General features: G+C 64.5%; 53 protein-coding genes and 1 pseudogene (2 of these 54 running past the window's edge). 27 read left to right on the top strand and 27 right to left on the bottom strand.

The window, feature by feature from the left end; all coding sequences use genetic code 11:
- The 5 genes and pseudogenes from JQ621_RS07315 to JQ621_RS07300 all read right to left on the bottom strand — a co-directional run.
- Positions 1 to 1,745, bottom strand: the 5' end (the start) of a protein-coding gene (locus JQ621_RS07315; protein WP_212233695.1) for a GAF domain-containing protein. The gene continues 3,385 nt to the left of window position 1, outside the view; the window shows 1,745 of its 5,130 coding nt (coding positions 1-1,745); the start codon lies at positions 1,743 to 1,745; the stop codon falls past the left edge of the window.
- A 61-nt stretch (positions 1,746 to 1,806) separates the two neighbouring features.
- Entirely contained in the window at positions 1,807 to 2,319 is a 513-nt protein-coding gene (locus JQ621_RS35345) for a c-type cytochrome (RefSeq protein WP_249124929.1), read from the bottom strand.
- Between the two features lie 15 nt (positions 2,320 to 2,334).
- Positions 2,335 to 2,535, bottom strand: a pseudogene (locus JQ621_RS35340) (c-type cytochrome); the annotation flags it as partial.
- A gap of 367 nt (positions 2,536 to 2,902) precedes the next feature.
- Positions 2,903 to 3,292, bottom strand: coding sequence for a response regulator (locus JQ621_RS07305; RefSeq protein ID WP_212233832.1), 390 nt, complete (start codon positions 3,290 to 3,292; stop codon positions 2,903 to 2,905).
- Between the two features lie 442 nt (positions 3,293 to 3,734).
- A complete protein-coding gene (locus JQ621_RS07300) occupies positions 3,735 to 4,595 on the bottom strand; it encodes a MarR family transcriptional regulator (RefSeq protein WP_249124708.1) in 861 nt (286 codons plus the stop codon).
- 328 nt (positions 4,596 to 4,923) lie between these two features.
- Between JQ621_RS07300 and JQ621_RS07295 the strand changes: the two genes are divergently transcribed.
- From JQ621_RS07295 to JQ621_RS07285, 3 genes are all read left to right on the top strand, one after another.
- Complete coding sequence (locus JQ621_RS07295; RefSeq protein ID WP_212233693.1) at positions 4,924 to 5,349, top strand: hypothetical protein; 426 nt, start codon at positions 4,924 to 4,926, stop codon at positions 5,347 to 5,349.
- A 189-nt stretch (positions 5,350 to 5,538) separates the two neighbouring features.
- Complete coding sequence (locus JQ621_RS07290) at positions 5,539 to 6,471, top strand: hypothetical protein (protein ID WP_212233692.1); 933 nt, start codon at positions 5,539 to 5,541, stop codon at positions 6,469 to 6,471.
- Between the two features lie 53 nt (positions 6,472 to 6,524).
- Positions 6,525 to 7,205 (top strand): hypothetical protein, encoded by a 681-nt coding sequence (locus JQ621_RS07285; protein WP_212233691.1) that lies wholly within the window; start codon positions 6,525 to 6,527, stop codon positions 7,203 to 7,205.
- Between the two features lie 82 nt (positions 7,206 to 7,287).
- On the opposite strand, the gene JQ621_RS07280 is transcribed toward JQ621_RS07285, so the two are convergent.
- Positions 7,288 to 8,289 carry an SDR family oxidoreductase gene (locus tag JQ621_RS07280; protein ID WP_283813147.1) on the bottom strand — a complete coding sequence of 334 codons (1,002 nt, stop codon included), beginning with the start codon at positions 8,287 to 8,289 and terminating at the stop codon, positions 7,288 to 7,290.
- An 89-nt stretch (positions 8,290 to 8,378) separates the two neighbouring features.
- Positions 8,379 to 8,930: a DUF4142 domain-containing protein gene (locus tag JQ621_RS07275; protein WP_212233690.1), complete on the bottom strand. Its 552-nt coding sequence runs from the start codon at positions 8,928 to 8,930 to the stop codon at positions 8,379 to 8,381.
- A 223-nt stretch (positions 8,931 to 9,153) separates the two neighbouring features.
- Between JQ621_RS07275 and JQ621_RS07270 the strand changes: the two genes are divergently transcribed.
- From JQ621_RS07270 to JQ621_RS07255, 4 genes are read left to right on the top strand one after another with little or no spacing between them, the layout of a single operon-like run.
- The gene (locus JQ621_RS07270; protein WP_212233689.1) at positions 9,154 to 9,339 is read left to right on the top strand and encodes a hypothetical protein; all 186 of its coding nucleotides are present in this window, start codon (positions 9,154 to 9,156) and stop codon (positions 9,337 to 9,339) included.
- A 55-nt stretch (positions 9,340 to 9,394) separates the two neighbouring features.
- Positions 9,395 to 9,859 carry a DUF2231 domain-containing protein gene (locus tag JQ621_RS07265; RefSeq protein WP_212233688.1) on the top strand — a complete coding sequence of 155 codons (465 nt, stop codon included), beginning with the start codon at positions 9,395 to 9,397 and terminating at the stop codon, positions 9,857 to 9,859.
- Positions 9,856 to 11,190: a PQQ-dependent sugar dehydrogenase gene (locus JQ621_RS07260; protein ID WP_212233687.1), complete on the top strand. Its 1,335-nt coding sequence runs from the start codon at positions 9,856 to 9,858 to the stop codon at positions 11,188 to 11,190. Before JQ621_RS07265 ends, JQ621_RS07260 begins: the two co-directional genes overlap by 4 nt.
- A gap of 48 nt (positions 11,191 to 11,238) precedes the next feature.
- Positions 11,239 to 11,442 (top strand): hypothetical protein, encoded by a 204-nt coding sequence (locus tag JQ621_RS07255; protein ID WP_212233830.1) that lies wholly within the window; start codon positions 11,239 to 11,241, stop codon positions 11,440 to 11,442.
- Positions 11,443 to 11,474: 32 nt separating this feature from the next.
- On the opposite strand, the gene JQ621_RS07250 is transcribed toward JQ621_RS07255, so the two are convergent.
- Entirely contained in the window at positions 11,475 to 12,368 is an 894-nt protein-coding gene (locus tag JQ621_RS07250; protein WP_212233686.1) for a transglutaminase family protein, read from the bottom strand.
- A gap of 213 nt (positions 12,369 to 12,581) precedes the next feature.
- Here JQ621_RS07250 and JQ621_RS07245 point away from each other — a divergent pair, with 213 nt between their 5' ends.
- Positions 12,582 to 13,466: a transglutaminase-like domain-containing protein gene (locus JQ621_RS07245; RefSeq protein ID WP_212233829.1), complete on the top strand. Its 885-nt coding sequence runs from the start codon at positions 12,582 to 12,584 to the stop codon at positions 13,464 to 13,466.
- A 92-nt stretch (positions 13,467 to 13,558) separates the two neighbouring features.
- Here JQ621_RS07245 and arsC read toward each other — a convergent pair whose 3' ends face one another.
- From arsC to JQ621_RS07225, 4 genes are read right to left on the bottom strand one after another with little or no spacing between them, the layout of a single operon-like run.
- Positions 13,559 to 13,960 (bottom strand): arsenate reductase (glutaredoxin), encoded by a 402-nt coding sequence (arsC, locus tag JQ621_RS07240; RefSeq protein ID WP_212233685.1) that lies wholly within the window; start codon positions 13,958 to 13,960, stop codon positions 13,559 to 13,561.
- Positions 13,957 to 14,658, bottom strand: coding sequence for an aquaporin (locus JQ621_RS07235; RefSeq protein ID WP_212233684.1), 702 nt, complete (start codon positions 14,656 to 14,658; stop codon positions 13,957 to 13,959). Before JQ621_RS07235 ends, arsC begins: the two co-directional genes overlap by 4 nt.
- Entirely contained in the window at positions 14,658 to 15,185 is a 528-nt protein-coding gene (locus tag JQ621_RS07230) for an arsenate reductase ArsC (protein ID WP_212233683.1), read from the bottom strand. Before JQ621_RS07230 ends, JQ621_RS07235 begins: the two co-directional genes overlap by 1 nt.
- Entirely contained in the window at positions 15,178 to 15,540 is a 363-nt protein-coding gene (locus JQ621_RS07225; RefSeq protein WP_212233682.1) for an ArsR/SmtB family transcription factor, read from the bottom strand. Before JQ621_RS07225 ends, JQ621_RS07230 begins: the two co-directional genes overlap by 8 nt.
- A gap of 119 nt (positions 15,541 to 15,659) precedes the next feature.
- Between JQ621_RS07225 and JQ621_RS07220 the strand changes: the two genes are divergently transcribed.
- Genes JQ621_RS07220 through JQ621_RS07205 form a run of 4 tightly spaced genes read left to right on the top strand, consistent with a single transcriptional unit; the run spans position 15,660 to position 19,842 of the window.
- The gene (locus tag JQ621_RS07220) at positions 15,660 to 15,977 is read left to right on the top strand and encodes an ArsR/SmtB family transcription factor (RefSeq protein WP_212233681.1); all 318 of its coding nucleotides are present in this window, start codon (positions 15,660 to 15,662) and stop codon (positions 15,975 to 15,977) included.
- Positions 15,978 to 16,026: 49 nt separating this feature from the next.
- The gene (locus JQ621_RS07215) at positions 16,027 to 17,397 is read left to right on the top strand and encodes an NAD(P)-binding domain-containing protein (protein WP_212233680.1); all 1,371 of its coding nucleotides are present in this window, start codon (positions 16,027 to 16,029) and stop codon (positions 17,395 to 17,397) included.
- Positions 17,394 to 18,614: an MFS transporter gene (locus tag JQ621_RS07210; protein ID WP_212233679.1), complete on the top strand. Its 1,221-nt coding sequence runs from the start codon at positions 17,394 to 17,396 to the stop codon at positions 18,612 to 18,614. Before JQ621_RS07215 ends, JQ621_RS07210 begins: the two co-directional genes overlap by 4 nt.
- A gap of 28 nt (positions 18,615 to 18,642) precedes the next feature.
- Positions 18,643 to 19,842, top strand: a complete 1,200-nt coding sequence (locus JQ621_RS07205; protein WP_212233828.1) for an MFS transporter — start codon at positions 18,643 to 18,645, stop codon at positions 19,840 to 19,842.
- Between the two features lie 275 nt (positions 19,843 to 20,117).
- Here the strand turns inward: JQ621_RS07205 and JQ621_RS07200 are convergent, their stop codons facing one another.
- From JQ621_RS07200 to JQ621_RS07190, 3 genes are read right to left on the bottom strand one after another with little or no spacing between them, the layout of a single operon-like run.
- On the bottom strand, positions 20,118 to 20,702 hold the full coding sequence (locus JQ621_RS07200; RefSeq protein WP_212233678.1) for a DUF1254 domain-containing protein: 585 nt from the start codon (positions 20,700 to 20,702) through the stop codon (positions 20,118 to 20,120).
- A complete protein-coding gene (locus JQ621_RS07195) occupies positions 20,699 to 21,277 on the bottom strand; it encodes a DUF1214 domain-containing protein (protein WP_212233677.1) in 579 nt (192 codons plus the stop codon). The genes JQ621_RS07200 and JQ621_RS07195 overlap by 4 nt, the downstream gene beginning before the upstream one ends.
- 9 nt (positions 21,278 to 21,286) lie before the next feature.
- Positions 21,287 to 23,578 carry a transglycosylase domain-containing protein gene (locus JQ621_RS07190; RefSeq protein WP_212233676.1) on the bottom strand — a complete coding sequence of 764 codons (2,292 nt, stop codon included), beginning with the start codon at positions 23,576 to 23,578 and terminating at the stop codon, positions 21,287 to 21,289.
- Positions 23,579 to 23,874: 296 nt separating this feature from the next.
- On the opposite strand from JQ621_RS07190, the gene JQ621_RS07185 reads away from it, so the two are divergent.
- Positions 23,875 to 24,390 (top strand): YcgN family cysteine cluster protein, encoded by a 516-nt coding sequence (locus tag JQ621_RS07185; RefSeq protein WP_212233675.1) that lies wholly within the window; start codon positions 23,875 to 23,877, stop codon positions 24,388 to 24,390.
- 159 nt (positions 24,391 to 24,549) lie between these two features.
- Positions 24,550 to 26,139, top strand: a complete 1,590-nt coding sequence (locus JQ621_RS07180; protein ID WP_212233674.1) for an MDR family MFS transporter — start codon at positions 24,550 to 24,552, stop codon at positions 26,137 to 26,139.
- Between the two features lie 9 nt (positions 26,140 to 26,148).
- Here the strand turns inward: JQ621_RS07180 and JQ621_RS07175 are convergent, their stop codons facing one another.
- The 8 genes from JQ621_RS07175 to ku all read right to left on the bottom strand — a co-directional run bounded on the left by JQ621_RS07175 (position 26,149) and on the right by ku (position 34,701).
- Entirely contained in the window at positions 26,149 to 27,783 is a 1,635-nt protein-coding gene (locus JQ621_RS07175) for a thiamine pyrophosphate-requiring protein (protein WP_212233673.1), read from the bottom strand.
- 675 nt (positions 27,784 to 28,458) lie between these two features.
- A complete protein-coding gene (locus tag JQ621_RS07170; protein ID WP_212233672.1) occupies positions 28,459 to 30,054 on the bottom strand; it encodes an MBL fold metallo-hydrolase in 1,596 nt (531 codons plus the stop codon).
- Positions 30,051 to 30,971, bottom strand: coding sequence for a ribose-phosphate diphosphokinase (locus JQ621_RS07165; protein ID WP_212233671.1), 921 nt, complete (start codon positions 30,969 to 30,971; stop codon positions 30,051 to 30,053). The genes JQ621_RS07170 and JQ621_RS07165 overlap by 4 nt, the downstream gene beginning before the upstream one ends.
- Positions 30,968 to 32,509: a thymidine phosphorylase family protein gene (locus JQ621_RS07160; protein WP_212233670.1), complete on the bottom strand. Its 1,542-nt coding sequence runs from the start codon at positions 32,507 to 32,509 to the stop codon at positions 30,968 to 30,970. Before JQ621_RS07160 ends, JQ621_RS07165 begins: the two co-directional genes overlap by 4 nt.
- 165 nt (positions 32,510 to 32,674) lie before the next feature.
- The gene (locus JQ621_RS07155; protein ID WP_212233669.1) at positions 32,675 to 32,839 is read right to left on the bottom strand and encodes a Flp family type IVb pilin; all 165 of its coding nucleotides are present in this window, start codon (positions 32,837 to 32,839) and stop codon (positions 32,675 to 32,677) included.
- Between the two features lie 185 nt (positions 32,840 to 33,024).
- A complete protein-coding gene (locus tag JQ621_RS07150; protein ID WP_212233668.1) occupies positions 33,025 to 33,207 on the bottom strand; it encodes a hypothetical protein in 183 nt (60 codons plus the stop codon).
- A gap of 188 nt (positions 33,208 to 33,395) precedes the next feature.
- Entirely contained in the window at positions 33,396 to 33,632 is a 237-nt protein-coding gene (locus JQ621_RS07145) for a hypothetical protein (RefSeq protein ID WP_212233667.1), read from the bottom strand.
- 58 nt (positions 33,633 to 33,690) lie between these two features.
- On the bottom strand, positions 33,691 to 34,701 hold the full coding sequence (ku, locus tag JQ621_RS07140; RefSeq protein ID WP_212233666.1) for a non-homologous end joining protein Ku: 1,011 nt from the start codon (positions 34,699 to 34,701) through the stop codon (positions 33,691 to 33,693).
- 232 nt (positions 34,702 to 34,933) lie between these two features.
- On the opposite strand from ku, the gene JQ621_RS07135 reads away from it, so the two are divergent.
- The 13 genes from JQ621_RS07135 to JQ621_RS07075 all read left to right on the top strand — a co-directional run bounded on the left by JQ621_RS07135 (position 34,934) and on the right by JQ621_RS07075 (position 50,890).
- Positions 34,934 to 35,089 carry a hypothetical protein gene (locus JQ621_RS07135; RefSeq protein ID WP_212233665.1) on the top strand — a complete coding sequence of 52 codons (156 nt, stop codon included), beginning with the start codon at positions 34,934 to 34,936 and terminating at the stop codon, positions 35,087 to 35,089.
- A 231-nt stretch (positions 35,090 to 35,320) separates the two neighbouring features.
- Positions 35,321 to 35,992, top strand: coding sequence for a response regulator transcription factor (locus tag JQ621_RS07130; protein ID WP_129269371.1), 672 nt, complete (start codon positions 35,321 to 35,323; stop codon positions 35,990 to 35,992).
- A 94-nt stretch (positions 35,993 to 36,086) separates the two neighbouring features.
- Entirely contained in the window at positions 36,087 to 37,463 is a 1,377-nt protein-coding gene (locus tag JQ621_RS07125) for a sensor histidine kinase (protein ID WP_212233664.1), read from the top strand.
- Positions 37,464 to 37,611: 148 nt separating this feature from the next.
- Positions 37,612 to 39,015 carry a hypothetical protein gene (locus tag JQ621_RS07120; RefSeq protein WP_212233663.1) on the top strand — a complete coding sequence of 468 codons (1,404 nt, stop codon included), beginning with the start codon at positions 37,612 to 37,614 and terminating at the stop codon, positions 39,013 to 39,015.
- Between the two features lie 99 nt (positions 39,016 to 39,114).
- Positions 39,115 to 39,384: a hypothetical protein gene (locus JQ621_RS07115; RefSeq protein ID WP_212233662.1), complete on the top strand. Its 270-nt coding sequence runs from the start codon at positions 39,115 to 39,117 to the stop codon at positions 39,382 to 39,384.
- 131 nt (positions 39,385 to 39,515) lie between these two features.
- Positions 39,516 to 40,628: a c-type cytochrome biogenesis protein CcmI gene (gene ccmI, locus JQ621_RS07110; protein ID WP_212233661.1), complete on the top strand. Its 1,113-nt coding sequence runs from the start codon at positions 39,516 to 39,518 to the stop codon at positions 40,626 to 40,628.
- 37 nt (positions 40,629 to 40,665) lie between these two features.
- Positions 40,666 to 41,187 carry a cytochrome c maturation protein CcmE gene (gene ccmE, locus JQ621_RS07105; RefSeq protein ID WP_212233660.1) on the top strand — a complete coding sequence of 174 codons (522 nt, stop codon included), beginning with the start codon at positions 40,666 to 40,668 and terminating at the stop codon, positions 41,185 to 41,187.
- Positions 41,184 to 43,166, top strand: a complete 1,983-nt coding sequence (locus JQ621_RS07100; protein WP_212233659.1) for a heme lyase CcmF/NrfE family subunit — start codon at positions 41,184 to 41,186, stop codon at positions 43,164 to 43,166. The genes ccmE and JQ621_RS07100 overlap by 4 nt, the downstream gene beginning before the upstream one ends.
- A gap of 3 nt (positions 43,167 to 43,169) precedes the next feature.
- The gene (locus JQ621_RS07095) at positions 43,170 to 43,652 is read left to right on the top strand and encodes a cytochrome c-type biogenesis protein (protein ID WP_212233658.1); all 483 of its coding nucleotides are present in this window, start codon (positions 43,170 to 43,172) and stop codon (positions 43,650 to 43,652) included.
- Positions 43,653 to 43,900: 248 nt separating this feature from the next.
- Positions 43,901 to 45,478: a Do family serine endopeptidase gene (locus JQ621_RS07090; RefSeq protein WP_212233657.1), complete on the top strand. Its 1,578-nt coding sequence runs from the start codon at positions 43,901 to 43,903 to the stop codon at positions 45,476 to 45,478.
- 315 nt (positions 45,479 to 45,793) lie between these two features.
- On the top strand, positions 45,794 to 46,474 hold the full coding sequence (locus JQ621_RS07085) for a response regulator transcription factor (protein WP_212233656.1): 681 nt from the start codon (positions 45,794 to 45,796) through the stop codon (positions 46,472 to 46,474).
- A complete protein-coding gene (locus JQ621_RS07080) occupies positions 46,458 to 47,918 on the top strand; it encodes a sensor histidine kinase (protein WP_212233655.1) in 1,461 nt (486 codons plus the stop codon). Before JQ621_RS07085 ends, JQ621_RS07080 begins: the two co-directional genes overlap by 17 nt.
- On the top strand, positions 47,915 to 50,890 hold the full coding sequence (locus JQ621_RS07075) for a bifunctional [glutamine synthetase] adenylyltransferase/[glutamine synthetase]-adenylyl-L-tyrosine phosphorylase (RefSeq protein ID WP_212233654.1): 2,976 nt from the start codon (positions 47,915 to 47,917) through the stop codon (positions 50,888 to 50,890). The genes JQ621_RS07080 and JQ621_RS07075 overlap by 4 nt, the downstream gene beginning before the upstream one ends.
- Positions 50,891 to 51,069: 179 nt before the next feature.
- Here the strand turns inward: JQ621_RS07075 and JQ621_RS07070 are convergent, their stop codons facing one another.
- From JQ621_RS07070 to fdhF, 4 genes are all read right to left on the bottom strand, one after another.
- Positions 51,070 to 53,673 (bottom strand): beta-glucosidase, encoded by a 2,604-nt coding sequence (locus JQ621_RS07070; RefSeq protein ID WP_212233653.1) that lies wholly within the window; start codon positions 53,671 to 53,673, stop codon positions 51,070 to 51,072.
- Between the two features lie 119 nt (positions 53,674 to 53,792).
- A complete protein-coding gene (locus tag JQ621_RS07065) occupies positions 53,793 to 54,029 on the bottom strand; it encodes a formate dehydrogenase subunit delta (RefSeq protein WP_212233652.1) in 237 nt (78 codons plus the stop codon).
- Positions 54,016 to 54,849, bottom strand: a complete 834-nt coding sequence (fdhD, locus tag JQ621_RS07060; protein ID WP_212233651.1) for a formate dehydrogenase accessory sulfurtransferase FdhD — start codon at positions 54,847 to 54,849, stop codon at positions 54,016 to 54,018. Before fdhD ends, JQ621_RS07065 begins: the two co-directional genes overlap by 14 nt.
- Positions 54,850 to 54,853: 4 nt before the next feature.
- Positions 54,854 to 56,665: the 3' portion of a formate dehydrogenase subunit alpha gene (fdhF, locus tag JQ621_RS07055; RefSeq protein WP_212233650.1), read on the bottom strand. It continues 1,062 nt past the right edge of the window; only the last 1,812 of its 2,874 coding nucleotides appear in the window; its start codon lies beyond the right edge, outside the window; it ends in the stop codon at positions 54,854 to 54,856.

The following is a 56,665-nucleotide window of genomic DNA, read 5'->3' as shown; positions in this document are numbered from 1 at the left end:
ACCGGCGCCGCGTGCGCGACCGAACGGCTGATGATCCTGAGAACGTCCGCCGTCGCGGTCTGCTGCTGCAGCGACTCCTCCAGGTCGCGCGTCTTGGCCTGCACTTCGTTGAAAAGCCGCGTGTTCTCGATCGCGATCACCGCCTGGTCGGCGAAGGTCTGCAACAATTGTACGTGGTGTTCGGCAAACAGCCCGGGGGCCTTGCGGGTGATCGTAACGAGCCCGATCGCGTTGTCTTGACTGATCAGCGGGACGGCCAGCATGCTGCGGAAGCCGCGGGCGCTGCCGATATGTCTGATTTCGGCGTCAGTCTCTTGCTCGACATCCGGAATTTGCACCGCTTTGCCGGATCGCGTCAGTTCGAACTGGGGAAAATCGTTTATCGGTCGCGGAAAGGCTTTGTTGAGAATGTCGTCGGCGGCGGGCGTGGTCGGCGTGAACGCCGCAAGATGGGCCATTTCGCCGTCCAGGAATCGATACACCGCCGTCGAGAAACCGCCGAGCAGACGGTTGGCGCTCGAAGCGATGGCCTCGAACACGGGGGCCACGTCCGAAGGCGAACTTGCGATCACCTTGAGAATATCGGCCGTCGCTGTCTGCCGCTCGAGCGCTTCTTTGGTCTCATTGAAAAGCCGGGCATTCTCGATTGCGATGGCCGCTTGCGAGGCGAAACTCCGGACGAGTTCAATCTCCCGGTCGGAGAAGGGTCTGACCTCCTGGCGGTAGATGACGATGGCGCCGACCAGTTCGTCTTCCGCGAGGATCGGCACGCCAAGGGTCGACCGCGCGCCCCCGAGTTTGGCCGCGAGGCCCGGGGCGGCTTCCGCGGCGTAGTCGGCGGAGTGCTGGACCTGCCGCGTCCTGTGAATGCGATCGATCATGCCCCCTGGCAGCCCCTGAAAGGGTCCGGGGCGCCTCATATATTCGCGCAGCGCCTCGGGGGTTCCCACGTCAGCGGCGAAGTAGAACGAGTTGCCGTCAAAGCGAAGCAGCGAACCGAATCGGGCATCGCAAATGCGGGTCGCCTTTTGCAGCACGGCTTCAAAAACCGGCTGGAGTTCGCCAGGTGAGTCCGAAATGATCTGAAGCAGCTCTGCGGTCGCGGTCTGCTGCTGAAGCGCTTCCTGCGTTTCATGGAAAAGCCGGGTGTTCTCGATCGCAATGACGGCCTGGGCCGCAAAACTCTTGAGCAGGTCGATGTGCCGCTGCTGAAACACGCCGATCTTTTGACTGAAGATGCAAATCGCGCCGGCAGGAGAGAGGTCGCGCATGATCGGAACGACGAGCATGCTGCGATAGCCGCTGACCGCTTGCAGCCCGCGGGTGTAGTTGGCGTCGGAATCGAGAATGTCGGCGACGTTCTGAACTTCGCCATCGAGGATCGCGACGGCGAGGGGATTGTCGCGTCCCACAGGTCTTGGGTAGTTTCGATTGATGGCGGCCAGTGCATCGTCTTTCCAGCCGCAATTGGCGGCGATCTTGACGAGGCCGTCTTCCAGGCGGGCGACCGAGCAGTAGGTGGCTCCGGTGAGTTCGCGTGCACTCTGCGCGATGGCGTCGAACACCGGCTGCAGATCCGACGGCGATTTGGCAATGAGCTCGAGCACGCGGGATGCCGCGGTCATCTGGGCGCGCAGCTCCGCAACCGATTCGGATTTGCGCCGCGGCTTTCTTGCCGCAGTGCTTGCAACCTTGCGACCGCGCTGCTTGCGCGCACCGCTGACCGTCGCCGAACGACGCGCCATTTCGATCCCCCGACCCGAGATGGGCCATATTATCGCCAAATCACCTTCCGGGAAGGCGGTTTTAGGGATCGAGCGAGCTGACGTAAGCGGCGAGGGCGATCATGTCGTCCTGCGACAGCTTTTCGACCGTCTGTTTCATCGGGGCGCTTGCGGTGCCCGATCGTCCGCCGTGCTGGAATTCGTAGAGCTGGCGCATGATATAGGTCGGCGATCTGCCCGCGATCGCCGGGACGGCGTCGACGCCCTTCAAGTCCGGTCCGTGACAGAGGCTGCAAGGCGTCGTCACTCCCGATCCGCCGGTCTTCGCCAGCGCCTCTCCCTTCGCCAGGCTCCCGACCGGGACATAAGCCGTGAATGTCGCGCGTGGGTCGCGAAGCTCGAACTGATTGACATCGTCGGGCATCTCGGCAATGCGCTGGCCGAGCGGTTCAACGCCTCCATCCGAACTCCTGACGTAAAACAGACGCGAGGGTCCTGTCTTCGGAATTGTCTCGGTTTCGACGACCTTGATGATCGGCCTGCGCTTCAGCGCCGCGAAATACTCCGCGGCGGAGCGAATGTCGGCGTCCGTCATGCTTTTGACCGAGGCCGACATGAATTGCGTGGACGGCCTCTGCGGGCCGGACATCGTTCTCGCTCCGCTTTTGAAGTCGGCGATCTGCTGGACAAGATATGCAACAGGAAGGCCGGCGAGGCTCGCATTTTCGGGGCCACCGGTGCCCTCGACGCGATGGCACGATCCGCATGCGCGAATGTCGGGTTTGCGTCCGGCCGCGACGATGTCCGGCATCGCGGGATGGGTATCCGGATGCCAGTCGAGCGCAACGAACAGGTCCCGCGCCTGTTTCCAGCTGAACGCGGCGTTGCTGCCTGGAAGCGTATTGGGCGTGTCGGTGGGCGCGGGCACCTGGACGGTCGGATCCCACAAGAAAGCCCACGCTGGAAGCCCGTCAGACGCCATGGCGGCGGAAGAGGCCGTGCCGCCTTGTGCGAAACCGTCGCCACTGACGGAAAGCGCGATTGCGAAAGGGATCAATGAGCACAACGAAATTCGTTTCAAAAAAAGCAAGACGATCTCCTGAAAAGACTGAAGCGCCCGACCTGAACGGGCGTGAACATCTGAAAAGACAGTAGGCAACCTGTCGGCGCTGCCGTCCCTATGATGCGCGCTCCAGCCGCACATCGATCTCCTGACGAAGCAGGCTGAAATCGATCGGCTTGGTCAACAAGCCGGCCGCTCCCAGCCTCGCTGCTGTCTTCTTCGTCTCGTCGTCACCATAGGCGGTGATCATGATGACGGGAACATTGGGCCGCGCCGCCTTGACCTCGGCCAGCATCTCCAGCCCGCTCATGCCGGGCATGTTGATGTCGGACAGGATCAGGATGAGCGACGGATCGGCAATGGCCTTGACCTGCTCGAGAGCCGCCCGTGCCGAAGTGGCGAACTCCATCACGAACCGGCTCGCGCGCAGATCGCGCCGGAAATGCTGGCGAAACATGCTTTCGACGTCGGGCTCGTCATCAACGACGAGAATGAAGGTGCTCACCTTGTCTCCCCGGGGTTCGCGGCGCAGCGCCGCCTCGACCTCGGAGTCCTCCACGCGCGCAATCATGTTCAAGGCCGGTGCCTCTCATCGGCCAGCGCTTGGATGACGGTCGGGCGGGGCTCGCCGAGGCCTGCCCGCCCTGGCGCGGACCAACAGCACGAGTTCTTTCACGCTTTCGCTTGCGATCCTGAAGAACATCATGAGCCACGTCGCGAGCGCAGCACACCACAACAGCGTTTCGACCGTCTCCAGCATGCAAGATTCCTCCAAGAAATGACTGTTTCAAATGCCTGGGGTTATCGAACAAAACACCGACCACAAATTACTCTCAAGAAAATCCCCCAGGCGCCGGTAACCTAGCCCTCCCGGGCTTGATCCGTCCGGAAAACTTTGCGCCTATTCCGGGAAGCCGAAAAAATAGCCGCGATAGGCCGGCCCGCAATCACACGGCAAGCTGCCGGGCTGCTTTTTCGCCCGGCCGCTTGGCCCACTCCTGCATCACCACGAGGTTGACGACATCGTGCAGATACATGCCGACGGCAAGGCCCCGATCGTAGCTCACCCAATGGCGCGGAAGAATCTCGATGCTGCGGCCGCCGCGGCCGACGATCCTGACGAGACCCGCTGCCTGCGCGGAGTCCATCAGATTGCGAACGTGGGTTCGGGAAACGCCGAACCGATCGGCGACGTCGATGTAAGGGACCGCGGCCGTCAGATCGCCGGAGTCCATGGCGGCTTTCAGCAGCGCATTCTGGATCAGCGGCCCCGCTGCGTGCATGAAGAAGAGCAGCGTGTCCGGGAGGGTCATCATCAGGCGGGCGCCAACTGCGGTGAAGGGCAGGCATGCGCGGCAATGCAGCTCGTGAAAGGCGCGGTCGTGCGACAGCACCGGGCTGTAATCGTGATGGGGGTAGAGCTTGGCGAGCGGCACGTAATGGGCCGCGAGCCACTCGGTGTGATGCGCGCGAAGCTTGTTCGTGGTCGCCAGGAGCCACACGCGCCGGTCATCGGGCGCCCGGCTCTGCTCGAGAAATCCGACCTCGCGCAGCCGGGCCACGAGATGGTCCACCTGTCGCGGGCTGGCGTAGCCGAACATCGCCAATTGCTTCTTTAAGGCAGCAACCGTGAACCAGGTCTCGCGCCGCGACGGATCCTGCGCGGCCTCGAGCACCGCGGCGCTGTGAAAGACGAAGAACCGGCCCGCCTGAAGCAGCAGGCGAACCATAAACGGATCGCCGCCATACACGTCGGTGAAGCTGTCGATATAGGCCCGCCTGGCCTCAGGCAGCCGAGGATGGTTCAAGATATCCTCGAAGCTCAACCGCAACGGGCGGCCGGCAAGGCGCTCGAGCTCGTCACTTTCCAAGGCTTGCCCCTAAAGTCTTGCCCCCAAGTCTTTATATTTAGGAACCTTAGAAGGCGGCCGCGATCTGCGCAATGATTTCCAGGAGCTCAATCCGTGAGCTAAATCCGTCAGCCGGACGGCGCCTCGAGGCCGGTGGTGTCGCCGCTTCGCAAGCACTCCGCAACCGCTGTTGTCCACACCCACGACACGCAGTGGCGAATGAGGGATCCGACCCACTAGCGATCGACAATTTGCCAACGCGCGTCCGCGCGGCTTTGATGGCGGCATGGGGACAAAATCGCGCGAGGTCATCTGGAGCGGCCGGATCATGGGCGCGGAGATTTCCGCCAAGCACGCGCGCGAGGAAGCACGGAAGGCCGTGCGCGAGGCCGATCGTGCCGAGGCCGAAGCCTGGTCGGTTCGCATGGAAGGATACGGTGGTCCGGCGCAGCCCTCGCCGACGATCGGCCAATGCATCAACGGCGGCATGGGCTGGCTCGAGGTCGAGTGCATCAGGTGCAAGTCGCGCGCGAGCCTGCCGCTCGATGCGATCCGCCGGCCCCACGATACGCCGATCTGGAAGCTCGAAGCGTCGCTGAAGTGCCGCTCATGCCGGAAGGGACGGTCCGCACCGCCCGTCCACATGATCAAGCTGACGGCAACGCAGAGCATCACGCCTTACAAATGGGTGCATCCGACCGAGGAGCGGTAGGAAAATGTCTTTTCGCTATTGCTGCTGCTGATCGTTCCGGTCTGTCTCAGCACTCCTTCGATCCGGGCTCTTCCACAGACTGGAAATTGTGCGTGAACCTGTTTGCCGCCGGCCGCAACGAAGGTTCGGAACCCAGATGGCGCACCCAGGTGGTGCGCGCAACGCAATTCAGACTTGAAGGAGACCTCAATGGGAGGTTTTATTTTCGGTACCACGTACGTCAAGGCCGGTTATGTCGTGGACGACGCTGTGGAAAATTCAGGCACGCTGATCGTCGAGACCGGCGGCCAGGTCGAGGGGACGCAAGTCTGGGGCACCCTGGACGTCAGCGGGGGTGTCGCCTGGGACACCGTGCTCCACGGCGGCAAGATGAATGTCGGGAACGGGGCAGGGGGTTCCGACTACCACACGCAAGTCGATGATGGTGGTGTGCTGAACGTCACCAATCTCGGCACGAGCCTGTACGCCAACATTAATAACGGCACCGAGCATGTCGCCAGCGGCGGAACGTCCAAATACACGACGGTCGGCTTCGGCACGATGACGGTTGATCACGGCGGCGTCGCCCAGAACACGACGGTCGATTCTTGCAGCAACGAATTCGTCTCCGGCATCGACATGAACGCGACGCTCAACGGAGGCATGCAACACGTCGCGGCCGGCGGCATTTCCTGGCTCGCGCACGCCGAGAACAACGGCGGGCTGATCGTCGAGACGGGTGGTATTGCCGCGGGCGCAACGCTCGACAAGAACTGCTGGATGTTTGTCGGGGCCGGCGGCATCGCCGAAGTCACCAAGTTCAACGGCCCGAACGCGTCGATGACTTTCGCGGACTGGCACGATAGCAACGGAGCGACGGTTATCGGCGTTGGCGTGTCCGACGAAATCGATTTCCGCGGCATGGTCGCCGGACCCGGCGCCACGCTGACCTGCACGGAGAACGCACAAAATACGCAGGCCGTGCTCACGCTCAAGGACGCCCTGGGGCAGACCACGAGCCTGACCTTGTTGGGTCAGCATTCGGCGGCGGAGTTTTCGTATGGTTTCGATGGTGCGGGCGGCATCGCCGTGACCGATCACGGGTTGTCGCTGCTCGGTTCACTGGGCCACATTCTTTTGTGAGACGTGATAGCGACGGGCCTCGGCCTGGTCTTCACCGCAGGAGATGGACTGACGTGTCCGGCACCCGGAAACCGACGCCCGCGCGCTCGACGTCCAGGCGTTTCGGAGTTGATGGTCGGAAGACGCTTGTCTTCCTGCTTCTCCTTTTCGCGATCCCCGCGAACGCCTGCTTCGCGCAGACACCGCCGCCAGTCGACGAACATGTGCTCGAGCGCGTGCCGCCGACCGTCGTGACGAGATTGGCGACCCGCTTTTCGCTGGGCGCATTCGACGGCCGCTTCGAAGAGACGCGGCTCGGCGCGGTTCGCGACGCCGTAGGCGAAGGGACCATCCGACACCAGGGCGACGCTGCAGGCAGCATGTATTGGCTGTGTTATCGGCGTGCGCAGCATCGATTATGGGTCGTGTCCAGCGGCGAGATCGGCGGCCCGGACCATCTCGTCACGGAGATCGTTGAAGAGCTGATCGAGAAAGACGCCGGAGCCTCGGCCGATTGCGACACGCTCCCGGAAAAATTCTCGCCCGTCGTCTTCGACAGCAAGCTGCACCTGGGTATGTCGCGTCAGCAGGTCATCACGGCGTTGGGACCGCCGTCGAAGTCGGATGCGGCTCAGATCGTGTATTCTCACGAGGGAAAGCTCGCAGACGGTTTCGATGAGACCGCGTGGTTCATTCTCCGGTTTCGGGCGGGAAAGCTCGCGTCCATGCGCGGCGGCAAGACCACGACGAATTGAAGGGACTGCTGGAAGCGTTCAAGCTTCGCAACGTGATGCAAGCGGTTGAATGTGCAAGCGGCCCGGGATCGGCTTTTGCCGACTAGGGTTGTCCCGATCCGCCCGCCGAGCCATAGACCTGCCCGGTCGCGTAGCTTGCATCGGCCGCCGCCAGTTGCACATAGATCGAGGCGAGCTCGGCGGGTTGGCCGGGACGGCCCAGCGGCGTCATGCCGCCGAACTTCTCGAGCTTCTCCATGGTCGCGCCGCCCGAAACCTGGAGTGGCGTCCAGATCGGTCCCGGCGCGACACCGTTGACGCGGATGCCCCTGGAGGCGAGCTGCTTCGCCAGGGATTTCACGTAGTTCATCGTCGCCGCCTTGGTCTGTGCGTAGTCGTAAAGATCGGGCGAGGGATCGTAGGCCTGTTCGGATGTCGTGCCGATGATGCAGGAGCCGGGCTTGAGGTGCGGCAGCGCGGCCTTGATGATCCAGAACGGCGCGTAGACGTTGGTCTTCATGGTCGCGTCGAAGTCTTCCGACGAGACGTCGAGGATGGACGCGCGGGTCTGCTGCCGTGCCGCGTTGTTGACGATGATGTCGAGGCCGCCGAGGCCCTGGATCGCCTGCTCGACCAGCTTCCTGCAGAAGGCTTCCTCCCTGAGATCGCCGGGGATCGCAAGGCCGGTGCGGCCTTCCTTCTTGATCAGCGCGATCACCTCCTGCGCGTCGGGCTCTTCCGCGGGCAGGAAGTTGATGGCGACATCGGCCCCTTCGCGCGCATAGGCAATCGCAGCCGCGCGGCCCATGCCGGAATCACCGCCCGTGATCAGTGCCTTGCGGCCGGCGAGCCGTCCCGAGCCCTTGTAGCTGGTCTCGCCATGGTCCGGTCGCGGCTCCATCTTGCCGGCGAGGCCCGGCCATGGCTGTGACTGCTTCTTGAACGGGGGTTTCGGATAGCGGGTAACGGGATCGATCAGGTCCGCCTCGGCCATGTCGGTGTTTCCTTTCGCGGTGGAAGATGCCAGCGAAGCCGCAACGAGCGCTGCGCTCGCCGCATGCACGACGTGCCGGCGTGATATGGACGTCTTGCCTTGAGCGGCCATGAGGGTCTCCGCGACGCTGCGGTTTCGCCGAGCGAGAGGATCATCGTTGCCTATCGAGGACGCCGGCAGAGCCTTTCGTCCCGAAAGGCCTATTTCGACTGTCCCACGTTGGGTGCCTTGCCGAGCTCCTCAGCCATCTCGAGGTGATGGCGCAACGCCGGAAGCGTCTTGCCGGCCCAGTTTTTCAGCGCGGGATTGTCGCCACCGTTGGCGTAACGTTCGAACAGCGATACCGCGTCCTTGTGCGCGCTGACCTGATAGGAGTCGAAGTCCGAGCTGAAATCCTTGCCCGTGGCACCGTTCAGCTTGTCGAGCTTGCTCTGGTGCGAGCTGTCGAGCGCTGTCGGCAGCGTCACCTGCACCTTGCCCTCGCCGACGAGCGCCTTGAGTTCGCTGCTGGTCTTGGTGTGGTCGGTCACCATCTGCTGCGCGAAGCTCTTCTCCTGCGCGTTGCCTTTCTGCTCTGCGAGCTTGCTCGACTGGATCTCGAACATGTCGCTCACGGCGACCTCCTTGACGAAATCGGCAGTCGCCGGGGCGACGCCGAGCGCCGAGTTCACGCCGGTCTTCTCGCCGAGCGACTGGGCGAGCGCGGGGCCCGCCAGGAGAACACAGGCAGCCGCGATGATGGTACGCTTCATGGTTCGATCCCTCTGATTGGACGCGCGGCCGCGTGCCGCGCCGATCTTTTGCGCCGATCAACACGCCGCCGCGACCAATGTTCCCAATCCGTCGGATGGCGGCCGGTGCGGGGATTGAAGTTCCCAAAGCTCAGCCAAGGCGGGCGTGCAGGAACGCCGCGACCTCTCGGGAATTGCCCTGACGACACGATTGGTCGTGACACGGCAACAGAGAGAGACCGACATGAGCGTTAAGGGCGAAGTCAAGGAAGGCGCCGGCTTTATCAAGGAAGAAATCCACGAGCACGGCAAGTCCGCGGAAAGTCAACGCAAGGCCCAGGAGGGCCGCGATCTGCGCAACGAGGGCCGGGTCGAAGACGGCAAGGCCCCGAAGACCACGAAGCCCGGCACGGGTCATCCCGAGAAGTAAGTGAACGATGCCGTCTCGCGAAGGTGAGGCGGCATCGTCGTTTGGAGAGACGTGAATGAGCGATGTTTCATCCCGGGCCATGCGTCCGGCGGCGACCGCGGAAATCGCGGGCCATCCAATTCATCCGATGCTGGTGCCGATACCGATCACGTGCTTCGTCGGGGCGTTGCTGACCGATATCGCCTATCTCGTCTCCGCGGAGATCATGTGGGCGGATTTCTCCGCCTGGCTTCTGGTTGCGGGCGTCATCTTCGGCCTGCTGGCCGCGGTCGCGGGCCTGATCGATTTCCTGAGCAACCGGCTGGTGCGGGCGCAGGCCCCGGCATGGCCGCATCTGCTGGGCAATGCCGTCGCGCTGATCCTGGCGGTCGTCAATGCACTGATCCATACGCGCGATGCCTGGACCTCGGTCTGGCCGGTCGGGCTCGTTCTGTCGGCGCTGACGGTCCTGATCCTGCCGGTCACCGGCTGGCTGGGCTGGGCTTTGGTGTACCGTCACGGCGTAGGAGTTGCGCGATGATGTCAGCATTCACCCGCGCGCTGTTGTGCGCGTCGCTTTTGTGCCTTGCCGGCTGCAATGATGGCAGCGGCGATCCCAAGGCCCAGATCGGCGCCAATCCCGTTCTGCCGGCCATCCAGCAATATCTGCTGCCGCCGATGCACATCGCCCGCATCGTCGGCTGGAAGAAGGACGAGACGCCGGCGGTTGCGCAGGGCCTGCAGGCCAAGGCGTTCGCGACGGGCTTGCAGCACCCGCGCTCGCTCTATGTTCTGCCCAATGGCGACGTGCTGGTGGTGGAGTCCAAGGCGCCGAAGGCCGCCGCGATCAAGCGGCCGAAGGAAATCGTGATGGGCTACATCGAATCCTGGGCGACGTCCGGCGGCGACACCGGCGAAAGCAACCGCATCACGCTGCTGCGCGATACCAACGGCGACGGCGTGCCGGACACGCAGAGCGTCTTCCTCGACCATCTCAATTCGCCCTTCGGCGTCGCGCTGGTCGGCAATGATCTCTATGTCGCCAACACCGACGCGATCGTCAGATACCCCTACACGGAGGGTGACACCAGGATCACCGCGCCGGGGACCGTGCTGACGCCGTTGCCGGGCGGCCCGATCGACCATCACTGGACCAAGAGCCTGGTTGCGAGCCCCGACGGCTCCAAGCTCTATGTCGGCGTCGGCTCCAACAGCAACATCACCGAGAACGGGATGGAGGCCGAGCACAATCGCGCCGACATTCTCGAAGTCGATCGCGCCAGCGGCCGCTGGCGTATCTTTGCCAGCGGCTTGCGCAATCCCAACGGCCTCAGCTTCGAGCCGCAGACCGGAGCGCTGTGGACCGTGGTGAACGAGCGCGACGAACTCGGTCCCGACCTCGTGCCCGACTACATGACCTCGGTGAAGGATGGCGCCTTTTATGGCTGGCCGTATAGCTATTACGGCCAGCACGTCGATCCCCGCGTCAAGCCGCAGCGGCCGGATCTCGTCGCCAAGGCGATCGTGCCGGATTACGCGCTGAGCTCGCATGTCGCGCCGCTCGGGCTCGCGTTCTCCGCCGGCAGCAGCCTGCCGGCCGCGTATCGCAGTGGCGCCTTCGTGGGCGAGCACGGCAGCTGGAACCGGCAGGTGCTGAACGGCTACAAGGTCGTTTACGTGCCCTTCAGCGACGGCAAGCCGAGCGGGCCGGCTCAGGACGTGGTCGCCGGCTTCCTCAACGACGACAACCAGGCGCGCGGCCGGCCCGTCGGTGTCGCCATCGACAAATCCGGCGCGCTGCTCGTCGCCGACGACAGCGGCAACACGGTGTGGCGGGTGAGTGCGGCGCATCCGCAGGTGACGCAGCGATAGGCAACCCGCGCAGCGATAGGCAAGCCGCGCAGCGATAGGAGAGGGATGATGGGCCTTGCTCAATATGCGATCGTGCCGGTTCAGGATGAATGGGGCGTGCTGCACGACGGCAATATCAACGGTAGATATGCCACCAAGGAATCGGCGTTCGAATCGGCGGTGGCCGCCGCCTCCCTGGCATTGCGCCAGGGGCATGAAGTCCACGTCAGCGTTCCCGCTCGCCAGACCGGCGAGTCGGCGCTGGGCAGTTGAGGCGAATCGTTCGTTCGCGAGCGCTGCGACGGTTACTCGATGGAGGCTTGCCCGACGGGGTGTGATTTCACATTCACCGTGACTTCCATCCCGGCGTCGTCATCGGCATCGCCCCAATAGCTGCCGGAAAGCGGAATGGCTTGAGCCGGGTTGCGGGCGACGCCAACCCTGATGAGCTCTCGATTTCCCACGATGCCGTTGGTCGGATCGAATTCGACCCAGCCAGAACCTGGTACGTAAATCGAACACCATGCATGCGTGGAGCCACCCCCAAGCCTCGCCGGCCCGTCGCGATCGGGGACATAGATGTACCCCGTGATGAAGCGCGCGGCAAAGCCCAGCGAGCGTGCCGCTTCCATCATCAGCAGAGCGAAGTCCCGGCACGTCCCCTGTTGCAGATCCAGAGTTTCGGCGGGTGTCTGTGTCCCCGGCGATGTTCTCCGCCGGTATGAAAAGCTTTCTGAAATCGCTTCGTTCAGTGTCATCAACAACTGGCCGGTAGGGCGGCTCCGGCCGGGCGCAATGAACCTCGCCAGCCAGGTGTCGACCGTTCGGTCCTCGCGATATTGCCGGCGGATGTACGGCTCCAGGTCCGGCAGTTCGCTGCGATCATAGGCGAAGGGGTGCTCCATGGCGTAGTCTTCAATCCGGAAGTCCGGCGCGTTCTCTGGCGTATGATCGAGATGAATCGTCGTCTCGAAGTCCAGCGTCTCGGCCGAGATGTTGAAGTCGACGAGCGTGACGCAGTTGCCAAATACGTCATGGATCCAGCGAATTTCGGCCGGTTCAGGGCTCACCTCGAGACGGCAGGCAAGCAAACGCTGATCGAAGCTGTCCCGTGGCCGGAACAGCATCTGGTGCTGGCCGAGCTTCACGGGCCGGCGGTAGCGATAGGCGGTGGTGTGATGGACGGTGTAGAGGGGCATGACCAGCTCACTCGTGGCACGAGATAGTGCCACGATTGACGGGTCTTTCCAGAGCTAAGTCTTGCCAGAGCCAAGTCTTGCCAGAGCTAAGTCTTGTTGCGTCCCCAACAACTGCCTCTCATTTCGGCAGGGTCAGGCGCCCCCTTGCTGGAACAAGTCGAAGGCGAACGCGCTTTCCTTGCCACGGTCAATGACGACACGGTGGAGACAGCTTTGAAAATCCGGGCAGGCTACGATATCGCGTTCAAGTGCCTTCAGGACGTTCCCATGGTGCTCATGCTCACGGTTCATCCGTCCCGGCGGCCGGATATTGTAGCGGGCCATGCACTCCGTGTCTCACCGAAAGTCAGGACCAAGGACTACATCGACGCATTCGGCAATGTTTGCACCCGCCTTGTGGCACCGCCAGGCCTGATCGAGCTTCGCTCCGAATTTGTCATCGAGGACAGCGGTCTGCCCGATGCAGTCGCGCCGGAGGCCGCCAGGGTGCCACTGGACGAGCTGCCCGATGATGCGCTGGTGTATTTGCTGGGCAGCCGGTATTGCGACACGCAGCATTTGACGGATCTGGCGTGGTCGACATTCGGTCATGTCGACGGCGGCTGGCAGCTCGTGCAGTCCATATGCGATTATGTTCACGATCGCATCCGGTTCGGCTATCGCTTTGCCCGAAACGACCGGACGGCTTCGCAGGGTCACGACGAACGCGTCGGCGTCTGTCGGGATTTCGCTCATCTGGCGGTTGCGCTGTGCCGATGCATGAACATTCCCGCGCGCTATTGCACGGGCTATCTGGGCGATATCGGCGTGCCGGCCGACCCGGCACCCATGGATTTCAGCGCGTGGTTCGAGGCCTATATCGGAGGCCGATGGTATACGTTCGATGCCAGGCACAATCATCCTCGCATCGGCCGGATCGTCATCGCGCGGGGTCGTGACGCCGCCGACGTCGCCATCTCGACGACGTTCGGGCCGACGGAACTCGTGCGGTTCAAGGTGATGACGGACGAAGTGCGCACTGCCGAACGATTTCCGCTCCAGCCGGATATCGATGTGAAGCAGGACCGGACGACGCAATTTGCGGCGGCCACGGACTAGCCGGCTGTCGCCACCATTCGTCTCTCGATCCGGCGACGCGAAGCACTGCGCCGTACGAATGCGTGCATTCGACCGGGGAGCGGTAGGGTTGCCTACCGCGCTTCGACCACTTCGCCGTCCTCCTTCACGAACCGCCCAACTGGATGATCGAGGAGATCGACGACCGCCTCTGAAGGGCGGCACAACCTCGTGCCCTTTGGCGTCACCACGATCGGACGGTTGATCAAAATCGGATGCGCGAGCATCTGGTCGATCAGTTCGTCATCGGACCATTTGGGATCGGCGAGCCCGAGCTCCTTGTAGGGCGTGCCCTTCTCGCGCAGCAATGCACGGACGGACGCGCCCGTCGCCGCGATCAGCTGCTTGAGCGTTTCGCGCGACGGCGGCGTCTTCAGATATTCGATGACGATAGGCTCCGTGCCGCTCTGCCGAATCATCGCAAGCGTGTTGCGCGAAGTGCCGCAGTCGGGGTTGTGATAGATCGTGACGCTCATCGGTTTGTTTCCGCGATTGGCACAGGGCCGCGTGCATTGGAATGTCCGAGCAGCCAGTTCATCAGCAGCAAGCCGGCGAACGCACCGCAGAGCTCCGCGAGGATGAAGCCGGGCAGGTCAGTAGGGCGAATGCCCGAGAAAGTGTTGGTCAGGGAACGCGCAATGGCCACCGCCGGATTGGCGAACGAGGTGGACGCCGTAAACCAATAGGCCGCCGTAATGTAAAGACCGACAAGCCAGGGCACCGCCGTCCGTTGAAATCGGATACCGGCCAGGATCGTCGCGACCAGCCCGAAGGCGGCGACGGCCTCGGCAAACCATTGCGGCCCTCCCGTTCGCACCTTTACGGAGACATCCAGCAGAGGCAGTCCGAACATCAGATGCGCCGCCATCGTGCCTGCGATACCGCCGCCGATCTGTGCAATCACGTAGAGAGCGGCCTCGTTGACCGGCAGCTCGCGCTTGCCGGTGAAAACCAGCGTGACCGCGGGATTGAAATGCGCCCCGGAGATCGGGCCGAGCACCGTGATCAGGACAACCAGAATGGCGCCGGTCGGCAGGGTGTTGCAGAGAAGCGCAAGCGCGACGTCCTTGGTCAGCGTCTCCGCCATGATGCCGGAACCGACGACCGTGGCGACGAGAATGCCGGTGCCGAGCGCTTCGGCCGCGAGGCGCCGCGAGAGATCGAAATTGTCCATCAGCTGGCCTTCGGCTCTGGCCGGGTTGCACCGTCCGAGCGGCCGATCTCGCGCAGCTTGGTGCCGAGCGACAGGCTGTCGATGCTGCTCATCGGGAGGTTCACAAAGGTATCGATCCGATTCTTGAGATGGCGGAACGCAGTGACGAAGGCCGCCTGTTTCTCCAGACCGGTACCCTCAAATGCGGCAGGATCTTCGATCCCCCAATGTGCAGTCATCGGCTGCCCCGGCCAGATGGGGCAGGCCTCGCCGGCTGCATTATCGCAAACGGTGAAGACGAAATCCATCACCGGCGCATCGGGTGCGGCGAACTCCGCCCAGCTCTTCGAGCGCATTCCGTCGGTGGGATAGTCCATGCTGGCGAGGGTGCGCAGCGCCAGCGGGTGGACCAAGCCTTTTGGCGTGCTGCCTGCGGAGAAGGCTTGGAAGCGGCCGGCGCCGTCCTTCCGAAGAATCGACTCGGCGAGGATCGAGCGCGCCGAATTGCCGGTGCACAGGAACAAGACGTTGTAGATATGATCAGACACGGGCTCGCCCCTTTCGTTTTGGAGAGCAGCAGGCTTGCAGGCTGTCGACGACCGGCTCGCAGACTTCCGGCCTTCCACCGCAACAATCGCGCAGCAGGAACACTGCGACATCGCGGAATTCGGCGAGGTTGGCGCGGTAGACGATCGAACGGCTGTGTCGCTCGGAGGTCACGAGACGCGCGCGCGTCAGGATCGAAAGATGGGCCGACAACGTGTTCGGCGGCACTTCGAGCAGGCGTGCGAGGTCGCCGGCCGCAAGGCCATCGGGTTCGTGCCTGACCAACGTTCGGAACGCCTCCAGACGGGTCGATTGCGACAGCGCGGCGAGCGCGAGGATGGCTTCTTCTGTTTCCATATATCCAGACTTATGGAATTAGTGATTCGGCGTCAATCTGGAAGTTGTTAGCTGGGCATATTTCGAACATTCTAGAAATATGGTTGACAGGGAAGCGGGACCGGAGCATGTTAGGTTCCATGAAGATCGACGACGCAGCAGCACGCCTGGAAGCATTGGGTAACCGGACCCGGCTTCAAATCTATCGCGCCCTGGTTCGGGCAGGACACTCCGGCATGCCCGTCGGTCGTTTGCAGGAGAAGCTTAAAATCCCGGCATCGACGCTGTCTCACCACATCAAGTCTCTGGTCGCGGTCGGGCTGGTCAGCCAGGTCCGCGAATCCACGACGTTGGTTTGCCACGCAAACTACGACGCGATGCGAGGCCTGGTGGATTTCCTGGCGGCGGAGTGCTGCGCGGACGAAGCCGAGTGTGGGGGCGCTCAATCGGCGGCCTGATTTTTTTTGCCGAATTATTCGATGGTTCTAGAACGATGGGAGCAGCGAAATGAGCGACCGAAAAAAGACAGTAGCCATTATCGGGGCAGGGCCTGTCGGCCTTGCCGCAGCCGCGCACGTGCTGGAGCGCGGTATGTCGCCCATCGTGTTGGAGGCGGGGATAGAAGCTGGACACGCGATCCGCCAATGGCAGCACGTCCAGCTCTTCTCGCCCTGGGAATACAATGTCGACAAGGCCGCCGCGCGCCTGCTGGCGTCGACAGGCTGGAATTCGCCCGACCCTCAGGCCTATCCAACCGGCGGCGAATTGCTTGAGGGATATCTCAAGCCGCTCGCGACGAGAACGTCGTTGCGCGACGTGGTCCGCACGTCCAGCCGCGTCTCGGCGATCAGCCGTGTCGGCTTCGACAAGGCGAAGACGAGAGGGCGTGAACAGGCGCCTTTCGAAATCCGCTACCAGAACGGCAAGGGACCCGAGGTCCTGCGCGCCGATGCCGTGATCGATACGTCGGGTACATGGTTCTCCCCCAATCCGGCCGGCGCCAACGGCTTGCCTGCGATCGGTGAGCCTGAGCTCGCTGACCGCGTCGCTTACGGCATGCCGGATGTACGGGGCGCCGATCGTTCCAGATATGCCGGAAAGACGGTTGCCGTGCTGGGCGCCGGCCACTCCGCGGTTGGCACGCTGATCAATCTCGCGCGCCTTGCCGACGAAGTGCCGGGGACGCAAGCTATCTGGCTTGTCCGCGGCTCTGACCCTGCAAAGGCTTTCGGCGGCGGCCGCAACGACAAGCTTGCAGCGCGCGGAGAACTAGGCAGTGTCTTTGCTGCGCTCGTGACCTCCGGAAAGATCAATGTCGAGACCGAATTCGGCGTCACGCATCTTGCGGACTCCGAAGACCGTCTCAAGGTCTCGGCCGGCGCCTGTTGCGGTGCGCGCAGTGTTGTCGTTGACGAACTGGTCGTGTCGACGGGCTTCCGTCCCGACTTCTCGTTTCTGTCCGAGCTGCGTTTGCGGCTCGACCAAGCGATCGAGGCGCCGGTCGCGCTGGCGCCGCTGATCGATCCCAACGAGCATAGCTGCGGGACGGTGCGCCCGCACGGTGCAAGCGAGCTCGCCCATGACGAGCCGGGCTTCTACATCGCCGGTATGAAGTCCTACGGCCGCGCTCCGACCTTCCTCATGATGACGGGCTATGAGCAGGTCCGCTCGATCGCGGCCGATCTCGCCGGCGACAGGGCGGCTGCCGAGAGGGTCGAGCTTTTGCTGCCGGAGACCGGCGTGTGCACGCGCGGTGGCGTCGAGGCCGCCGCGGCTGCAGGATGTTGCGGCGGGCCAGCCAAGGAAGAGGCATCGGCCTGCTGTGCGGCTGATGAAACAGCCAAGAAAGCCGGCGCTTCGGGTTGTGGCTGTTCATGAAGCAGGTCCTTGCGGAGCGGGCTGCGGGTCCGCTTCCTGTCGTGCTCGCGCTCGGCACCACGCAGACCATTGCGTGGGCGTCGAGCTACTATCTTCCGGCTGTCCTTGCCGTTCCAATCGCGCGTGATCTCGGGCTCGCGGCAACTCATGTGTTCGCAGCACTATCGGGTGCGCTCATTCTCTCCGGTCTCCTCGGTCCCCGCGTCGGTCATGTGATCGACAGGTTTGGCGGGCGCAGGCTGCTCGCAAGCTCGAATGCGGTCTTTGCCGTAGGCTTGCTGCTGCTCTCCGTTGCCCATGGGGCTGCGTTGTTGATCGCCGCGTGGATGCTGCTCGGGATCGGCATGGGCATGGGTCTCTACGAGGCGGCATTCGCTACGCTCGCGCGCATCTACGGCACGCGCGCTCGCAAGGCGATCACCGGCATCACCTTGATTGCCGGCTTTGCCAGCACCGTTGGCTGGCCGCTGACGACCTGGCTGGATGCCGAGTACGGCTGGCGTGCGGCCTGCCAGATATGGGCCATCATCCATGTCTGTCTCGCTTTGCCGCTCAATCTTTCGCTGCCGCGTGCGACGCCACTCGATCATGCCTCTCAACCGGTTTCCGGGGCGAGCCCGCATCCCGGACGCCAGAGCGAGACGTTTGCGATGGGCGTGCTGGCCTACATCTTTGCCGCAGCAAGTTTCGTCAGTTCCGGCGTTTCGGCTATTCTGCCGTCGATGCTGGTCGCGTTTGGAACGACGCCGGCTCAGGCCTTGCTCGCAGGGACACTCGTTGGCCCGGCCCAAGTCGGCGCCCGCCTCCTCGAAGCCGGCCTGCTCAACCGTTTCCATCCGCTGTTGTCGGCGCGGCTGGCTGTGCTCATGAATCCGATTGGGGTCGTCGCACTGATCGCAGGCGGTTCACTCTTTGCGCCGGTATTCGCCGTCCTCTACGGCGCCGGCAACGGCATCATCACCATTGCGCGTGGCACACTACCGCTGATCTTGTTTGGACCTGTGGGCTTCGGCAAACGCGTCGGCATGATCTCGCTCCCGTCCCGCCTGACGGGTGCCGCCGCACCGCTGATGCTGGGGCTGATGGTGGAGCATTTCGGGCGTGGTGCGCTGTGGATCAGCGCGCTCGCATCGGTCTCTGCGTTCTTTGCTCTTCTTCTCCTTCATGCGGGTCCGTCGCCATCGACACCTGTCCCGGCGGGAGGACAAAATTCATAGCTTGAGCGGTCGATCTTTGATTGTGGTGATGTGCATCGGACAGGTCGGCAATCTGCTGCCGCACGTGACGTTGTCTGCAAACCTCGCGCAGCACTTGATGCCGGCATGGGGGCTCTCCGCCGCCGAGGGTGGATTGATGGCGAGCGGTTACGCGTTCGGCTACATGCTCGCGGTGCCCTTGCTGACGACCTTGACCGACCGCATCGATGCGCGACGCGTGCTGCTCTGGGGCTCGATCGTCAGCGGGCTTGCGACTGTCGCCTTTGGCATCTTCGCGCAGGGATTCTGGTCGGCGAGTGCGATCTGGTCCATTGCGGGGCTTGGATTTGCGGGTGCCTACATGCCGGGACTGAAGGCGTTGACGGACCGCCTCCCGGCCGGCGACACCTCGCGGGCCGTCACGTTGTACACGTCGAGCTTTTCAGTCGGCGTCGGCCTCTCGTTCCTGGCGGCGCAAGTCATCGCCGATCGTTGGGGCTGGCGGACCGCGTTCGTCGTGACCGGCTTCGGCCCCATTGCGATGGTTGTCGCGTGCCTGCTGATGCAGGAGCGACGGCCCGGGCCGAAGGTGGGGCGCCTCCTCGATTTCGCACCCGTCTTCGCCAATCGTGAGGCGCTGGGTTATATCTTCGGCTACGGCGCGCATTGCTTCGAGCTTTACGGGATCCGCACCTGGTTGGTCGGCTTCTGGACCTTCGTCATCACCCATCAAGGCGCACCGTCATGGCTCAGTCCTGTCGTGATGAGCTTCTGCTTCGCGGTGATCTCGATGCCCGCCAGCATCCTCGGCAATGAAGCCGCGCTGAAATTTGGCCGCCATCGCGCCATCACGATGGTCATGATCGCGTCGGCCTGCGTTGCGCTGATCATCGGGTTCAACGCGACGGCTCCGGCAGGGGTGCTTGCGCTGCTGCTGCTCGTCTATGGCCTGACCGTGCCTGCGGATTCGGGCGCGTTGACCGCGGGCATGTCGGCTGCCGCTGTGTCCGAACACCGCGGCGCGACCCTGGCCCTGCATTCGACGATCGGTTTCGGCCTGTCAGCGCTCGGGGCCTGGGGAACGGGTGCTGCGCTCGACGCGGCCGGCGGCCCGCAAAGCGCAAGCGGCTGGCTGCTGGTGTTCATCGTGCTTGCGGTCGGGATCGCGGTCGGGCCGCTCGCGCTGCTCTGGGCGAGGATGGTTCATGCGAAGCACTCGCTTGATCATGGCATTCCTCCTTCGGCATGAAAAAACCCGCGGCGGATTTCTCCGCGCGGGTGCTACGAATTTTTCGATGATGCCATTATGCCGGTGTTTTGCCCGACGGGTCAAGCGTTTTTCGGTAAAACAGCAGATGATTGCGCGGCGGGTCCTCTGCGCAAGCACAGTTTTCAGGGCTCCCGATCATCGCCGCGCCGATGCCAGGCAATGCGGAGCGTTAGTCTAATCATTTCAATGCCCCGCTACTGTGCATGGGGTTGTTTTCGCGCTCGATGCCTTGAAGGCGTCGCAACGCCTGCGCGTCAGCGCCGGCCGCGCGGCGCCTCGGCCTTGGCCGGCGCGTCGGTCTGCGGCGCGCAGGTCGCAGCCTGCAGCGAGGCCTGGGCCTGCGGCATCAGCCCGGGCTCGGCGGCCAGCGCCTTCATCAGGATCAGGCCGGTGGCGGTCGGCGAGTCGATGATCAGGCGGTCGGCCGCGGTGATCTCTTCGTCCTCGGGCAGAGCGTTGTGCTGCGCCTCGGTCATCAGGTCGAGCTCGATCACCTTCTTGCCGGCCGAGCGGTCGTTGATAGCGTAGTAGGCGATCTCGTTGCGGGTGTAGAACGACACCGACGTGTAGGCCTGGCTCACCGGCACGGTGAGCTTGATCGGGCCGCCCGACAGATCGTAGCGGCAGATCGCGAGCGCAAAGGCCGGATCCATGAACGGCATCGGCGAGGTCTGCGGATCGGCAAGCGGAAGCTGCGTGACGCCGTTGAGCTTGGTCATCGGCGTCAGCCGCGAATAGGCGTCTTGCGTTGCGATGCGCGGCAGGGCGAGCACGCTGACGAGATGGACCACGAGGCCCAGCACCACACCGGCAAGGATCGTGAACGCGAGGCGGATCATGAGCAGCCCACCGTCGCGATGGAGGGCATCGGCGCGTCGCGCTGGGTGCGCGTCGCCACCCCAACCGGCGTGTCGTAGAGGCGGAACATCAGCGCGTAGCGCTCGATGCCGCCGGTCGGCAGCCAGTTGCCGGCGCGCGAGCGCGCGGCAATGTGGATCTCGAACGAGCCGTCGGACTGGCGCACGATCTCCTGGCTGGTGAAGCCGTAACGCTGCAGCGAGTTGGCGACGAGATGGCCCTTGCGGTCGTACAGCGTCAGGGTCCAGAACCGCGCCGGTGGCGTCACGCCCGACACGACGACGTCGCAGCGGCCGTCGAGCGCCTTCTTCTTGTCGTCGGTGGTCGCGGTGAAGGCAACGCCGTCGCCGGTGCCGATCGGCAGCTCGCCGTTGCGCACGATGGTGGCGCGCGAATAGGGATCGACGTCGGCGGTGCCGGTGCGCGGACGCGCGGTCCAGGGGCCGATGGTCAGCGCGCCGATCTCGGTGCCGCGCGTCGTCGTCATCCAGGTCGCGCCGACGCCGACCACGCTCGCGAGCAGAAGGGCCGTCAATGTGATCAGGAGCAGCCGCACGGGATCAGATCAATTCTTGCGCGGGGTGGATGCGTTCGCGTTCTCCTCGGCCGCGTAATTCTGCGGGAAGGCGAGCGCGCTCGTCGACGAGGCCGGCTTGGCCTGCTTGCTGTCGTCGGTCGCCGACTTGGTGGTGGTCTTGGCCGCGTCGTCGAGCAGCTTCTCGACGCGCACCAAAATGTCGGCGCCGCGCTTGGTCAGCACCGGCGGCGGGCCGGGCTTGGTCTCCAGCACCTTCGGTCCGGCATTGGCCTGCGCGTTGGCAACGCGCTCCGGCGGCAGCTTCTGGCCCATGCCGATGCCGGCAATCTCGCGGACCTCGACGCCCTGATGCGCGGCGACCATGATGTCGTGCCAGGTCTGCGCCGGCAGCGAGCCGCCGGTCATGCGGTTGGTCGGCGAGTAGTCGTCATTGCCGTACCAGACCGCGCAAGTGAAATTGCCGGTGTAGCCGACGAACCAGGCGTCGCGATACGCATTGGTGGTGCCGGTTTTGCCGGCGGTCGGAATGCCGTCGAGCGCGGCGCGGCGCGCGGTGCCTTCGCTGACGACGTGGCTCATCATGCCGGCCATGTCGGCGGCGATATTCGCGGGAATGGCCTGCTTCGGCTTCGGGCCGTCGCGGTCCCAGCGCCAGACGAGATCGCCTGCGCCGGTGCGCACCTCGAGCACCGAATGCGGCGTCACCGATTTGCCGCGGTTGGGGAAGGTCGCATAGGCGACGGCGTGTTCGAGCACGGTGACTTCGTCCGAGCCGATCGGCAGCGACGGCGTGTCGGGCAGCGGCGCCTTGATGCCGAAGCGGCGGGCGACCTCGACGATCTTGGCGCGGCCGATCTTGGCCGGGTTCGGTGCCTTGGGCTGTTCCTTCTGGCCGATCGCGATCGAGAGTTTGACGGGCACGACGTTGATCGAGCGCGTGATCGCCTGCGTCAGCGTCACCGCGCCGGAATAGGAATGGCCATAGTTCTGCGGACACCAATTGCCGATGCAGACCGGGCCGTCGACCACGACCGAGTTCGGCGTGAAGCCGTTCAGGAGCGCGGTGGTGTAGACGTAAGGCTTGAACGAGGAGCCCGGCTGGCGATAGGCGTCGACGGCGCGGTTGAACTGACTGGCGCCGTAATCGCGGCCGCCGACCATGGCGCGAATGCCGCCGTCGAGATCGGAGACGACGGTCGCAGCCTGTGTCGCGTGATAGTCGCGGCCGAACTGGCGCAGCTGGTTCTCGATGGCGTCTTCCGCGGCCTTCTGCACGTTGGTGTCGATCGCGAGGCGAACGACGAACACGCGCTCGGTGTAGGATTTCGGGAAGGTGTCGACGAGCTTGCGCATCTCGTCGAAGGCATAGTCGAGATAATAGTTCGGCGAGGCCTCGTCGCGGCGGTCGACCGCGAAGGCCGGGTTGCGGCGGGCGCCGAACACTTGGCCCTCGGTCATGAAGCCGGCATCGACGAGATTGTCGAGCACGACGTTGGCGCGGGCACGCGCGGCGGGCAGGTTGATGTGCGGCGCGTATTTCGTCGGCGCCTTGAACAGGCCCGCGAGCATCGCGGCTTCCGCCAGCGTCACGTCGCGCGCCGATTTGTTGAAGTAGAAATGCGCCGCACCGTCGACGCCGAAGGTGCCGCCGCCCATATAGGCGCGGTCGAGATAGAGCTTGAGGATCTCGTTCTTGGTCAGGCGCCATTCCAGCCAGACCGCGAGGAAGGCCTCGTTGATCTTGCGCTCGATGGTGCGCTCGTTGCTCAGGAACAGATTCTTGGCGAGCTGCTGCGTGATCGAGGAGCCGCCCTGGCGGACGCCGCCCGCCTGCGCGTTGGTGACGAGCGCGCGCGCCGTGCCGGCGATGTCGATGCCGAAATGCTCGTAGAAGCGGCGGTCTTCGGTCGCGAGCGTCGCCTTGATCAGGACATCAGGAAAATCTTCCAGCGGGATCGAGTCGTTGTGCTTGATGCCGCGGCTGCCGATCGGGTTGCCGTAGCGGTCGAGGAACGTCACCGCGAGGTCGGACTTCTTCAGCCAGTCCTCGTCCGCGGTCTCGCGGAAGGCGGGAATGGCGAGGATCAGCATCAGCACCATGCCGCCGAGGCCGAGCGTCGCGGCTTCCGACAACGGCTCGATGAACACCCAGCGCTTCCATCGCCCGACATAGAAGCGGTCCATGAAAGTCGAGTAGCGTTCGTAGAGCTCGCGGATGCCCTTGGCCGAGGAGAACAGCGAGGAGTCGATGCGTGCATCGAGGTCCAGGAAGAAGTTCCGGACTTTGCTCTTCCAATTGGATGGTGTGTTCTGGACCACCTAGAACCCTTGAGGCTCGCTTCGAAAGCGTTCAAGCAACCCGGCCGGGGCGGCATCGAGACGTCTTGAGGGATTGTTGCGGCAAACCCAAGGCGCCCGTTTCGCGCACCCAAGGCGGACTTGCTGTCCTTCTAGCCGAGCGGGGCCTATAAACCAATGGTCAGGCTCGCAATTTTGAACAACAGGCTGAATTGAACCCCGGTTCATTACGGGGCTTCTGCCGGCCTTGCTTGCAGCTTCCGGGCAGCCCGCCCTAGATGGTGCTACCCGCAGCTCTTTGGATTAGTATCAGGCGCATGACCGCAGCTCGCAAGCCACCTTCGGACCAGGATGGATTCTTCTGGAAAACCAAGAAGATGGAGGAGATGTCGCCGGCCGAGTGGGAGAGCCTGTGCGACGGCTGCGGCCGCTGCTGCCTGAACAAGCTCGAAGATGAGGATACCGGCGAGATCTATTTCACCGATGTCAGCTGCAGGCTGCTCGATTCCTGCTCGGCCGGCTGCAAGAGCTACGCGAATCGCTTCGACTTCGTGCCGGACTGCGTTGTCATGACGCCCGAAAAGGTCCGGACCCTGACATGGCTGCCGCCGAGCTGCGGCTACAGGCTCGTCGCCCAGGGCCGCGATCTCTATTGGTGGCATCCGCTGATTTCGGGCGATCCCAACACGGTGCACGAGGCCGGCGTCTCCGTGCGCGGCCGGGTCGAGGGCACCGAGGAGGCGATTCCGGACGAAGAGCTCGAACATCACCTCGTGCAGTGGCCGGGGCAGCTGCCGAAACGGGCGCGCCTGAAGCGACGCCCCAAGGACTGATCCGCCCGATCCTGGCTTCACATGTTCGCGATGACCACGGCGCGGGATGCACCCATGCGCCGCGGTGCCTGCCTGGGAAGAAGTTTGCTGTTTAGATTGGGTTCGTAGAACGAATCCTTCGCGGCATTGCGCCGCAGCAAGCCCTCTGACACGCCCGAAATGAACCAGTTCGCACGGCAGAGCAGCCCGTCTGCCGATATCCAGACATTGCCCGACGATCTCGCCGAGGAACTGACCCGCCTTCCGGGCGAGGTCATCAGCGTCAGTGACGCGCCGTCGATCTCGCCGCCGGCACCGCTGACCTCGGACGATGTCCGCACCATCGTCATCAGCCTGATGCTGACGATGTTCCTGGCTGCCCTCGACCAGACCATCGTCGCCACCGCGCTGCCGACCATCGGGCGCCAGTTCGGCGACGTCTCGAACCTCTCCTGGGTCATCACCGCCTATCTGCTCGCCTCGACCGCGGTTGCGCCGGTGTTCGGCACGCTGAGCGACATCTATGGCCGCAAGGTCATGATCATCGTTTCGCTCAGCCTTTTCGTCGCCGGCTCGGTGTTGTGCGCGGTCGCGCCAAGCATGCCGATGCTCATCCTCGCGCGCGGCCTGCAGGGACTGGGCGGCGGCGGCATCATGCCGGTCGTGCAGACCGTGATCTCCGACGTTGTTTCCCCGCGCGAGCGTGGCCAGTACCAGGCCTATTTCTCCAGTGTCTGGATGGTCGGCGGCATCCTGGGCCCCGTCATCGGCGGCGTCTTTGCCGAGCATCTGCACTGGTCGATGATCTTCTGGATCAACCTTCCGCTCACCGCTGCTGCACTTGCGCTGCTGTTGCCGAAGATGAAGCGGATCCCGGTGTTTCACCGCAAGCGCAAGGTCGACTGGCTCGGCGGCGTGCTGCTGATGGCCTCGGCCGTTGTTTTCATGCTGGTGCTGACCTGGGGCGGCACGCGCTTCAAATGGCTGTCGCCGACTGTTCTTGCGATGGTGGGCGGCGCCGTCGCGCTCGCGCTCACCTTCGTCTGGCATGCGCGCCGCGCCGACGAGCCGTTTTTGCCGTTGCCGCTGCTCTCGGGATCTGTCGCGCCCTTCGCGCTGACCGCGGGCGGGTGCGGTCTCGGTGCGATCACCGGCCTTACCGTGCAGCTGCCGCTCTATTACGAGTCGGTCTATCACCTCAGCGCCAGCGAGGCCGGCCTTGCGCTGATCCCGCTCGCGGCGGTCTCGACGGTGGGCGCGGCCGTCGCCGGCCGCACCATGGCGCGGGCCAAGCACTACAAGCGCGTCGCCATCGTGGGTACGTCCTGGGCCGCGCTGTGCGCGCTCGCTCTCACGCTGACGACCTTGCCGCTGTGGGCGTTGCTGTCGCTGATGGCCGCGTTTGCGCTCGGCCTCGGCACGACCTTCCCGGTTTGCGTGGTCTCGCTCCAGAATTCCGTCGCCCGTCCGCTGGTCGGCACCATCACGGGCGCGATGAACTTCTTCCGCTCGCTGATGTCCTCGTTCACGGTCGCCGCATTTGCCGCGATCCTGCTCATTGCGCTCGGCGCCGACATTCCCCTCGCTGGCGAGCATCATGCTGCGGGCAGTATTCCCGCGATCCCCACTGAAGACATGCGGCACGCTTTCCGCTACGTCTTCGCGGCCGCGACCGCGCTGATGACCACCGCCTCGCTCAGTCTGATCATGATGGAGGAGCGGCCACTGGCCGGTCCCGCCGTCACTCAGCCGGTCGAGATGGCGGAGTAGGGGATTCCCCTACGTCCCCGGCCGCGACACCTCGGTCTCCTTGCTGGTGATGAACTCCAGCAGCACCGGCACGCCTTCCTTCGTTTTCTGGATGCCGCGCTTGATCGCGGGGATGATGTCCTCGGGCTTTGTGACGCGTTCGCCATAGCCGCCGAAGGCGCGTGCCATCGCGGCGTAGTCGCCGGAAATATCGGTCGAGCGATACTTCTCCGTCGAGATCGGCATGACCTTGAGCTCGATCGCCATCGAGAAATTGTTGAGCAGGATCGACATGATCGGGATGCGCTCGCGCACCGCGGTCTCGAAATCCATGCCGGTGAAGCCGATCGCCGCATCGCCCCAGACATTGATGCAGAGCTTGTCGGGTCTTGCCAGCTTTGCGCCCATTGCGAGACCGAGCCCGTAGCCGAGCTGGGTCGTCTTGCCCCAGCCAAGATAGGAGAGCGGTGTGACCGCCTTCCAGAACGGCGAGAGCTGGTCGCGCGGGCTGCCGGCATCATGGGTGATGATGGTGTTGTTGATGTCGACGGCGTGCTGCAAGTCCCATAGCACGCGATAGGGGTTGAGCGGAGCATCATTGCTGGTGAGTTTTGGCATCCATTTCGCCAGCCATTCCTTGTGCGAGGCCGCGATCTCGGCGGCGACCGCGGAAGCATCGCGATCGGCGGTGACGGTCTTGCCGATCTCCTCGAGCAGCGCGTCCAGCACGAGCCCGGCGTCGCCGACGAGGCCGATCTTCGCCTCGACATCCTTGTTGAGATGGTTCGGATCAAGCGTCGAATGGACGATGGTCTTGTCCTTCGGCATGGCGATGCCAAAGCTGGTCTCGGTGAAGGAGCAGCCGATGCCGAAGATGACGTCGGCCTCGGCCAGAAATTTCGGAACTGCGCGCGGCACCGCGAGGCCGCCCGAGCCGAGCGAAAGCGGATGCGTTTCCGGAAACGAGGATTTGCCTCCCAAGCTGGTGGTGACGGGAATAGCGAGCCGCTCCGCCAGCCGCTTCAACTGCGGCCAGGCCTGCGCGTAATGCACGCCCTGACCGGCATAGATCACCGGCCGTTTGGCGTTGACGAGCAGGGCGGCTGCCTCCTTTAAATGCACGGGGTCGGCGCCGTAGCGGGTGCGCAGCACTGGCGTGTAGTTCAGCGGCTCCGGCACCTCCTCGTTCCACATGTCGGCGGGGATCTCGACGATGACGGGCCCGCCGCGGCCGTTCTTGAGCTTGGAGAAGGCGCGCCGAAAGATGTTGGCGACCTCGGCGGCGATGATGATCGGCTCGGACGATTTCGAGAACGGCTTCATCGCCTCGCTGGAATTGAAGTTCGGCTCGATATGCGCAAGCCGGCGCTGATATCCCATCGGCAGCACCAGCACGGGCACGGATTCGCCAAAGCACTGCGCGACGCCGCCCATCGCATTCTCCGCGCCGGGGCCGTGCTGCATGCAGAATGCACCGATCGTGCGCCCCGAGGTGACCCGCGAGATCGCATCCGCCATGTGAACGCCGACGCGCTCCTGCCGCACCATCACGGGGCGGATCTCGGCCTTCGCCGCGTGCTCGATCAGATGATTGACGGGATAGCCGCAGAGGATCTCGATCCCCTCGCGCCGCATGATTTCCGCAATGGCGGTGCCGAGCTTCATGGCGTCTCTCTCCCTGAGCGAGGCCGGTTGCTCCGGCCGATTGAAGGAGAGAGGATCAGGAAATAAGGGGAGGGTAAAGCGCGGCGAGACGACAGTCAGCTATGCAAAGGGCTTGGCGACCGTCCTATTTGCAGTTCTTGCAAATGGTCAATTTGCGCTTCAAAGCTTCGTCTTCCTCGTCGATCGATTGCTGCCCCGCGCCGCCTTTTGCCGCGCGTGTCCTCACAGATGGCGTCGCCTGATCCGGAGTGTCATTGCCCTCGTTGTCGACGCTGAAGCCATCATAGTCGGCGGCGGGAGCGGGATTTGGCAATTGCGGAAGTCCGTCAGGGGCCGGTGTCGACGGCAGCCTGTCGGACGTTGCCGGGTGGTTCTTCGTACCGGCGCGAGGTGGCGACGCTTTGGGCGGGCTGAGAGATACCGGCGGCGTGGCGGAACTTTGTCCTCGCGCGCTGTCCTGCGACCAAATTCCGATCAACACGAGGCCGAGAGCCAGGAGCGTCGTGCGTCTCATCCGCATCCTTCAAATAGCTTGGTTCAATGACTGACGGCATAGCTCGCCGCGCCACGCCGTAGAGAATATCAGCACACATTTGGCCGTCAAAGTCGACGGAAATGGGAAGCGAGTGACGAGGCTGGGAGAGACCGATTGTTTCCAGCCACCCTGCCGCCCCTTTACGCCGTTTCTTCCAGCGCGCGTCGCAGCCTTCGGATGATGATGCCGCGGGCACGGTCGTCGGCGGCTGCTGCAAGCCTGTCGTTGATGCCGAGCGTGAGCTCCGACATCTCGTTGTGCCAGTCGAGACGGGTCACGGCCTCGGGCGAGAGCCGCCGGCGATGATCGACGTCGATCACGCGCGGTTCAGGGGCGGCGAGTTCGTAGATATCGTCAAGCATCGGCTGGTAGACCTTCGCCGCCGGAATGATGCGCTCGGCGACGCGCTCGGCCAGGCCCGCGACGGCGCCTTCCTCGCCATGGACCAGGAACAGCCCGCGCGCGATAGGGCGGCGCGCCGCGATCCAGCCGGCCATGCCGGCGCCGTCGGCATGACCCGAATATTCATCGATCATGCGAATCCGCGCCGCGACCCGGATTTCCTCGCCCTGGATTCGCACGGCCTTCGCCCCGTCCTGCAGAAAGCGGCCGAGCGTGCCGTTGGCCTGGAAGCCGGCGAGCAGCACGGTCGCGCGCTCGTTCCAGAGCCAGCGCTTCAGGTGATGGCGGATCCGTCCGGCATCGCACATGCCGCTTGCCGCGATGATGATATGAAAGCCGCTGAGCCGCATGATCGCCTTGCTCTCGTCAGCCGTCTCGGTGAACTTCAGATGCGGCGAGTTGAGCAGGCGGTCGGCATCGACGCTCGGGTCGAGGCTGGCGGCGTGCCGGCGGAACACCTCGGTGGCGCGGATCGCGAGCGGCGAGTCGAGGAAGATCGGCGCGGTCGGGATCTCGCCGTGCTCCATCAGGTCGACGAGATCGACGATCAGCTCCTGGGTGCGTTCGACCGCGAAGGCGGGGATCAGCAGCGCGCCTCCGGCCGCCGCGGCCTCGCGCACCTCGGCTGCAAGATGCTGCCGGCGGAGCACAGGCGTCGTCGCGGCTCGCACGCGGTCGCCATAGGTGGATTCCGAGATGACATAGTCGAGGTCACTCGGTGCTTCGGGGTCCGGCTGGAGCAGCTTTGCCTCGGGCCCGACATCGCCGGAGAGCAGTACGCGCAGCGGTCGCGGCGAATCTTGCTCGGCGATTTCGAGCTCGATGGAGGCGGATCCGAGCAAATGGCCGGCGTTCCAGTAGCGGGCGCGAACGCCCGGTATTACGTCGACCCAGTGTTCATAATCGATCGGGCGAAACGATTGGAGCGATGCGACCGCGTCGGCCTGCGTGTAGATCGGCTGGACTTCCTTGCGGCCGCGGGCCTTGTTGCGCCGGTTGAGCTGCGCGACCTCGGACTCCTGGATGCTGCCGGCGTCCGGCAGCATGTAGGAGCAGAGGTCGATCGTGCCGCGCGTCGCCAGGATAGGGCCCGCAAAACCTTCGCGCACGAGCTTCGGCAGCAGGCCGCTGTGGTCGATATGGGCGTGCGTGAGCAGGACTGTCCGGATATCTGCCGGACGGAACGGGAATGCGCGGTAATTGAGCTCCTTGAGCGTCTTCTGTCCCTGGAACAGGCCGCAATCGACCAGGAAGCGGCCGGCGGCGGTCTGGAACAGATAGCTGGAGCCGGTCACGGTGCGCGCAGCACCGCAGAAGCGAACGGTCACGCTCATCTCATCGTCTCCCGCGGCTGTATCGTGCGAAGTTCGGACTGCAAGGCGGCCGCGAGAATCGCATCGAGCGCGATCGCATTGGTCGGATGCGGCACGCTGTCGGTCGAGCGGATCGACCGGATGCCGGCGTCGGTGAATGCCGTGACCATCGCCGCCGGAAACAGCGCGTGCGTCACGACCGCATCGACGGCAGTTGCGCCCATCGTCCGCAGCGCCCGCGCTGCGACCATCAGCGTCGTTCCCGAGGATACGATGTCGTCGACCATCAGCGCCGGCCGCCCCGATAGCAGCGTCGGATCGGCAAAATCGATGTCGACGGAGCGATCGCCGTGCCGCCTCTTGCGGGCCACCGTGTGCTTCAACCGTAGCCGGCCGGCGAGATCCTTCACCCACGGTTCGGACTCGGCGTCGGGACCGATCACGACGGTCGCCGGATCGATGCCGTCAGCGGCGAGCGCATCTGCGATCGCCGGCATCGCGGACAGGTTCTCCGCCTCGATGCCTGGAAATACGGACCCGATGTCGGGTGTGCGATGCAAATGAGCGTCCACGGTGACGACACGGTCCACGAGTGTTGCGAGCAGGCGGCCCATGGCGCGCTGGCTGATGGCTTCGCCCGGACGAAACGCGGTGTCCTGCCGCATGTAGCACAGATAGGGTGCGGCCAACACCAGCCGCTTGGCGCCGCCGCGCCGCAGTGCCTCTGCGGCGAACAGCAACGCGATCAGCTTGTCATTGGGTTGATGGAGCGGCACATAAAGAATGGTGGTGTCGGCCGCCGGCGCGACCGTGACGCGCAGCTCGCCGTCCGGAAAGTGGTGCAGGGCGATCTCGTCGCAACTCAGTCCAAGCCGTGCCGCTAGCCGCGCGGCCGCGCCGGTGCCCGAGGGCAGGGCTTGAAGCAAGATCGTGCTCACGACTGCGTCCTGCCTTGGAGAGCCTCATGACCGTTGAGGATGTACCCGGTCTCCTGCCGGGCGGCCGAGGCGGCCAGATCATGCTCGGGCGCGTCGAACGTGTAGACACGATAGAGCGGCTCACCTTGTTCGACGCGGTCGCCGATCTTCTTGAAAAGGCGGATGCCGGCCCCCTTGTCGAGTGGCGCGCCGGCCGTGCGGGCGAGGCGGTTCAGTCGGAAGCAGTCGATTGCCGACACCACGCCGTCATGTACCGCCTTGACGTCGAAGCTGATGGGTCCGAGATCGGTGCGGCATTTCGACGGGCCCTGGGCGTCGATGATCTTCTGCATCTGCTTCAGCGCGGCACCGCTCTCGAGCAACTCGCGCGCACGTGCGTAGCCGGCGCCGCCACGCAGCTTCGGATCGTATTCCAGCAGATGGGCGGCGAGACGCAGCGATTTCTCGCGCAGATCGTGCGGCGCATCCGCCTCGTTGCTGAGCACCGCCATCACGTCATTGGCTTCGAGCACCGGGCCGATGCCGTTGCCGATCGGCTGGCGGCCGTCAGTCGTGATCACCTCGACCGACCGGCCAAACCGGTCGCCGACGAATTCGAACAGCTTCCGCAGCCGCATCGCGTCGATGGCCGTGGTGACCTTCGCGGTCGGCCCGACCGGGATGTCGATCAACAGATGCGTCGATCCCGCCGCGATCTTCTTGGACATGATGGAGGCGACCATCTGCTCGCGGGTGTCCAGGCTGAGCGGGCGCTCGACCGAGATCAGCACGTCGTCGGCCGGCGACAGGTTCACGTGCCCGCCCCAGATCAGGCATCCGTTGCAGGAGGAGACGATCGACTTCATCTCCTCGACGCCGACATTCACCCGCGCCAGCACCTCCATCGTGTCGGCCGTTCCGGCCGGCGAGGTGATGGCGCGCGACGAGGTCTTCGGGATCGGCAGGCCGTGGGCAGCGACGATCGGCACCACGACCATCGAGGTGCGGTTGCCGGGAATGCCGCCAATGCAGTGCTTGTCGACCACGATCGGGTCCGGCCACACCAGCTGCGTGCCAGCCTGTGCCATGGCGCCGGTGAGGGCCAGCAGCTCATCACTGGTGATGAAGCTCGCCGAGCCGATCAGGAAGGCGGCGATCTCCATGTCGGAATAGCGAAAATGGGCGAGGTCGTTGATGATCGCGCCAATCTCCGTCTGGTCGAGCGTTCGACCGCGGATCTTGGCGCGCACCGCCTCGAGGCTTTCCGGAGGCGATGCCGGTGCGACCGTGACCAGCGTGCCGACCGGCTTGGCGAAGCGATGGAACGCAGGCTCGGAAAGGCCGATTTCGTCCTGGGCTGCCAACGCGTCATCATCGGTGATCAGGAGCGTCGCGAGCAGCGTCTTGTCGTCCAGCCGAAGCTCGACGCGGCTGAAGCCGCGAAAGATATCCGCACGCAGCGCCTTCGACCGCCTGGAAATGACGACGACGTTCTCGCGGCCCGTATCGAGATGGACGCGGCGTATTTTGAGCTGGGGGCGTGAAATATCCGGATTCATGAACGGGACCGCAGGAAGCTGGGTCCGTCATGCTTAGCTGCCGCTGTTTCGACGGGCTTGACTCAGATCATGGTCCGCCAGATCGGCCGCCCATTGCGAGCCAATAGGGCCGCGGCTTGCGCAACCCGGTGGCTCGTAATGACGAGATGTGATGACGAGACGGCCTTACTTCGTGGCCGCGCTGATCGAGTTGAACTTGTTGCTGAGCAGGACGCTGCCCGTGTTGGTGACGACGGTGACGATGGCGAGCGCAATGCCGGCGGCGATCAGGCCATATTCGATCGCGGTCGCACCCTTCTCGTCGGCAAGAAAAGACCTGAGCACAATCATCGCCAACTCCTGTTCATCCGGTCCAATATAGGCGCGCGTCGTTATCAAACTGGTAAAGCGATCGACGAGGCGCTTATCGCGCATCAAATGCGGGTTCGGCCGAACCCAGCCTGCCGTGTCTTAACGTAACAGCCGTTAAACGAAGGTTTCATTATTTACTTCAAATGAGCGGAAGCAGCCCACCTTCAACTGCTGGTGGTGTGTCCCGGCGCGCCCTTGCGCTGGCGTCCCAGCGCTGCCGCCAGGCGCCCGAACAGATAACTCACGACATGCGGCTGCGCCCGCAACGCCGTATCGGCGCTGCGCTCTTCCTCGGCCGTATCACTGACGATGCCGATGTAATTCTTTCTTGCGTCCTGCTGCGGCACGGAGGTGCGAACCCTGGCTCAATCGATGGCGGACCATGGTGCGCGCAAAGGCAATCAGCAGTTAATTTTGTGTCCCGTAGGACTACCCGGGTGCGGCGAACTGGCATCGTGGTGCCGAAAACGATCCGGCCGCTTAACGGATTGTTGAGGCTGTCTGTCAACGCATCGGCAAGCATGCCGATCAGGGCTCAATCGCGCGGGCCATCGGCATTCAGCGCACGCAGCATGCCGATGCGAGCGAACAACAGCCAGCCGCCGCCGGTCTCCGCTGCGTTGATCAGCATCTCGATTGCTGTCTGCCAGCGCGGCTCCTGCTGCTCGGCTTCCGGCAGCTTCATGATGAAGTCGGCGGCCTCCTGCAGGGTGCGCAGGCTGCGTCCGCCGCGCAAGCTGATCGGATCGGCGAACGGCGTCGACCAGGGCATGTCAGGCCGCTCGATCGAAGAGGGAAGACGTCACGGCGCGGTCGGCGATGCGATGGCTTCAGCCGGCCTTCTTCGTTCGCGCGGTCGCGCGCACCGGCTTGTCGGCCTTCTTGGGGGCAGTCTCCTTGGCCGCGGCGTCCTTGCCGCCCTTGCCCGAGATCGGCAGCAGCATTTCGCGCTGGCCTTCGACGCGCTTCTTCGGCTTCTTCGCCTTGGCGGTCTCCTTGGCGGTCTCCTTGGCGATTTCCTTGGCGGTTTCCTTCACGACCTTTGCCGCAGGCGCCGTGTCCTTCTCGTTCGCGAGGCTCTTTTTCAGCGCATCCATCAGATTGATGACATTGCCGCCGCTCTTCGGCGCGGCCTTGGCCGTGATCGGTGTGCCCGCGCGCTTCTTGTTGATGAGATCGATCAGCGCGGTCTCATAGTGATCTTCGAACAACTCGGGCTCGAACGCGCCGGACTTCTTCTCGACGATATGCTTGGCGAGGTCGAGCATGTCCTTCGTCAGCTTCACGTCCTGGATGTCGTCGAAATATTCGCGCTCGCTGCGCACCTCGTAGGGGTAGCGCAGCAGCGTGCCCATCAGGCCGGCCTCGAGCGGCTCGAGCGCGATGATGTGTTCGCGGTTGGTCAGCACCACGCGGCCGATCGCGACCTTGTTCATGCTGCGGATGGTCTCGCGGATCACCGCATAGGCGTCATGGCCGACCTTGCCGTCCGGCACGAGGTAATAGGGGCGGATCAGATAGCGGTTGTCGATGTCGGTCTTCGGCACGAACTCGTCGATGTCGATCGTGTGGGTCGAGTCCAGCGCGATGTCGTCGAGCTCGTCCTTGGTGACCTCGATGTAGGTGTCGGTGTCGACCTTGTAGCCCTTGACGATGTCCTCGGAAGTCACCTCGTCGCCGGTCTCGGCGTCGACCTTGAGATATTTGATCCGGTGGCCGGTCTTGCGATTGATCTGGTTGAACGAGACCTTCTCCGTATCCGACGTGGCCGGATACAGCGCGACCGGGCAGGTCACGAGCGACAGACGCAGAAAACCCTTCCAATTGGCGCGGGGGGCCATGGGCTACTCCAAACGCAACGGGGACATACCTATGAAGATACCATCGCAGAACACCGAATCATACACAGCTCCGATCGGAATCTTGCAACTGCGTTAACCAGTCGCTCACCCCCGCCGATTGGCCCGATTCAGTCCAAAAACCGGAACATCAATTCGGATCGGGCGTTGGCTCGGGACACAGGCCGCGATGGGGCGCGGTCACCGGAGGCGACATCCAGAATTGAGGCTACCCATGGCAACCAGGCGCGAGGACCATCCCATCATCGAGACCGCGACCGAGGCACGCCAGGGCGAACCTGGCCCGTCGGTGGCAGCCCTGCTAGCCATTTCGACCGGGCTTGCGATCCTGATTCTTGCCGTCATCTGGTTCGTGTTCTTCCGGACCTGACGGCAGGCTGACAGGAAGGGCGGACCTTCCGTATAGCCGCGCGACGCGGCACATTGCGCCCGCCGTGCCGCCGTTTCGTCAAAGTGGCCTGGCGGGCGCAGTCGCGTTTGTCGCGAACAGATCGTATATGACCAAAAAGTAACGCAGGCAGTTCCCCGCGTTCATACTCAGTTCACGCCGGAATTGCTCATCTCGGGCGATCGATCGTGCAGTCTATTTTTGGAGAGAAGCGTGCGCCTGCTTGTCGTTGAGGACGACCCGGATCTCAATCGCCAGCTCACCAAGGCGCTGACGGACGCCGGCTATGTCGTCGACCGTGCCTTCGACGGTGAGGAAGGACACTATCTCGGCGACAACGAACCGTATGACGCCGTGGTGCTCGACATCGGCCTGCCCAAGAAGGACGGCATCTCTGTGCTGGAGGCCTGGCGCCGCAACGGCCGCACCATGCCGGTCCTGATCCTGACCGCACGCGACCGTTGGAGCGACAAGGTTCAGGGTTTCGATGCCGGCGCCGACGATTACGTCGCCAAGCCGTTCCATCTGGAAGAGGTGCTGGCGCGCATCCGTGCGCTGCTGCGCCGCTCCACCGGCCATGCCCAGAGCGAGCTCTCCTGCGGCCCGGTCACCCTCGACACCCGCACCGGCCGCGTCAGCGTGTCAGGCAACCCGGTCAAGATGACCTCGCACGAATATCGGCTTCTGGCCTATCTGATGCACCATTCGGGGCGCGTCGTGTCGCGTACCGAGCTGGTCGAGCACCTCTACGATCAGGACTTCGATCGCGACTCCAACACGATTGAGGTCTTCGTCGGACGCATCCGCAAGAAGCTTGACGTCGATATCATCCAGACCGTCCGCGGCCTTGGCTATCTCCTGACCCCGCCGCCGGCCGGCGCCTGAGAGCTGTGGGCTTGACGGGCGGGCCGCCACGGGCCTTGGTCCTGATATGACCGCCGACGCCATGCCGCCACCTCGCGCCTCCGGGATCATTCCGATGCCCGCCAGCTCGCTTGCGAATCGCCTGTTCCTGTCGGCGACCGCCTGGCTCGTGGTGATCCTGGCGATCACGGGCGTGGTGCTGTCGTCGGTCTACAAGAACGCAACCGAACGCGCCTTCGACCGCCGGCTCAACCTCTATCTGCGCACCCTGATCGCCGAGGTCGCCACGCCCGACGAACCGCCCGACCGACAGTTCCAGTCGCTCGGCGAGCCACTGTTCGAGCTGCCGCTGTCCGGCTGGTACTGGCAGATCACGCGCACCGACACCGAGAAGCCGGAGGTGCGCTCCTCGCGCTCGCTGTGGGACAAGAAGCTGCCGAAACTCGAAGATCAGGGTACCGAGCTCACCGCCGCCGGCATTCGCCTCGCTTATGTCGACGGGCCGGAGGGCCAGAATCTGCGCATGGTCGAGCGCCCCGTCGATCTCGGCAGCGATGGCAAATATCTCGTCAGCGTCGCGGGCGACGACACCGAGATTTTCGACGAAACGCGGAGCTTCGACTACTACCTCGGCGGCACGTTCACCGCGCTCGGCATCGTGCTGCTGCTCACGACCGTGTTCCAGGTTCGCTTCGGTCTCGCCCCGCTCAAACGCATCTCCGAATCCATCGCCGACATCCGTTCGGGGAGAGCCGAGCGGCTCGAGGGTGAATTCCCGGTCGAGATCGCGCCGCTGGCGCGCGAGACCAACGCGCTGATCGATGCCAACAGGGAGATCGTCGAGCGCGCCCGCACCCATGTCGGCAATCTCGCGCACGCGATCAAGACGCCGCTCTCGGTCATCGTCAACGAGGCCGGCGCCCACGCCGCCGATCCGTTCTCCGCCAAGGTGATGGAACAGGCCGAGGTGATGCGGAGCCAGCTCGCCCATCATCTGGAGCGCGCTCGCATCGCGGCGAGAGTCTCGGTCGTCGGTACCGTGACGGAGGTCGCCCCCGCGATCGAAGCGCTGCGGCGGACCATGGAAAAGATCTATCGTGGCCGCGGCATCGCGATCGAGGCCAAGGCCGATCCGTCGGCAAAGTTCCGGGGCGAGCGGCAGGATCTGGAGGAGATGGTCGGCAACCTCGTCGACAATGCCTGCAAATGGGCCGCCTCGCGCGTCTTCATTGAGGTTTTGGTGGAGGCCCCGCAGCAGGCGGGGGCAGGGCCCAGGCTACGGATCATCGTCGATGACGACGGCCGCGGCCTCTCGGAGGCCGAGCGCGCCCAGGTCTCCCGGCGCGGCCAGCGGCTCGACGAATCCAAGCCGGGCTCGGGGCTCGGCCTGTCGATTGTGACGGACCTCGCCGCGCTGTATGGCGGCAGCCTCTCGCTCGGCGGCGCCCCGATCGGGGGCCTGCGCGCCGAGCTGGTGTTGCCGGGAATTTAATCCTCTGATCTCAAACGATTATTTTGGCTTCCGGGCGAAACCGGAGGTATTCGGAACGACGTCCTCAACGGCTTCTTAAGGCGCGCCCACCTATGATCGGCGAGGACGCATCCTACGTCCGCCATCTTACCGTGCATTACCCGGGCGCATGAGCCAGACATCGATCGAGCGGCTGAGGGAATATCTCGCACAGCTCCCGCCGCAGGCGCAGGCGCTGCTGATGCGGGAGTTCGAGCGCGCGCTCGAGCGCGGCCAGGACACGGCTGTGGCGACCCTCGTGCTCGAGCAGCTGCGCAAGATCGTGCGCAAGAGCGAGGCCGACGAAGCTCCACCGCCGCGGACCGACGATCTGTCGCGGCTGCTGTTCCAGGTGCTGGAACCGTTCCTGGTGGAGGCCGGCGCCCCGATCCGGGTCGGCCAGATCCGCCGCTCCTCGCTGCATCCGATCTGGCAATGGCTCGGCCGCGATGGCGCCCCCGACAAGATCAGCGAATTCGAGGCGGCGCTCGCGCGCATGCCGGCGACAGACAATTCGGGGCAGGTCGAGGCGCTGGCACAAGAGCTCCAGGCGGTTGCCGCCGACGCCATCTTCGAGCTCACAGGGCCGGGCGGCGGCGACAAGTCGCGCGCGCTCGCACGTGTCGGTCCGCCCAGCGTGATCGAAGACCTCTATTCGATCGGCGCGGTGCTCGCCGTTCGCGAGGCGATCGCCACGCTCAATGAAAAGCTGCCTCGCTTTCTGCGTGCGTTCGGCGATCCCCAGATCGCCTCGGTGACCGCTGCGCTGAACATTCCTGCGCTGCAGACCCCGCAGATGCTGCCGTTTGCACTGTCAATGGTGGTCCAGCGCATGACCGCGCCGTGGCAGATCATTCGCCTTGCCATCAAGATCGCCGCGTCCGATGACGAGATCCGTGTCGCCGCGACGCCCTATGGCGTCGCCGTCACGATTGCGCTGCACGACTTGTCTCGCGTCGCCGCCAATCTGCGCATGGACATCAAGCGCGGTCATTTCGAGACCATCGCCGACAATCTGAAGACGCTGCATGACGGCGTGCGCGGCCTGCGCACCGAACTCGACCTGCGCAACGATTCCGTCTGGGGCAAGCAGCTGACCTCGATCCGGGCCGACATCTCCAATGCACTGCAATCGGAGATCGACAGCGTTCCCGGCCGCGTTCGCCGCATCCTGCGCCAGCGCCCTGAAAAGGACATTCCGCCCGGAGCACGGATCGACATCACCGAGGTCGAGGAGACCGTGGCGCTGATCGACTTCGTCGCGACCTGCCGCAACTACGCCAGCGAGCTGGCGATCAACGAGGTGACGCTGCGCACCTATTCCGACCTGCAGCAATATGTGGAGCGGTCGACCGAGCAGGCGGTGCAGTCGCTGCGCGGCGCCGATCACAAGGTCCGCACCTACCGCCAACAGCAGGTTCAGGCCGCGATCCGCTTCTGCCAGGTGCTGTTCGGCGACGATTACGCCTCGCTGATGAGCCGCGCCGCGGAGAACGCGGCGACCGGCGAGCGCAAATCGACGCGCGCGAGCTGATTCAGGCGCAATTTTTCGTATCCACAATTTGTGGTTGACGGTGCCGGCTGAGGGCCCTACGGTCCCGCGCATGCAGTTGGAATTTCTATCTGTGGGCGCATGAAACCCATTATCAGCTCCATCGAAATTGAAAACCGCGTCATTGTTGCCAAATATCAAAGGTTGATGGTCGGCGCGAAGGTGGTGCTGGTCGAAAAGGCAAGCGGTCGGCAACTGCCCGAGACGGTGACACGCGTCGCCTCGCCTGTTCCGGTCGGGGCCTTGCGAATCCGATTGCCCGACGCCATCGCGCCCGGAACATACTTCCTGAGGGCCCTCAACGGACACGGCGAGCACGCCGCCCAAAGCGCGGACTTCGAGATCGGCTAAGCCGTTGGATTTTCACTATTTCGGGACCGCGCGCGCTCGCGCCAAATTGACAATTGTCAATTGCCGCATCGTCCGGCCGTGGTGTAAAGCCACATGGAGGCGCGGCTTGCGCGCCGCCGGAAGCTTGCCCGATGACGCTATGGTTCGTGTTCGCGCTGATGACGGTCGCGGCGATATTCGCCGTGATCTGGCCGCTCGGCCGTAGCGGACGTCCCGACAATCAAGGCAGCGAAGTCGCGGTTTACAAGGACCAGCTGGCTGAGATCGAGCGCGATCTTGCCGCAGGACTGATCGCCGCGCCGGAAGCCGAGGCGGCGCGCATCGAGATAAGCCGCAGGCTTCTCGCCGCTGACAGCAGCGAGTCCGCGATCGCCCCGGCACCCAACCTCAGATGGCGCCGCGCAGCGGCCGTGCTGGCGCTCGTCGGCCTGCCTCTGGTGGCGGTCGCGACTTATGGTCCGCTCGGCTCGCCCGCACTTCGCGATGCCCCGCTGGCGCAGCGCGAGCCCGGGGCTGGCACCAACATGGCGCAGTCGCTCGAAAACCTCGTGGCGCAGGTCCAGCAACATCTGGAGAAGAATCCGACCGATGGTCGCGGCTGGAACGTGCTTGCGCCGGTGCTGGAGCGTCTTGGCCGTTTCGACGAGGCCGTGCGCGCCTATCGCAATTCGATCACCTATAACGGCGAGAGCGCCGAGCGCCGCTCCGATCTCGGCGAGGCGATCGCGGCTGCTGCCAGCGGCGTGGTGACGGCGGAGGCCAAGGCCGAGTTCGAGCGCGCGCATGCGCTGAGCGCCGACGATCCCAAGGCGAACTATTTCCTCGGGCTCGCGGCCGAGCAGGACGGCCGCAAGGACGACGCCGCCAACATCTGGCGCGCGCTGCTGGCGAAAGCACCGGCGGATGCGCCGTGGCGGCCCCTGGTGCAGACCTCGCTCGCGCGGGTCGGCGGCGGCGTGACGATGCCGGCGCTCCCGGACGAGACCATCGCGGCGTCCAAGGAGATGAACGACGGCGATCGCAACGCGATGATCCGCGGCATGGTCGAACGTCTCGCCACGCGCCTCAAGCAGAACGGCGACGACGTCGAGGGCTGGCTGCGTCTGGTGCGCGCCTATCTCGTGATGGGCGATCGCGACAAGGCGCTTGGTGCGACGACCGACGCCCGCCAGGCGGTTGCCAAGGATACCGAGCGGCTGCGCCAACTCAATGAAGGCCTCAGGACTCTCGGGCTCGACGGATGACAGTCGCAGGACGAGGCGAGCGGAGAACGGATACGCCATGACGCGCAAGCAGCGACGTATGACCATCATCGGCGGCTCGCTCGGCGTGCTCGCGCTCGCGGCCGCGCTGGTGCTCAACGCACTTCGCGATTCCATCGTGTTCTTCTCGACCCCGACCATGGTGGCCGAAAAGCACGTCCAGCCCGGCAAACGTTTCCGTCTTGGCGGCCTGGTGCAGCCCGGTTCGCTCCAGCGCGGCGACAATCTCGCCGTGACGTTTGAAGTTGCCGATGGCGGCGCCAAATTGCCCGTCGCCTACAAGGGCATCCTGCCGGATCTGTTCCGTGAAGGGCAGGGCGTCGTCGCCGAAGGTGCGCTCGATGGCAACGGCGTGTTCAAGGCCGACACCGTGCTTGCCAAGCATGACGAGACCTACATGCCCAAGGACGTCGCCGATGCCCTGAAGAAGCAGGGGCACTGGAAGGACGATTACGGCGCCAAGGATTCCAACAAGAATTCCGATGGCATGAAGCCGGCGGCGACGACGGCGCAGGGCAATTCGCAGGGAGCAGTGCGGTGATCGCGGAAGCAGGACATTACGCGCTGGTGCTGGCACTCGCGCTGGCGCTGATCCAGTCCTTCGTGCCTGTCATCGGCGCGCGCCTGCGCGATCCCGCGCTGATGAACGTGGCGCGCTCCACCGCGCTGGCGCAGCTCCTGTTCGTCGGCGCATCCTTCATTGCGCTGGTGACGCTCCACGTGAACTCGGACTTCTCCGTCGCCAACGTCTACGAGAATTCGCACTCCATGAAACCGCTGATCTACAAGATCACCGGCGTGTGGGGAAACCATGAAGGCTCGATGCTGTTGTGGGTGTCGATCCTGGCGCTGTTCGGCGGGCTGGTCGCGGCCTTCGGCAACAATCTGCCGCTGTCGCTGCGCGCGCATGTGCTGGCCGTCCAGGCCTGGATTGCGAGCGCCTTTTATCTCTTCATCCTGATCACCTCCAATCCGTTTCTGCGCATCGTCAACCCGCCGATCGAGGGACGCGACCTCAACCCGGTGCTGCAGGACATTGGTCTGGCCGTGCATCCGCCGATGCTCTATCTCGGCTATGTCGGCTTCTCGATCTCGTTCTCCTTTGCGATCGCGGCGCTGATCGAGGGGCGGATCGATGCGGCCTGGGCGCGCTGGGTGCGGCCGTGGACGCTGGTCGCCTGGATCTTCCTGACGCTCGGCATCGCCATGGGCTCGTACTGGGCCTATTACGAGCTCGGCTGGGGCGGCTGGTGGTTCTGGGACCCGGTCGAGAACGCCTCGCTGATGCCGTGGCTCGCCGGCACCGCGCTGCTGCATTCGGCGCTGGTGATGGAGAAGCGCAACGCGCTGAAGGTCTGGACCATCCTTCTGTCGATCCTGACCTTCTCGCTGTCGCTGCTCGGCACCTTCCTGGTGCGCTCGGGTGTCATCACCTCCGTGCACGCCTTCGCCAATGATCCGACCCGCGGCGTGTTCATTCTCCTGATCCTCTGCCTGTTCATCGGTGGCAGCCTGTCGCTGTTTGCGGGCCGCGCGACCTCGTTGAAGCAGGGCGGCCTGTTCGCGCCGATCTCGCGCGAGGGCGCGCTGGTGCTGAACAATCTGCTGCTCACCGTGGCCTGCGCCGTCGTGCTGTTCGGAACGCTCTATCCGTTGGCGATGGAAGTGCTCGCCGACTTCAAGATGTCGGTCGGGGCTCCCTTCTACAATCTCTCCTTCGTGCCGCTGTTCGTGCTGCTGCTGCTCGCCGTGCCGTTCGGGCCGATGCTGGCCTGGAAGCGCGGCGATCTGCTCGGTGTCACCCAGCGCCTGCTGGCGGCCGGTGTCGCGGGCCTCGTGGTGATCGCCCTTGTGTGGGCCTGGACACGTGGCGGCAGCGCGCTGGCGCCATTGGCGATCGGGCTCGGCGTTTTTGTCATCGCTGGCGCCGTGACCGACATGGTCGAGCGCACGGGTCTGTTTCGCCTGCCGTTTACGACGACCTTGCATCGCGCCCGCGGCCTGCCGCGCTCGGCCTGGGGCACGGCATTTGCGCACGCCGGCCTCGGCGTCGCCATGATCGGGATCGTCTGCGAGACCACCTGGAACAGCGAATATATCGCGACGATGAAGCCGAACGACGTCGCGCAGGTCGCCGGATATGATCTGAAGCTGGACGGTTTGCTTGAGCGGCAGGGGCCGAACTACCGCGAGATGATCGCCCAGTTCAACGTCAGCCGCGGTGGCGAACCGCTCAGCGTGATGACGCCGTCGAAGCGCAATTTTACCACGCGAGGGTCTTCGACCACCGAGGCTGCGCTTTTGACTCGTGGCGCGAGCCAGCTCTACATCTCGCTCGGCGACGTCACCCCCGAAGGCGCGATCGCCGTGCGGATCTATCACAAGCCGCTGGTGCTCTTGATCTGGTGGGGGCCGGTGCTGATGGCGTTCGGCGGCGTGCTGTCGTTGTCCGACCGGCGATTGCGGGTCGGTGCGCCGAAGCCGGCGCGGGCCAGGCAGCGCCTGCAACCGGCGGAGTGATCGATGCGCCGGATGATGTCCGCTTTAGTCGCGCTGATGCTGCTGGCGGTGCCTGCGGTGCACGCCGTGCAGCCCGACGAGATCATGTCCGATCCGGTGAAGGAGGCGCGCGCGCGCGATCTGTCGCGCGAGCTGCGTTGCATGGTCTGTCAGAACCAGTCGATCGACGATTCCGATGCGCCGCTCGCGCGCGACCTGCGGCTGCTCGTGCGCGAGCGGATCGCGGCGGGTGACAGCAATTCGCAAGTGCTCGATTTCCTGGTCGCGCGTTATGGCGAGTTCGTGCTGCTCAAGCCGCGCTTCGAACGGCAGACCATGCTGCTGTGGCTGCTCGCGCCACTGCTGCTGGTCGCTGGCGGCTTTGCGCTGTGGTGGCAAAATCGCCGTCGCGCGCACGACGGTGCAGATGCCCCGACGCCGCCGCTGACGCCCGACGAAGAAGCCAAGCTCGCGGCGTTGATGTCCGAAGACGCAAAGTCGTCCTAGCCATATCGGTGATGCGCGGGACGTTTATCGCCCCCAACGGGCGCTTCGCCGCGCGTCGCCCGAACCGTTTTAAGTTCCTGAAGGACCGCGATTTTTGCCCTGCGTTAAACTGCCGCAGCGCGCCTCCTCCTTCATTACGAAAGTTTAACCCCCCAGCCAGCGCGCGGTAAGGCTGCGACCCCCATCTTCAGGTCCGTAAGGTGCTGCCATCGGCACCACATGGATTTCAAGGCCCTGGAGACCTCTGCATGAGCGACCGTATCGACCTCACGAACCTTCCGTCCTATCGGCAGCCCCGCCGTTCGGTATTTTCCGCCCGCAGGATCGCGCTGATGGCTTCGGTCGTCGCCGGTCTCGGCATCGCGGTCCACGGCTTCAGCCCGTCGACGTCGCCCGCCGATCTGTTCTCCACCCCGGCGAACGCGCAGGTCAATAACGAGGTCAAGAAGGTCGAGCGTCCGATCGGTTTTGCCGACATCGTCGAGCGCGTGAAGCCCTCGGTGATCTCGGTGAAGGTCAACATCAAGGAAAAGACCGCAAGCAACGACGATGGCGACGACGCGCAATCGCCGTTCCAGCCCGGCTCGCCGATGGAGCGCTTCTTCCGCCGCTTTGGCGGTCCCGACGGATTCCCGGGCCAGAAGGGTGGCCGTGGCCGCGTCGTGCAGGGCCAGGGCTCCGGCTTCTTCATCTCCGCTGACGGCTATGCGGTGACCAACAATCACGTGGTCGATGGCGCCGACAAGGTCGAGGTCACCACCGACGACGGCAAGACCTACAGCGCCAAGGTGATCGGTACCGACCAGCGTACTGACTTGGCCCTGATCAAGGTCGAGGGCGGCTCGAACTTCCCCTTCGCCAAGCTCGCGGACAGCAAGCCGCGGATCGGCGACTGGGTGCTCGCGGTCGGCAACCCGTTCGGCCTCGGCGGCACCGTCACCGCGGGCATCGTCTCGGCCAGCGGCCGCGACATCGGCAACGGCCCGTATGACGATTTCATCCAGATCGACGCGCCCGTGAACAAGGGCAATTCGGGCGGTCCGGCCTTCGACACCAACGGCGAGGTGATGGGCGTCAACACCGCGATCTACTCGCCTTCCGGCGGCAGCGTCGGTATCGCGTTCTCGATCCCGGCCAACACCGTGAAGAGCGTCGTTGCCCAGCTCAAGGACAAGGGCTCGGTCAGCCGCGGCTGGATTGGCGTGCAGATTCAGCCCGTCACCTCTGATATCGCCGACAGCCTCGGCATGAAGAAGGCCGAAGGCGCGCTCGTCGCGGAGCCGCAGAGAGATGGTCCTGCCGCCAAGGCGGGCATCGAGTCCGGCGATGTCATCACTGCGGTCAACGGCGAAGCCGTCAAGGATGCGCGCGAGCTCGCCCGCACCATCGGCGGCATGGCGCCCGGCGCGTCGGTGAAGCTCAACGTGCTGCACAAGGGCCAGGACAAGGTCGTGAATCTCACCCTCGGCCAGCTGCCGAACACGGTCGAGGCGAAGGCCGACACCGATAACGACAACGGCAAGGGCGCCAGCAAGGGTACCGACGTGCCGAAGCTCGGCATGACCGTTGCGCCTGCCAACTCCGTGGCCGGCGCCGGCAAAGAGGGCGTCGTGGTCACCGAAGTCGATCCGAAGAGCGCAGCCGCCGAACGCGGCTTCAAGGAAGGCGACGTGATTCTCGAAGTCGGCGGCAAGAGCGTGAGCACCGCCGGCGACGTTCGCGACGCCATCACCGCGGCGCGGACCGACAACAAGAACAGCGTCCTGATGCGCGTGAAGAGCGGCGGCCAGTCGCGCTTCGTCGCGGTGCCCATCGCCAAAGGTTAGGCAAGGGCCAAGCAAGGGTCGGCAGGGGCTGACCAGGGCTGAGCCTCAGGAGGCTTACGAGATGAAGGGTGTCGCCGGCGTAGTCGCCCCCGCCGCCGGCGCTCTTCCGGGGAGCTGCGCAACGCGCGCTCCCCACGCCTACCTTCCGGTGGAAAAACGCCCCCCTCCGTCGGAAGGTCTAGGGCGGTGAGGTCCCCCCAGCTTCACCGCCCGCCTTTTTTGCCGACCCGGGTCTCGTTCACTCGGCTTGCATGCGATTGCCGCTCGCGCCATGTTTAGAGAAGGTTGACCTCCTTGACCGCCGCCGAACGCACGATGCGCCTCCTCATCATCGAAGACGACCGCGAATCCGCCGACTACCTCGTCAAGGCCTTTCGCGAGGTCGGGCACATTGCCGACCACGCCGGTGACGGCGAGGAAGGCCTCGCCATGGCCGAGAACGGCGATTACGACGTGCTGGTGGTCGATCGCATGCTGCCCAAGCGCGACGGCCTGTCGCTGATCGGCGCGCTGCGCGACAAGGGTGACACGACACCGGTGCTGATTCTCTCCGCGCTGGGGCAAGTCGACGACCGCATCAAGGGTCTGCGCGCCGGCGGCGACGACTATCTGCCGAAGCCCTATTCGTTCGCCGAGCTGCTGGCCCGCGTCGAGGTGCTGTCGCGCCGCCGCGGTGGCCCGGTCGAGGACACCCTCTATCGCGTCGGGGATCTGGAGCTCGACCGGCTCTCCCATCGCGTCGCCCGCGGCAAGGATGAGCTGACGCTGCAGCCGCGCGAATTCCGCCTGCTCGAATACCTCATGAAGCATGCCGGCCAGGTGGTGACGCGCACCATGCTGCTTGAGAACGTCTGGGACTATCATTTCGATCCGCAGACCAACGTCATCGACGTGCACATTTCGCGGCTGCGCTCCAAGATCGACAAGGGATTCGAGCGGCCGCTGCTGCACACGATCCGCGGCGCCGGGTATATGATCCGTGACGGCATTCGGTAAACTGATCAGAACGACGGCATTCCGGCTGACGCTGGTCTACCTGTTCCTGTTTGCGATGTTCGCCGCATCGCTGCTCGCCTATTTCGCCTGGAATACGCGCCGGCTGATCACCGAAGAAATCACGCAGACCGTCAACGTCGAAACCGCCGAGATCAACGACATCTACATCCGCCGTGGCCTGTTCGGCCTCGCGCGCGCGATCGAATATCGGGCGCTGCGGCCGGGGGCCAATCTCTACCTCGTGACGACGCCGAGCGGGCAGGCGATCGCCGGCAATGTCGGCCAGCTCGCCCCGGGCGTCATGGCAATTGCAGGCTGGTCGGAGACGGCCTATCGCCGGATGGAGGACGCGGACGAGCGCGATCACCGCGCCCTGGTGCGCGTCACCGAGTTGCCGAACGGCTTCCGGCTCCTGATCGGCCGCGATCTCGATGAGCGGCGGCGGCTGTTCGGCATCGTGGCGAAGGCCGCGCAATGGTCGATCCTGATCGTGGTGGTGCTTGGCCTCGGCGGCGGCGTCTTCGTCGCGCGCAGGGTGCTGACGCGCATCGACGCGATGTCGGGCACCGCGCATCGCATCATGACCGGCGATCTCAGCGAGCGCCTGCCGGTGGGGCGCAGCGGCGATGAGCTCGACCGTCTTGCCGAAAATCTCAACGCCATGCTCGAGCGGATCGAGGCGCTGATGGCGGGGCTGAAGGAGGTCTCCGACAACATCGCCCACGACCTCAAGACGCCGCTGACGCGCCTGCGCAACCGCGCCGAGGAGGCGCTGGCGAAATCAGGCTGCGAGGCCGACTACCGTGCGGCGCTGGAGCGAACCATCGAGGAGTCCGACGGGCTGATCCGCACCTTCAATGCGCTGCTGATGATCGCGCGCGCGGAGTCGGGTCAGGCGCGCGGCAACATGGACGATTTCGACGCCGCCGATGTCGCTGAAGGCATTCACGAGCTCTACGAGCCGCTGGCCGAAGACGACGGCATGACCCTCAAGGTCAAGACCCAGACGGCGCCCATTCACGGCAATCGCGAATTGATCAGCCAGGCACTCGCCAATCTCGTCGAGAACGCGATCAAATACGGCAAGCCGGGCTCGGAGCCGGCGGGAACCGTCGTCAGCATGGATAGCAGGCAGATCACGATCGAGGCGAAGCGCGAGGGTGACCAGGTGCTACTGAGCGTCACGGACCGCGGACCGGGCATCCCCGAAGCCGATCGCAAGCACGTCGTCGAGCGATTCGTGCGGCTGGAGGCGAGCCGTACCATGCCGGGCTCCGGTCTCGGCCTCAGCCTTGCGTCCGCCGTCGCCACATTGCATGGCGGTGAATTGAGGCTGGGCGATGCCCAACCCGGCCTTGTCGCCACGCTGGTGTTGCCGGCGCGGGCAGGAGCCGGCGACAGGGTTGCTCCTCCAATACCGGATGTGCCACAGAAGGTGGCATGAACCACTCCGCGCCGGGAAACGCGGACAAGCATGGTGAGAGCCTGGCCACGCGCTTCGTGGAGGCTCCCCATATTGCCGCTTCCAGATCAGACGAACGACGTTTCGAGAATTGGCTGGCCGAGCTCGAGCCTGCGCAATCGGCTCGTATTGAGGCCTTGCTGGCCTTTCCCTTTGCCCGGAATATTCTCGACGGGATCGCTGAATTCTCACCTTACTTGTTCGATCTGGTGCGGGCCGATCCGCTTCGCCTGATCCGATTGCTCGAATGCGAACCGGATGCACAGCTTGCCGCGCTGATCGCGGAGGCGCGGGGCGCCGTGCTTGCCACGTCAGACGAGGCCGAGGTGATGCGGCTGCTTCGTCGCATGAAATCGGAGGCGGCGCTGCTGATCGCGCTGTGCGATATCGGCGGGGTGTGGCCGGTGATGCGCGTGACGGCGGCGTTGACCGACCTTGCAGTGGCCTCGGTGCAGGCGGCGCTCCAATACCTGCTGCGTCAGGAGGCCGCCCGTGGAAAAATCCTGCCTCCCAACCTGGAGGCTCCGGAGATCGGCTGCGGCCTGATCGTGCTCGCCATGGGCAAGATGGGCGCGGGCGAGCTGAACTACTCCAGCGACATTGATCTCATCGTGTTCTTCGATCCTGACGCCACGACGCTCGCGCCCGATATCGAGCCGCAGCCGTTCTTCGTCCGGGTGACGCAGGGCATGTCCCGTATTCTTCAGCAGCGCACCTATGACGGCTATGTGTTCCGCGTCGACCTGCGGCTGCGTCCCGATCCGTCCTCGACGCAGGTCGCGATCTCGCGCGACGCCGCGCTGAACTATTACGAGCGGGAGGGCCGCACCTGGGAACGCGCCGCGATGATCAAGGCGCGCGCTTGCGCCGGCGATCCCAAAGCCGGCGGAGCGCTGCTCGCCGAAATCGCGCCTTTCGTCTGGCGCAAGCATCTCGACTTCGCCGCCCTTGCCGACGTGCACGACATGAAGCGGCAGATGCAGACCTATCGCGGCCAGAGCGAGATCGCGGTCGAGGGCCACAACGTCAAGGTCGGCCGCGGTGGCATCCGCGAGATCGAATTCTTCGCCCAGACCCAGCAGCTGATCGCCGGCGGCCGCCATCCGGAACTGCGGGTGCGATCGACGCTTGCCGCGCTCGACATCCTCGCGGCTCGCAACTGGATCACCACTGCGGCACGTGACGAGCTGACCACGGCTTACGAATTCCTGCGCCGGGTCGAGCATCGTCTCCAGATGATCGCCGACGAGCAGACTCATGCGCTGCCCGAGGACAGGGAGGCGGTCGAACGCTTCGCCTGGTTCTTCGGCTATGACAGCCGCGAGACCTTTGCACGCGATCTGCTGCGTCAGCTCGGGATCGTCCAGGGCCACTACGAAAAGCTGTTCGAGGGCGATGATCCAACCGGCACGGCAAGCCTGCCGGCGATCGACTATCGCGCCGGCCCCGAAGATCCGCGCCTGCTCCAGCACCTGACGACGCTCGGCTTCAAGAAGCCCGCGGCCGTGGCGCAGACCATCCGTGATTGGCTCACCGGCGACTACCGCGTCTTCCGCAGTGAGCAGACGCGAAACGCCTTCGTCGAATTCGTGCCGGCGCTGATCGACGGCCTCGCGCACGCCGAGGAGCCGGACCGGGCGGTCGTTGCATTCGACCATTTCCTCCAAGCGCTCCAGCGCGGCGGCCGGCTGATCACGCTGCTCGGCCAGAACCGCGATCTCGTCGCGCTTGTGGCACTCGTGCTGGGCGCTGCGCCCCGGCTTGGCGAGATGCTGGCGCGGCAGCCGCAGCTGATGGACGGCCTGATCGATCCGCGCTTCTTCGGCGCGATGCCGGATCGCCAGGAATTGTCGGCACGGCTTGCGACCACGGTGCAGGACGCGAGTTCCTACGAGGAGTTTCTGGATCGCCTGCGCTTGTTCGGGCAGGAGAGCCTGTTCCTGATTGGCACGCGCATCCTCTCCGGCACGGTCTCGGCGCAGCAGGCGAGCACGGCTTTCGCCGACGTTGCGGAGGGCATCGTTCACACCGTTCATGGTCTCGTCGCCGATCGCTTTGCCGCCCAGCATGGCCGGATCAAGGGGCAGGAGACGGCGATCATCGCGATGGGGCGGCTCGGGAGCCGCGAGATGACCGCGTCTTCGGATCTCGATCTGATCCTGCTCTATGATTTCGACGGCGAGGCCCCCGACTCGGACGGGCCAAAATCGCTGCATGGTGCACATTACTTCGCGCGCTTCACCCAGCGCCTGATCAGCGCCTTCACCACGCGCACCAACTACGGCGTGCTCTACGAGATCGACATGCGGCTGCGTCCCTCGGGGCGTGCCGGCCCCGTGGCGTCGAGGCTTGCGTCCTTCGCGGATTATCAGGCCAACGAGGCCTGGACCTGGGAGCACATGGCGTTGACGCGTGCGCGTGTGGTGTCGGCATCGCCCGAGTTCACCATGCGGATCGAACAGATCATCCGCGAAGTCCTGACCCGCCGCCGCGACCCTGCGATCACGGCCACCGACGTTGCCGACATGCGCCGCGCCATCGCGCAGGAGAAGGGCGAGACCGATTATTGGGACCTGAAATACGCCTCGGGCGGCATGGTCGATATCGATTTCATTGCACAATATCTCCAGCTCGTTCATGCCCATGACAAGCCAGAGATACTTGACGTCGGCACGGTGCAGGTTCTGGAGAACGCCGCAAGACTGGGCATCATCGCCCAGTCGGAGGCGGAAATCCTGCGCGCCGCGGCGCGGCTCTATCATGACCTGACGCAGATCTTGCGGCTCTGCGTCAGCGATCGCTTCAAGCCGGAAACGGCGGGCACGGATCTTCAACGCGTCATGGCGCGCGCCGGCGATGCGCCGGATTTCTCCTCGCTGGAAGCGCGCGTCAAGGAGACCCAAGGCGAGGTGCGAAAGGCGTTTCGGGAGATCGTCGGCGGCAGCATTTCCTAGAGGATGATGAAATTGGGTTCGCTCGGCTGTCTGTGGCTCACCTCTCCCTACGGGAGAGGTGACCCGAGTCTTGGGGCGCCTTCGATTCAACCAAAACTCATCGCGCTCTGGGTGGCAGCATGTCACATGATGGTTATCGCCGTCCTCCAGTCAGCGAGGTGCTCTGCTGTCGCAACGTCTCAAGGTCCGCTTTTCGCTTCCACATCGAGGCTCAAGGGGCGATCGACGGAGGACGCGCCGACGGATATCTTGTAGAGTCCTGCGTCGACGACCCAGCCATTGGAACGTTCGCTGAAGTTCGAGAACGCGCGCTGGTCGAGGACGAAGGTGACGATTTTGGATTCTCCCGGCAAGAGGTCGACCTTGTCGAAGGCACGAAGCAGGGCCGTCGGCTCTCCCGATGCCTCGGGATAGGTCATGTAGAGTTGGGGAACGGCGGCGCCTTTGACTCGGCTTGTATTCGTGACCTTGACGCTGACTGAGACCCCCGGGCAACCCTTGAAGGTCGCATCCTTTCCCGGAACACCGATCCTGAAATCGGCGCGGTCCACGACGATGTCGCTGAAAGCGAACGTCGAATAGGATAGGCCATGGCCGAAGGCAAACAGCGGTCGCGGGGCATTCGCACCGTTGAAGTAGCGATATCCGCTTTCAAGACCTTCGCGATACAACGTCACACGATCGACACCGGGAAATTGCGTCTTGTCAGCGGTCGGCAGGTTGTCGTCCCTGAGCGGAAAGGTGACCGGCAGCCGGCCGCTTGGGTTGATGTCGCCGAACAGGACCGCGGCCAGGGCCGCTGCGCCCATGGTCCCACCATACCAGGCTTCGACGACCGCCGATGCGCGTCCCAGCCAGGGCATCGTGACGGCGCTTCCCGTCGCCAGCACCACGATCGTGCGCGGATTGGCGCGAAGCACGGCGTCGATGAGACGGTCCTGGTCATTCGGAAGGCTGAGAGTTGGGCGGTCGAGCTCTTCCGATTCCAGATCCCTGGCAAACACGATCGCGACATCTGCGACCGATGCGGCACGGGCCGCATCGGCGATGTCGGCATCGATCGATTGTGCAGGAGGACGCCAACCGACCTTGAGACTGCCGTCGCCCGCGAAACGAACCTCGATATCATGCGGCCCTGCGGCCAGATCGAGGCCTCCCTCGGCGGCGGCCTCTCCCTTGTCCTTGGACATGACGCGCACGCCGTCGATCGAAATCGTCACGGTCGCGTCGGCCACCGTATCGAATTGATAGCGGCCGGCTACATCGGCCAGCAGTTTCGCGCGCCAGACTACCGAGCCCGTCCCTTTCGGGGCCGCCTGCGATGTGGTGACCGTCGAGGAAAACTGGCTGCCCTGGCTCACGCACAGGCAGCTGTCAATGCGGGACTCGATCGTCTTCCCGTCGCGGTCGTAATAAGTGGCTTGCGCCCCCTTCGTCGTATCGTCCAACGCGCGCAGCGCGCCGGAGGGCAGTTGAGGAAAACCTTTCGCGGCTGCGATGCCGTAGATCGGATCGACACCCGCCTTGAAGACGATCTTCGCCTCCGGCATCCGCGTCTTGATGGCATCAAGGAAGTTCGTCTTCCCCGCGGGGGATGGATTCGTCGGCCCGCCATGAATGCGCAGGTCCGCGGCAGCCGCGCCGATGACAGCGATCGAGCGCGCTGACGGGTCCAGCGGCAGGATGCCGTTGTCATTTTTCAGCAAAACGATCGACTGCGCCGCAATGTCCTGCGCCTGCCGCCTGCTTTCGGCAAGGTCGGCCCCGACACGTTGTGGCGGATCATCGAAGATTCCATATCGGATCATCGACGTGATGATCCGGACGACGGCCGCATCGACGTCTCCTTCCGGAAAATCACCCTTGGTCACGGCAGCGATCAAATCCTTGCCGTAATACTTCTCCGACCGGAATTCCTGATCGACACCGAGCGACAATGACCGCAACGAATGCTCTGCGCCGGCATCGGTGCGGACGATGCCGTCAAACCCCAGTCGCTTGCGAAGCACGCCCTGAAGCAGGTCTGCATCGTTGCAGGCGTGCACGCCGTTGATCCTGGTGTAGGCGCACATGACCATGGCGACGCTGGCGTCCTCGATCGCGTCCTGAAACGGAAAGAGGTGAAGTTCCTCGAGAACCTTGCGGGACAGCCGCGCATCGGTGGTTCTGCGATCCTGCTCGACGGTGTTGACGGCGAAGTGCTTGGCGTCCGCCATCACTGCATTCTCCTGAACGCCCAGCACGTACTGCGTGCCGATGGCGCTTGTCAGCCAGGGATCTTCGCCGAACGTCTCATGGGCGCGGCCGTGCCGGGGGTCCCTCTGAACGTCGATGTTGGGGCCGTGAATGACGCCGTATCCCAGCGCCCTGGTCTCTCGTCCCAGTATGCGCCCGTAGGATCGCGCGGCATCGCGCGAGAACGTGGCCGCCAGCGCGATGGAGGCCGGAAGTTGCGTCACGTCGCTGCTGCCTTGCCAGATTCCCGCGGGAGAATCGCCCTGGACCATGTCCGGGATTCCGAGGCGCGGGTTTCCCTTGACGTAGACCTGCCATTTCTGGCCGTCGATGTCTCGCGTGCCGTAGCCGTAGAGCAGCGCGGATTTCTCTTCGAGGGTCATCTGCCTGACGAGCAGTTGCGCGCGGTCGCTCGCGGTACGGCTGCGATCGAGCCATGGTCGGTCGTCGGCAAGCGCCATACCGCCTGTCCAGCTCAGTCCAAGCGCAAGCCACGTCGTAGCCGCCAGGTGCATTGCGGTGGGGCGGAGCCGGACGTTGTTTAACATGAAAATGTTTCCTCTGGGCGGGGTACCAGAGGATAGAGTGTTCACGCGGAAGACGATAGGCGTGACTGCCTGGCGGGCGCGCGCCGGCGATGCTCCGGATTTCTCTCCTGCGCGCGTGTTCAGTGCGCTTCTGGAAGGGAAATCGCCTGCTTGAGGGAGGTCAAGGCTTCGCGCACGTACGGCTCGAGGCCATCGCCGCCGGCATCAAGATGCGCGAAGATCGCGCGCTTCATCCGGGGATCCCAGAACTTCCTGATGTGGTCGGCAATCCCAGGCACGGCCTTGTCGTGGCCCTGGCTGCGGAAGAACGTACCGATCTGGTTGGCCATGTAGACGAGACGGTCAGGCGACGACATCGATAATCTCCTGTCCACAATAATGGGCCGTGACGCGGCCCTGGTGCGTGAACACTTCAAACCCGTCGCTGCGGGCGATGGCAATCAGCGTGATGCCGGCGGCCGCGGCGGTGCGCACCGCCAGTGCGGTGGGGGCGGACACCGCGACCATCACAGGAGCGCCGATCGCGGCGGTCTTCTGCACCATTTCGACCGAGACGCGGCTTGTCAGCAGCACCATGCCGGCGCTCGCATCCATGCGGCTGCGCGCCAGCGATCCGGCCAGCTTGTCGAGGGCGTTGTGCCGGCCGACGTCCTCGCGCAGGGCCACGATGCCGTTCGACGGCGACCAGAACGCCGCAGCGTGCACCGCGCGGGTCTGCATGTTGATCGATTGCAGGGGAGCGATCGCCTGCATCGCAATCATGATCTGCTGCGGTGTGAAAGTCTGCCCCTGCGGCACGACAGAGGCCGGCCGGATAGCCTCGGCAATGGAGTCGATGCCGCAGATGCCGCAGCCGGTGGGACCCGCGATGTGGCGACGGCGCTCGCTGATGCGCGCGGCGTTGTCCTGCTCCAGCCACATCCGCAGCTCGATGCCGTCGTCGAGTCTGACCACATCGAGCGACTTGATATCGTCGACAGACTTGATGATGCCTTCGTCCAGGCTGAAGCCGACCGCGAAATCCTCGAGGTTCTGCGGCGTCCCCATCATGACGGCATAGGTGCCGCCATTATAGGTCAGCGCCAGCGGCGTCTCCTCGGGGATCAGCCGCGTGCCTTCAGACGTGCCCCCGTCGCGCCAGATCTCGCGGTCGATGGCCTGGACCGGAACGTGCATGCGGTTACTCCGCAGCTTCCGCCGGCGCGATGCGGCGGGAGTGCCGAGCCTGCTCGTCGTAGGACTTCTGCCAGTCGGACGGTCCGTTCGACGGCGAGATCTGCACCGCGGTGACCTTGTATTCGGGGCAGTTGGTCGCCCAGTCCGAATAGTCTGTCGTGATCACGTTGGCCTGCGTATCAGGGTGATGGAAGGTGGTGTAGACGACACCAGGCGAGACGCGGTCGGTGATCTCAGCGCGCAGCGTGGTCTCGCCTGCGCGGCTCGTCAGGCGTACCCAGTCGCCGTCGCGCACGCCGCGCTGCTCGGCGTCGTGTGGATGGATCTCCAGGAGGTCCTCGGCATGCCAGACCACGTTCTCGGTGCGCCGCGTCTGCGCGCCGACATTGTACTGGCTGAGGATGCGCCCCGTGGTGAGCAGCAGCGGGAAGCGGGGGCCGGTGCGCTCGTCGGTCGCGACATATTCGGTGACGATGAACTTGCCCTTGCCGCGGACGAAGCCGTCGATATGCATCACCGGCGTGCCCTCCGGCGCCGTCTCGTTGCAGGGCCACTGCACCGAGCCGAGCTCGTCGAGCCTGGCATAGGAGACGCCGGCGAAGGTCGGCGTCAGCGCCGCGATCTCGTCCATGATCTCGGAGGGATGGCTGTAGTTCATCTCGAAGCCCATCGCCTTGGCAAGGCCCATGGTGACCTCCCAGTCAGCCATGCCGTTCTTCGGCGACATCACCTTGCGCACGCGCTGGATGCGGCGCTCGGCGTTGGTGAAGGTGCCGTCCTTCTCGAGAAAGCTCGAGCCGGGCAGGAAGACGTGGGCGTAGTTCGCGGTCTCGTTCAGGAAGAGGTCGTGGACGATGACGCATTCCATCGCCGACAGCGCCGCCACCACATGCTTGGTGTTGGGATCGGACTGGAGGATGTCTTCGCCTTGGACGTAGATGCCCATGAAGGTGCCTTCGATCGCGGCGTCGAACATGTTGGGAATGCGCAGGCCCGGCTCCGGATTGAGCTTGACGTTCCAGAGCGCCTCGAACTGGTCGCGCACGGCATCGCCCGAGATGTGGCGATAGCCCGGCAGCTCGTGCGGGAACGAGCCCATGTCACACGAGCCCTGCACGTTGTTCTGGCCGCGCAGCGGGTTCACGCCGACGCCGGGACGGCCGATATTGCCCGTCGCCATCGCAAGGTTGGCGATCGCGATCACGGTGGTCGAGCCCTGGCTGTGCTCGGTGACGCCGAGGCCGTAATAGATCGCGCCGTTGCCGCCGGTGGCGTAAAGGCGCGCCGCCTCGCGCAGCACCTTCGGGTCGACGCCGGTCAGGATCGCGGTCGCTTCCGGGCTGTGCCTGGCCTGCGCGACGAAGGCTGCCCATTCCTCGAACTCGGCCCAGTCGCAGCGCTCGCGCACGAAGGCTTCGTTGACGAGGCCCTCGGTGACGATGACATGCGCCAGCGCCGTCACGACCGCGACGTTGGTGCCGGGCATCAGCGGCAGATGCAACGCCTTGACATGCGGCGATTCCACCATCTCGGTGCGGCGCGGATCGATCACGATCAGCTTGGCACCCTGGCGCAGCCGCTTCTTCAGGCGCGAGGCGAACACCGGGTGAGCCGAGGCCGGGTTGGCGCCGATGATCACGGCGACGTCGGTGTCCTCGACCGAGTCGAAATCCTGCGTGCCGGCCGACGTGCCGAAGGTCTGCGACAGGCCATAGCCGGTCGGCGAGTGGCAGACGCGCGCACAGGTGTCGACATTGTTGTTGCCGAAGCCGGCCCGGATCAGCTTCTGCACCAGATAGGTTTCCTCGTTGGTGCA

Origin of the sequence: Bradyrhizobium manausense, assembly GCF_018129685.1 — a bacterium.
Lineage (GTDB): Bacteria > Pseudomonadota > Alphaproteobacteria > Rhizobiales > Xanthobacteraceae > Bradyrhizobium > Bradyrhizobium manausense_D.
Note: the sequence above shows the minus strand (reverse complement) of the source record. Positions and strands in the feature narration are given on the sequence as shown.

Excerpts from the sequence above, each read along its gene's own strand:
- JQ621_RS07120 (WP_212233663.1), top strand. The coding sequence starts at position 37,612 with ATGAGCCAGACATCGATCGAGCGGCTGAGGGAATATCTCGCACAGCTC.
- JQ621_RS07260 (WP_212233687.1), top strand. The coding sequence starts at position 9,856 with ATGATGTCAGCATTCACCCGCGCGCTGTTGTGCGCGTCGCTTTTGTGC.
- JQ621_RS07265 (WP_212233688.1), top strand. The coding sequence starts at position 9,395 with ATGAGCGATGTTTCATCCCGGGCCATGCGTCCGGCGGCGACCGCGGAA.
- arsC (WP_212233685.1), bottom strand. The coding sequence starts at position 13,960 with ATGAGCGTCACGATCTATCACAACCCCGACTGCGGCACTTCGCGCAAC.
- JQ621_RS07255 (WP_212233830.1), top strand. The coding sequence starts at position 11,239 with ATGGGCCTTGCTCAATATGCGATCGTGCCGGTTCAGGATGAATGGGGC.
- JQ621_RS07125 (WP_212233664.1), top strand. The coding sequence starts at position 36,087 with ATGCCCGCCAGCTCGCTTGCGAATCGCCTGTTCCTGTCGGCGACCGCC.
- JQ621_RS07170 (WP_212233672.1), bottom strand. The coding sequence starts at position 30,054 with ATGAGCGTGACCGTTCGCTTCTGCGGTGCTGCGCGCACCGTGACCGGC.
- JQ621_RS07180 (WP_212233674.1), top strand. The coding sequence starts at position 24,550 with ATGAACCAGTTCGCACGGCAGAGCAGCCCGTCTGCCGATATCCAGACA.
- JQ621_RS07155 (WP_212233669.1), bottom strand. The coding sequence starts at position 32,839 with ATGATTGTGCTCAGGTCTTTTCTTGCCGACGAGAAGGGTGCGACCGCG.
- JQ621_RS07215 (WP_212233680.1), top strand. The coding sequence starts at position 16,027 with ATGAGCGACCGAAAAAAGACAGTAGCCATTATCGGGGCAGGGCCTGTC.
- JQ621_RS07135 (WP_212233665.1), top strand. The coding sequence starts at position 34,934 with ATGGCAACCAGGCGCGAGGACCATCCCATCATCGAGACCGCGACCGAG.
- JQ621_RS07115 (WP_212233662.1), top strand. The coding sequence starts at position 39,115 with ATGAAACCCATTATCAGCTCCATCGAAATTGAAAACCGCGTCATTGTT.
- JQ621_RS07175 (WP_212233673.1), bottom strand. The coding sequence starts at position 27,783 with ATGAAGCTCGGCACCGCCATTGCGGAAATCATGCGGCGCGAGGGGATC.
- JQ621_RS07090 (WP_212233657.1), top strand. The coding sequence starts at position 43,901 with ATGAGCGACCGTATCGACCTCACGAACCTTCCGTCCTATCGGCAGCCC.
- JQ621_RS07205 (WP_212233828.1), top strand. The coding sequence starts at position 18,643 with ATGTGCATCGGACAGGTCGGCAATCTGCTGCCGCACGTGACGTTGTCT.
- JQ621_RS07250 (WP_212233686.1), bottom strand. The coding sequence starts at position 12,368 with ATGCCCCTCTACACCGTCCATCACACCACCGCCTATCGCTACCGCCGG.
- JQ621_RS07075 (WP_212233654.1), top strand. The coding sequence starts at position 47,915 with ATGAACCACTCCGCGCCGGGAAACGCGGACAAGCATGGTGAGAGCCTG.
- JQ621_RS07275 (WP_212233690.1), bottom strand. The coding sequence starts at position 8,930 with ATGAAGCGTACCATCATCGCGGCTGCCTGTGTTCTCCTGGCGGGCCCC.
- JQ621_RS07295 (WP_212233693.1), top strand. The coding sequence starts at position 4,924 with ATGGGGACAAAATCGCGCGAGGTCATCTGGAGCGGCCGGATCATGGGC.
- JQ621_RS07145 (WP_212233667.1), bottom strand. The coding sequence starts at position 33,632 with ATGCCCTGGTCGACGCCGTTCGCCGATCCGATCAGCTTGCGCGGCGGA.
- JQ621_RS07270 (WP_212233689.1), top strand. The coding sequence starts at position 9,154 with ATGAGCGTTAAGGGCGAAGTCAAGGAAGGCGCCGGCTTTATCAAGGAA.
- JQ621_RS07220 (WP_212233681.1), top strand. The coding sequence starts at position 15,660 with ATGAAGATCGACGACGCAGCAGCACGCCTGGAAGCATTGGGTAACCGG.
- JQ621_RS07095 (WP_212233658.1), top strand. The coding sequence starts at position 43,170 with ATGCGCCGGATGATGTCCGCTTTAGTCGCGCTGATGCTGCTGGCGGTG.
- JQ621_RS07210 (WP_212233679.1), top strand. The coding sequence starts at position 17,394 with ATGAAGCAGGTCCTTGCGGAGCGGGCTGCGGGTCCGCTTCCTGTCGTG.
- JQ621_RS07065 (WP_212233652.1), bottom strand. The coding sequence starts at position 54,029 with ATGTCGTCGCCTGACCGTCTCGTCTACATGGCCAACCAGATCGGTACG.
- ccmE (WP_212233660.1), top strand. The coding sequence starts at position 40,666 with ATGACGCGCAAGCAGCGACGTATGACCATCATCGGCGGCTCGCTCGGC.
- JQ621_RS35345 (WP_249124929.1), bottom strand. The coding sequence starts at position 2,319 with ATGACGGACGCCGACATTCGCTCCGCCGCGGAGTATTTCGCGGCGCTG.
- fdhD (WP_212233651.1), bottom strand. The coding sequence starts at position 54,849 with ATGCACGTTCCGGTCCAGGCCATCGACCGCGAGATCTGGCGCGACGGG.
- JQ621_RS07235 (WP_212233684.1), bottom strand. The coding sequence starts at position 14,658 with ATGGACAATTTCGATCTCTCGCGGCGCCTCGCGGCCGAAGCGCTCGGC.
- JQ621_RS07070 (WP_212233653.1), bottom strand. The coding sequence starts at position 53,673 with ATGTTAAACAACGTCCGGCTCCGCCCCACCGCAATGCACCTGGCGGCT.
- ccmI (WP_212233661.1), top strand. The coding sequence starts at position 39,516 with ATGACGCTATGGTTCGTGTTCGCGCTGATGACGGTCGCGGCGATATTC.
- JQ621_RS07085 (WP_212233656.1), top strand. The coding sequence starts at position 45,794 with ATGCGCCTCCTCATCATCGAAGACGACCGCGAATCCGCCGACTACCTC.
- JQ621_RS07200 (WP_212233678.1), bottom strand. The coding sequence starts at position 20,702 with ATGATCCGCCTCGCGTTCACGATCCTTGCCGGTGTGGTGCTGGGCCTC.
- ku (WP_212233666.1), bottom strand. The coding sequence starts at position 34,701 with ATGGCCCCCCGCGCCAATTGGAAGGGTTTTCTGCGTCTGTCGCTCGTG.
- JQ621_RS07160 (WP_212233670.1), bottom strand. The coding sequence starts at position 32,509 with ATGAATCCGGATATTTCACGCCCCCAGCTCAAAATACGCCGCGTCCAT.
- JQ621_RS07225 (WP_212233682.1), bottom strand. The coding sequence starts at position 15,540 with ATGGAAACAGAAGAAGCCATCCTCGCGCTCGCCGCGCTGTCGCAATCG.
- JQ621_RS07280 (WP_283813147.1), bottom strand. The coding sequence starts at position 8,289 with ATGGCCGCTCAAGGCAAGACGTCCATATCACGCCGGCACGTCGTGCAT.
- JQ621_RS07185 (WP_212233675.1), top strand. The coding sequence starts at position 23,875 with ATGACCGCAGCTCGCAAGCCACCTTCGGACCAGGATGGATTCTTCTGG.
- JQ621_RS07290 (WP_212233692.1), top strand. The coding sequence starts at position 5,539 with ATGGGAGGTTTTATTTTCGGTACCACGTACGTCAAGGCCGGTTATGTC.